The following is a 57,671-nucleotide window of genomic DNA, read 5'->3' on the forward strand; positions in this document are numbered from 1 at the left end:
AGATATTAAGTTTAAAGACTTAAACGGAGACGGACAAATTAATGCGAATGACAGAACGTTTATAGGAAGTTCAATCCCGAAAATTACTTACGGATTTTCATTTAATGCCGAATATAAAAGATTTGACATGTCATTTCTTTTCCAAGGCGTTTCAGGTGTAGATCGTTACAATGATTTAAAACAAATTTTAGATTACGACAGCCGTCCGTTTAATTCTACCACTTCAGTATTAAACGCATGGAATGGCGAAGGAACAAGCAACACAATTCCTCGTAATACGCTAAATGACAATGGCGGAAGTCAGGTTTCAAGTGTTTTTGTAGAAGATGCTTCTTATTTGCGATTAAAAAATCTTGAGATTGGATATACATTCAATCCTAAAATAATTGGCGATACGTATTTAAGAATGTATGTATCGGGACAAAACTTGTTGACTTTTACGAAATATACTGGTTTAGATCCAGAATCGACTTCTTTTATAGATCAGGGTACTTATCCTCAATCTAGTACAATACTAATAGGTCTAAAATTTAAAATTTAATAATCGAATCATGAAATATAAATATATAACAGTAATCCTTATTGCACTTGCCTTAACAAGCTGCGAAGATGAACTTACTACAGATCCCATCGGAGCGCAAACTCAGGAACAAGCCAATTCTAAACCAACATTAGCATCTGTAGAAAGTTCGGTAACTTCTTCTTACGATATGTTATCCAACAGATTAAATCAGCTTGCTGAATGGGATTGGAACGGAGGCTTAGTATTTCAAAATGATATTATTATAGATGATATTGCTTCTGATGATATGGAGAAAAAATGGTCTCCAGACGGTGATCAATCGTGGATGGATGAAATCAATAATTTCACTTTTACTTCGACAAATGGCGGTCCAAACGGATTGTGGAAATACAATTATGAAGGTATTAAAAGAACCAACATTGCATTGAATTTTCTATTAAATCCGGAGATTGAATCGCTTACTGGAATTTCAACCCAAAGAAAAAACCAATTACTGGGTGAAGCTTACTTTTTACGCTCGTACTATTACTTTTCATTGGTAACAAATTTTGGCGATGTGCCATTAATTCTGGCTCCCATAAAAACATATCAGGAAGCTTTTGATAAAGCCGTAAGAGCACCAAAAGAAACGGTATGGAGCCAAATTAAGACTGATTTAGAAACAGCAAAAGGACTTTTGCCAAACTTAAAATATTCGTCAAGTACAGAAAAATGGAGAGTTTCGAAAGGAGCAGTTATTGCACTTTTGGCTAAAACAGCACTGTATAATAAAGACTGGGCTGGTGTAAATACTTTAGTATCAGAACTAGAAACAACAGGTTTTTATAGCCTTGATGCGAATTATTTTGATAACTTTAATATGAACAAGGAATATGCAGACAATGAAGTGATTTTCTCCTATAACCATGTTAAACAGGCTGATCCGAGAAAAGGTAACGGAATTTGTGCACCTCTTGGATGGGGATTTTTTGCTCCAAGTACTGATTTTTTAGCTTCGTTTGAGCCTAATGACCCTAGAAAATTATATACCGTAAATGCTCCTGAACAATGGGTTAATAAACTTTTAGGAACTACAGACGGCGGAAACAAAGGTGATGATGATGCTCCAAACAATAAAGTTTTCATTCGCTATGCCGACGTTTTACTTTGGAAAGCAGAAGCACTTAATGAAACAGGAAATTATTCAGGCGCAATTGACATTATAAACCAAATTAGAGCAAGAGCCAGAAATACTGTAACAACAGTAACGGTTAGAGTTCAGGATCCGGCTTTTCCAGCTGACCCGAGCAAAACGATTACGGTAACTTCAGTTGGTCCTCCTCCTCCTGCTGGCACATTACCAGACAGACCAAATTCTGGAGATAAAGCGGTTGTAAAAACTTGGCTGATTGCTGAAAGAAGAGCCGAATTAGGTTTTGAAAATCAAAGAATGCCCGATTTAAAAAGATGGGGAATTGCTAAGGATGTAATGACGGCTCATGGAAAAGTTTTCTTAGACAAGCATATGCTTTATCCAATTCCGCAAGCAGAAGTAGATGCATCGGCAGGACTTTTAACACAAAATCCTGGATATTAAGACAAATCTATTTCCAATTTTTAAATTGCCTCCAGCTTTAGCTGGAGATCTGGAAAGGAAATGAGAACTAGGCTTTAGCCAAAAACACTTAATTATTTTGGCTAAAGCCGAATTTATTATCAATTCTTCAACCTCCAGCTAAAGCTGGAGGTAATTAAAAACGATAAAAAATAAAAATCATGAAAGATATAGCGAAACGTTTTGCAGATAATCCATTATTATCACCTGCAGACATCCCAGCAAGCAGAGAAGGATTAGAAATAACCTGTTTATTAAATCCGGGAGTATTTCAATATGAAAATAAAACCTGGCTGGTAGTACGCGTTGCCGAAAGACCGAAACAAAAGGATAATATCATTTCTTTTCCCATATTGACTGAAACCGGTTCTATTCAAATTATTGAGATAGCAAAAAATGATCCCGAATTAATAGCGACAGATGCCAGAGTAATCAATTACAAAGGAGTTGATTATTTAACGACATTATCTCATTTACGCTTATTATGCAGCGAAGATGGACATAATTTCTACGAACCCGAAAATTATCCGTCACTTGTTGGAGAAGGTATGCTTGAAACATTTGGTATAGAAGACTGCCGTGTTGCCGAAATCGAAGGAACTTACTATTTAACTTTTACTTCAGTATCAGATAATGGTGTTGGCGTTGGTTTGCGCACTACAACCGATTGGAAAAACTTCACGAAACACGGTATGATATTACCGGCGCATAATAAAGACTGTGCCATTTTTGAAGAAAAAATAAACGGATTATTTTATGCTTTACACCGCCCGAGCAGTGTCGATATTGGCGGTAATTATATCTGGATCGCCTCTTCTCCTGATGGTATTCATTGGGGAAATCACCACTGTATCATAAAAACAAGAAAAGGACTTTGGGACAGTAAAAGAGTTGGTGCCGGAGCTGCCCCAATAAAAACAGAAAAAGGGTGGCTTGAAATTTATCACGGAGCCAATGAAAATCATCAATATTGTCTGGGTGCTTTTTTAATGGATTTAAATGATCCTTCAAAAGTAATTGCAAGAACTATTGAGCCTATTATGGTTCCTACGACAGAATATGAATTAAGCGGATTTTTTGGAAACGTAGTATTTACCAACGGTCACATTGTAGAGCCAGACGGAGATACGCTTACAATGTATTATGGTGCATCTGATGAATTTGTATGCGGTGCTCAATTTTCGATTAAAGAAATCCTTTTACTTTTAAAAAATAGCTAATGTTTAAAAAACTTATATCAGAAATTGATCATTTTAAAAGTCAGACCCATAATTTTCGTATTCTTATTTTCACCAACTTAGTCTACGCATTAGTACTGCCGGTTATCGATATATTTGTTGCCGCTTATATTATGCGAAACTCAAATGATACCTCAAAAGTAGTCATCTATCAATTGGCAATTTATACCGGGATTCCGCTTACGTTTTTATTAAATGGATTTTTGCTGAAACATATCAATATCAAAAAATTATATTCAATCGGAATGATGCTCAGCGGAGTTTCGATGATTATAATGATGTCGTTAAAAACTCTCGATTTAATCGGGATTGGTGTTGCCGGGATTACTATGGGGCTTTCTTTTGGTTTGTATTGGTCAAATCGCGATTATCTAGCTTTGTCCATAACAAATGACAACAATCGAAATTATTATTACGGATTAGAAACCTTTATTTATACCATAATTGCTATTGCAATACCTGCAGCAATTGGCTTGTTTATTCAGTCAAAAATAGGAGAAGATCAAAAACATCAGGCTTATGAAATCATTACAGCAGTTGTTTTTTTAATTACCATTATTGCTTCAATGGTTTGTTACAGAGGTAAATTTATAAATCCTGCACAAAAGCAATATATATTTTTCAAATTTCATCCGCTTTGGTACAAACTGCTTTCGCTGGCAGCCTTCAAAGGTTTGGCACAAGGATTTTTGGTTACCGCTCCCGCCATGCTTATTTTTAAAATATTGGGAGAAGAAGGCGCATTAGGAAAAGCACAATCTATTGGAGCAGTTTTAGCCGCAATTATTATTTATTTTATAGGACGTTTTTCTAAACCATCAGACCGAATCAAAACCTTTTCTGTTGGATTAATTCTGTTTGCTTTGGGTGCTTGTTTAAATGGTTTTCTTTTTAACAAAATGGGCGTAATAATCTTTTTATTATTGCTGCTTATCGCAAAACCTTTAATGGATTTAGCCTACTTTCCTATTCAGTTAAAAGTAATTGACATTGTTTCCAGAATCGAAAAAAGAGGTGAGTTTGCTTATATCTTAAATCATGAAGCCGGTTTATACCTTGGAAGACTTTTAGGCGCCGGAACTTTCTTAACCTTGTATTTTGTTGTATCTGAAGATTTTGCTTTAAGATATGCCATTGGTATTATCGCACTATTGCAGTTATGTTCTATTTACATCAGTAAAAAAATCATCAAACAAGGTCTGGAACTTTCTCCAGATGAAGAAACAGAACCTAAAGTATTAGAAGAAACAGCCGCAGGACTGCTTTAATTAAAAAAGAACAAAATGAATACATTTATAAAAATAAGCACTTCGTGTCTGCTAGTTTTAAGTTTAACCACAGCCGCACAAGTAACACAGCAAAAAATACCCCGCGTAGCACAAATGCCTGATTTACCGCAGCCATTAAAAATTATTGATTACAAAAAACTGGCTTTAGATTTTGACAAAACAGTTTATGATTTTAATGCAAAAGGTAAATTTTGGCCGATGGTCTGGATGGATGACAGCAAGAAAAATTACCCGCAGACTGTTGTTGGATTATATACTGCTGTAGCAGATGTACGACAAGGCCCGGATCATAATAAAGGAATGTTTCATGAAGCTCTGGCAACAATGGGCGCTACACTTGGAGCTACATTAGTAGGGGTCGACAAAAACAACTCTCAAAACCTAAACTATGTTGCCATGTTGAAAAACTATTTCAACAAAGAAACCAACTGGAATATTATGATGAATAATACCTGCCCTGAAGTCGCTTTACTTGGCGGAGGTTATGGCCGCGATTGGTGGTATGATGTATATCCAAATCTTCTGTTTTATGCTATTTATGATAAATACCCAAATGAACCTGGTTTTACAGAAATAGCGAGAAGTATTGCAGACAAATTTTACGAAGCCGATGTAATTTTAAATGGCAACTACGAATACTCCTATTTTGATTACAACAAAATGAAACCCATGACAAACCAAATCTGCGCACAGCCAGATGCGGCAGCCGGACATGCATGGGTATTGTATATGGCCTATAAAAAATTTGGTGACGCCAAATACTTAAAAGGTGCTAAAAGTGCATTAGCAGCCTTAGAATCGCAGTCTAAAAATCCAACTTATGAAGTATTAATGCCTTTTGGAGCTTATTTAGCGGCGAGAATTAATTCCGAAGAAGGTACAAAATACGATACAAACAAAATGCTGGACTGGACTTTTGACGGAACACCTATTTGTCGTGAAGGCTGGGGTTCTTTAGTTGGAAATTGGAACGGAATTGATATTTCGGGCGTTTTTGGAAGTACGGTAGATCACGGCGGATACGGATTTTTAATGAATACTTATGATGCTGCGTGGCCGCTTATACCAATGGTAAGATACGATCAATCGTATGCTGTTTCAATAGGAAAATGGATGTTGAATGCTGCGAATGCTTCTCGTTTTTTCTATCCTCAGTATATGCCGGACGAACACGAAACAATACCTGAATTGGCAGAAGTTTCAAAAGGCGTTATTGGTTACGAAGGGATCATAAAGCAATCTAGTTATAAAGAATATGAAAACCTAAAAGGTCCTGTAGCACAAGGCGACGGTCCGCTTTGGGTACCCGGCGAAAACCCAAAGGAATCTCAGTTTAGTGTTTATGGAAGCGGTCACGTTGGTATTTTTGGAAGCATTATCCGTGAAACCAATGTTACCGGAATATTGCAATTAAACTTATTAGCAACCGATTTTTATAGCGATAAAGCCTATCCTTCTTATCTATATTATAATCCGTATTCTACAAGTAAAACAGTAACTGTAAAAGTTGAAAAAGGCACAAAAGTAGATTTGTATAATACTGTTTCTGGGAGTTTTATTGCTAAGAATATTTCTGCTTCCACAAAAATAAAAATGGATCCATTAAGTGCCGCTGTAATTGTTCAAGTACCTGCAAATGGAAAAGTAAGTTATGAAGGCTCAAAAATGCTGGTTAATGGTGTAGTTGTAGATTATCAATATCAGCAAAAAAAGTAAATAACTAAGTTTACCACCTAGTTTGTCATTCCGAGGAACGAGGAATCGCACAAGAGAATCGACAAAGATTGGCGACATTCTTTACGGAGTTTCTCGTGCGATTCCTCGTTCCTCGGAATGACAAAAATGAGACTAAATTCAGCACAATAAATATTATGAAATCTATATTAAATTGTATCACCTTTTTTCTTCTAATATTCTATTCAAACATCAGTATCGCCCAAAACACACCCAACAAAAAATGGTGGAAAGAATCCGTTTTCTATCAAATCTACATGCCAAGTTACGCCGATAGCAATGGAGACGGATATGGCGATTTTAAGGGAATGACTCAAAAATTAGATTATTTAAAAGAGTTAGGCATAAAAGGCATTTGGCTTACACCTTTTCTGACTTCGCCAAAAGTGGATAACGGTTATGATATTGCCAATTATTATGAAGTAGATCCAACATATGGAACTAAAGCCGATTTTGATACCTTTTTGAATGAAGCGCATAAAAGAGGAATAAAAGTAATTATCGATATGGTTTTAAACCATACTTCTACAGATTGTAAATGGTTTCAGGAATCGAGAAAATCAAAAGACAATCCGTATCGGGATTATTATATCTGGAAAGACGAGCCGAATAATTGGGAATCTTTTTTTGGAGGTACAGCGTGGGAAAAAGACACTGCTACCAATCAATATTACTATCATAAGTTTGATAAAAGAATGGCCGATTTGAACTGGTCAAATCCAAAAATTGTTGCTGAGGTTCAAAAAATACTCCGATTTTGGCTTGATGCCGATGTAGATGGTTTCAGATTAGATGTAATAAACTTCCTGACTACAAATGGTATTACAGAAGATAATCCGATGAAAAACGGACAGCAGGAACACGTAAACGATATAGATCAGGAAGGCGTAAAAAACGCGATGAAAATTATAAAATCGACCGTAAATGAATATGATAATCGTTTTATTGTGGGAGAAATTGGCAGCGATAAAATCAAGGTTTTAAAACAATACCAATCGCAGGATTTGCTGGACGTTGTTTTTAATTTCAATTTTGGAAGTATCAAAGAATTTTCGACGCAGCGTATTTTTGATGAATTACAAAGCATGGAGAAAAATATGAGCAATTATCCCACTTTGTTTTTTGGAAGCCATGATATGCCCAGAATGATCGACAAACTGGCAGACGGAAATACAGACAGAGCCATCGCCCTCGCTGCTTTAATACTTACTGCAAAAGGAGTTCCGTTTATTTATTATGGAGAAGAAATTGGTATGCATAATATTATCGCACAAAACATATCCGAAATGGTCGATATACAAGGCAAAACTCATTATCAATTGGCAATAGCTCAAGGCAAAAATGACAAAGAAGCACTTCTTGAAGGTAACGAACACAATCGCGATAAATCCCGAAGCCCAATGCAATGGAACGGAGAAGTATTTGCTGGATTTTCTAAAGAAAAAACCTGGATTAAAATCAATCCTGATTATAAAGAAATAAATGTTGCAGCTTTAAAAACTCAAAAAAAATCTATTCTTAACAGCTATAAAAAATTGATCGCTTTAAGAAATAAAGAAAAAGTTTTACAATATGGCATCTATGATAATCTGGAACTTCAAGGAGATCAAATTTCATTTACACGATCTTTTGAAAATGAAAAAATTACTGTTCTCATTAATTTTGGTATAACAAAAGAAATAACATTACCTGCTAATGCAAAAATATTATTAGGTCAAAAAGAGCTGAAACCAAATAGTTTTATTATTTACAAAAATTAGTTTTTCAATTAAACCCGACAGGTTTTAAAACCTATCGGGTTAATCATATGTACACTATTTCAATTCATAAATAAACGATTCTGAAGGCGCTATTTCAACTATAACAGTCCCTTCTCCATTCTTTACCACCAAAATATTTTTGTTGCTCGAATATAATTGATCTGTAAGCACGTATTCACCATCTTTTAAATTCCATTTCAAAATAACATCAGATGGGATTTTCAAATTAAACGCACTTGTTTTTTCTGAAGAGAAATTCGTTACAATAATCAATTTTTGAGTTTCAGACCAACGAACAAACGAATAAATCAATTCATCATAACCAACATTATTTTGACGATTTATCGATTGAATTTCCTGAAAACTTCCCATTAAAGCCGGGCTTTTTATAGAGAAATTTAATAATCGTTTGTAAAAGTCTCGTAATTGCTTTTCAGAATCAGATAATTGTCCGCCGTCAAATTTTCCTTCATTCATCCATCTTTGGTGATTTGGAACCCCGATATAATCGAAAATAGAAGTTCTGGAACGAGTTCCGAAACCTGCATTTTCATTCCCAGCCTCACCTACTTCCTGTCCAAAATAAACCATTGTTGGCGAAGTACTTAAAGTTGTCGAAACCACCATTAAAGGTTTACCGCGTTCCGGTGTTCCGGCAAATTCCGGAGAAGCTAAACGCTGTTCATCATGATTGTCTAAAAAATGAAGCATATGATGTTCAATATCTGCCATCCCTTTTTGAATATCCGATAATCCATCCGGAGAAGATTTTCCGCGAATAACATCTTTCAGTTTATCATACGTTTCTACTTTATCATACAAATAATCCATTTTTCCTAAACGAATGTAATTTCTATATTCATTTGGATTATAAACTTCTGCCAATAAAAAAGCATTTGGATTTTTCATCTTGATCGCAGAGTTCATATAACTCCAAAATTCGTACGGAACCATTTCTGCCATATCATAACGGAAACCGTCAACACCTTTTGCTGTCCAGTATAAAGCTATCGATTTAAATTTTTTCCACGAATTCGGCACCTCTTTATCTTGCCAAAAAGCAAAATGTTCAGCATAAGATTTTTGGTCAAAACCAGACGGAAGTTCAGGGAAATCTTTTGAACCGTCAGGTCGAACGCCATAATTTACTTTTACCGTTTCGTACCAGTCATTTTGATCCGGTTTCACTTTACGCGAACCATTTCCTGTCCACTTTGCAGGATTTTCATCAAAAACACCATCAATAAGAGGATTTTTTTCTCCGTTTAACGGAATATCTCCATCGGGAATTTCAAAGTGTACATTTGGAATATAGTAGAAATTATTATCTCGTTTATATTCTACATTTACATCATCATCGGCACCAAAATCTCTTACACCTTCAGGATTATTTTTCCCTTCGTATTTACGCGCAATATGATTCGGAACAATATCTATAATTAATTTTAATCCCGCTTTATGTGTACGTGCGATTAAAGCCTCAAATTCCTCTAATCTATTTGCAGGATTTACAGCCAAATCAGGATTTACATTATAATAATCTTTTACAGCATACGGTGAACCTGCACGGCCTTTTACCACTTCCGGATCGTCGTTTGAGATTCCGTAAGCCGTATAATCATGAACCAAAGCGTGATGAGGTACGCCGGTATACCAAATATATGTTACACCTAAATCCTTAATTTCGTGAAGCGCTTTATCTGTAAAATCATTAAACTTTCCAACTCCGTTTTCTTCAATAGTTCCCCACGGTTTATTAGTTTTGTTTTTATTTCCGAATAAACGGGTAAAAACCTGGTATACAACAATTTTATGATCTTTTGAATTTTCTTCTTTTACTTCACTCATTTTTAAATCTTTTGTTTTACAACCCGAAAACAACATTGCTGTGGCCATTCCCGCAGCAATAAATTTACTTTTTATCATAGTTTTTTAAATCTAAACGTATCTGTTTTTTGGAATTAGAAATCTAAATCCAATTCCTAAATTTAGTTTATTTTTTATAACTCTAAAGAATGCCATTTCAATTTATCATTTTGCAATAACGAAATCGTTAACTACAACGTGAGAGTTTATAGTTTTGTTGATAAAATAGAGGGACAAAGGTTCAAAGTAACAAAGGGACAAAGGTTTTGAAATGTAAGCGAAATTTTTAAATTCAAACTTTGAACCTTTGTTACTTTGTTACTTTGAACCTAAAAAGATAAATTAATGCTAATAACAATCTAAGGTTATATCCTTTTTTATAAATTTGACAAAAATTTAATCACTTGAAGAAATTACTCTTTTTTATATCTTGTCTGCTTTTATTAAGTGTTCAAATCATTTCTGCGCAAGCACCAAAAAAAGCGCAGGGACCAAAAAAAATCAACATAGAACATTCTGATTATTTAGATGTGGATCAGGCTACAGCGCCTGATGCAGTCTTGCTAACCGGAAACGTAAAAGTGAACCACGACGGAGTAGTTCTTACTTGTAATAAAGCGTATTACTTTCAGAAAGAAAATTATTTAAAAGCTTTTGGTAATGTACAATTAGTACAAGGTGATACTTTGTTTTTAAATAGTAAATATGCCGAATATAACGGAAATATGAAAAAAGCTTTTGCAACTGGAGATGCTGTAATGACTTCACCAGATGCAACTCTGCAAACAGACACTATTAATTTTGACCGAAATACCCAAGAAGTTTTCTATAATACAAAAGGTACTATCGTGAACAAAGACAATACTTTAGTGAGTAAATCTGGAAGGTATTTTGTCGCTGAGAAAAAATTTCAGTTTTTGACAGAAGTTACGATTACGAATCCTAAATATGTTATAAAATCAAATCATTTAGATTATTACAGTAATTCCGGACATACGTATTTACTTGGTCCATCAACAATTACGAGTAAAACAAATTATATTTATACCGAAAAAGGCTTTTACGACACCAAGAAAAACCTAGCTCACTTTTTACGGAAATCATACATAAAATACGACGACCGACTCATTGAAGGTGATAGTTTATTTTATAATCGAAACACAGAATTTGCATCGGCAACACGAAATGTAAAAATCACCGATTCTATTAATAAAGGACTTGTAAAAGGGCATTATGCCGAAATTTACAAACTAAAAGATTCGATGTTTGTAACCAAAAGAGCCGTTGCTATTAATTTAGTAGAAAACGATTCAGTTTATATTCACGGACAAAGATTAATGGTTACGGGAAAAGAAGGTGAACGAATTTTGAGAGCTTTTAAAAATGTCCGCTTTTATAAAACCGACATGAGTGGAAAATGCGATTCGATACATTCAAACTCTAAAACTGCTTTAACAAAATTAATTGGAAGTCCGATTTTGTGGAACGGCGACAGTCAGATTACGGGTGATTTAATGCATTTAATTGGCGATAACAATACCAAAAAATTAGATTCACTAAAAGTTATTAATAACACTTTCCTCATCTCCAAGGACACTTTAGGAACGGGGTATAATCAGGTCAAGGGACTCAATTTATTTGGAAAGTTTAAAGAAGGAAAACTCCACGATGTTGATGTCGTCAAAAATACCGAAGTCGTCTATTTTATGCGGAACGACGCCAATGAATTAATCGGAATTAATAAAAATGTCAGCAGTAAAATAAACCTGATTCTCGAGAATAATGCCGTAGAAACGATTACGTTTTTTAATCGTGTTGACGGAGATATTTTCCCTGAAGAAGATTTACCTGAAAATGCCCGTAAACTGCGTGGTTTTGTCTGGCGCGGCGACGAAAGAATAAAATCGAAAGATGATATTTTTACTGCCGAAGAAAATGAAATGAACGACAAATTAGTCAAAGAAGGAAAAGAGCAGGAAGAAAAAGATAAAAACGTTCCGATGAAAGTCAGGAAAGAGACTTTGAATTACGATAAAAAGAAACCAGCTGTTAAGACAGAAACGAAAACTAAAGTTAAATAGTCTTCAGTTTTCAGTCTCAGTTTTCAGTCTCAGTTTTCAGAATTTGAAACTTGAAACACATTTAATTTTCAGTTTCAGCTTTGAGATCTTCATTAACAATGCATTCTTAATTTTAACCTTACAAACTTTGCGTAAATCTTTGCGATCTTTGCGTTAAAAATTAGTCTCAGTTTTCAGTCTCCAGTAACCTGAAACTTTAAACCTGAAACAAAAACCTAAGAACCTTAGCATCTCAGCAACTTAGCATCTTAAAAAAAAATGAACCCAGATTTTATAAAATACCAGGCACAAACTTCCCCTTATCCTTTAGGAATGGAAGTTTCGCACGCCATTGGATCATACATATACGATACAAACGATAAAAAATACTTAGACTTTGTTGCCGGAGTTTCGGCTTGTACGCTTGGGCATCAGCATCCCAGAGTAAATCAGGCCATAAAAGACCAGTTAGACAAATATTCGCACGTAATGGTTTACGGAGAATATTCGCAGAGTCCCGCAGTTCAGTATTGCAAATTAATGGCTTCACTCCTTCCAGAATCCCTAAATAAAACCTATTTAGTAAATTCAGGAACAGAAGCAATTGAAGGCGCTTTAAAACTAGCTAAAAGAACAACAGGACGCAGTCAGCTTATTTCTTGCCATAACGCTTATCACGGAAATACAATGGGTTCTATGAGTGTTATGGGATTTGAAGAACGCAAACGAGCTTTTCGTCCACTGCTTCCAGATGTAGATTTCATTACATTTAATAATGAAGCCGATTTAGAAAAAATAACAACCAGAACCGCTGCCATTCTTTTAGAAACGATACAAGGTGGTGCCGGATTTATTCAGCCCGAAAATAACTTTCTGCAAAAAGTCCGCAAGCGTTGTGATGAAGTTGGAGCGTTAATGATTGTAGATGAAATTCAACCAGGTTTTGGAAGAACCGGGAAACTTTTTGGTTTTCAAACCTACGATGTTGTTCCTGATATTGTCGTTATGGGAAAAGGTATGGGAGGCGGAATGCCTGTTGGTGCTTTTACAGCTTCGGCCGAAAGAATGGACCTTTTAACCGAAAATCCTAAACTGGGACATATTACCACATTTGGTGGGCATCCTGTCATTGCGTCAGCTTGTTTAGCTACTTTGCAGGAATTAACTGAGACAAATTTAATGCAGGAAGCATTAGAGAAGGAAAAACTGTTCAGATCGCTTTTGGTACATCCTTTGATAAAGGAAGTTAGAGGAAAGGGATTAATGCTCGCTGCGATGACTGAAACGGCAGATATAACGAATCAGGTTATTTTAAACTGCCAGGACAAAGGGCTAATATTGTTTTGGCTTTTGTTTGAAGGATGTGCAATCCGTATAACACCGCCGCTTACCATTTCTGAGGAAGAAATAAGAGAAGGCTGTTCCATAATTTTAAATGTTATGGACGAAATTTTAAAAGCGGGCAATAATTAAATAATCTTTTAAAAATCAGAAGATTATAACTAAATTTGGAGCGTAAATTCTAAATTCATTGTTAATTAAATTGTTCAAAACAATTAATTTTCCTTCCCCACATCAATTATATGGTTGCCTAAATTTATAACAGGCTAATTTCAAATAAAACAAAGTATGCAATTAAGCAACGAAGAAGAAGATTATAACCTATCCTTATCAAAATTTGAGTCGATGTTAAAAACTAACAAAGTGCTCTTTTTTGATTCTGAAGAATTTGAAGAAATCATTCTTCATTATTTAGATATAGGCAAGGCTAATTTAGCAAAAAAGGCCTTAAAACTTGCATTAGACCAACATCCAAAATCTACAGGCTTAAAATTAGTACAAGTAGAAATGCTGGTTTACGAAGACAAACTTGAAATCGCTGAGAAGCTTTTAAACGAGTTGTATGCAATCGAACCAAACAACGAGGAAATTTATATCCAAAAAGCAAATATTTGTTCTAAAAGAGATCAACACGAAAAAGCGGTAGAATTACTTAAAATTGCCCTGCAATATACTGATGATTATGCCGACGTGTACAACTTGATTGGAATGGAATACCTTTTTATGGATAATCTTGAACTGGCAAAAGAAAGCTTCATCAAATGTCTTGAAGAAGATTTAGAAGATCAATCTGCCTTATATAATGTGGTTTACTGCTTTGAATTTTTAGATCAAAATCAGGAAGCTATTATATATCTGAACGACTACATCAACAAAAACCCATACAGCGAAATTGCATGGCACCAGCTTGGAAGACTGCATTATGGCGTAAAAGAATATGAAAATGCCATTCGTGCTTTTGATTATGCAACCCTAATCGACGATGAGTTTTTAGGTGCATTTATGGAAAAAGCAAAAGCTTACGAACGTCTTAAAAAATACAATGAAGCGATTGAAAGCTATAATCGTACCATTGAGTTAGATGATGCAACTTCGTATGCCTTGTTGCGTATTGGTAAATGTTATGAAAAATTAGGAAATGCTGTAAAAGCACTTCAATATTACAACCAGACTGTTCATGAAGATCCGCTTTTAGATAAAGGCTGGATTGCGATTACAGATTTTCATGTTCGCCAAAAGAATTTTCAAAAAGCATTGTTTTTTGTCAATAAAGCATTAGCAATCGACAATCAAAATCGTTTGTACTGGAAACGTTACGCAACGATCAATAAACAAATGAACTTTTTTGAAGAAGCTGAATTTGGATACAGAAAAGCAGTTGAATTTGGAGATTATGCTCTTGATACCTGGTTATACTGGGTTGATATCCTTCAATTTTTAGGAGAATTTGAAAGTGCCATTCAAACATTGCTTCAGGCTTCAGAATATTTTCCGGAAGAAAACGAAATCGAATATCGTTTAGCAGGATTGTATTTTATGATTCAGGACAATACAAAGGCAAAATTCCATTTAAGCAACGGACTTCGTTTAAACTTTGATAATTATATTCTTATCGAAGATTTATTTCCGGTTGTGTGGACAAAGAAAACAGTTAGAAATTATATCGAAAAACACAGAAAATAATAATGATTGATATTTTAAAAAGGCGTTTTGGCTTATTGGGCCGTAATATTAGTTACTCATTTTCAAAAGGTTATTTTACAGAAAAATTTAACGACGAAATTTTCGCAGGCAACAGCTACGAAAACTTCGACATTTCTGAGATCAGCCATTTTACAGGATTATTGAAAAACAATCCAGATTTGAAAGGTTTAAATGTTACGATTCCTTATAAAGAACAGGTTATCCCTTTTTTAGATAAACTATCAAAAAAAGCAGCTTTAATTGGTGCTGTAAATACTATTAAGTTTACCAAAAACGGAAAACTAAAAGGTTACAACACCGATTACTACGGCTTTAAAAAATCATTAAAACCTTTATTAGAACCGCATCATAAAAAGGCATTAATCCTTGGTACCGGCGGCGCTTCAAAAGGTGTGGCTTTTGCATTGGATGAACTTGGTATTCTTTATACTTTTGTTTCAAGAGAAGCAAAAGAAAACATCATTGATTACAACTTAATCAATGCTACAACTTTTGATAATTATCAAATCATAATCAATTGTACGCCAGTTGGCACAAGCCCTAACATAGAAGCTTGCCCTGATATTCCTTATGAGTTTTTTACAGAAAAACACATCGCATACGATTTGATTTATAATCCTGCCGAAACTCAATTTCTTAAAAATGCTAAAGAAAGAGGTGCCGTAATTAAAAACGGATATGACATGCTTATTTTTCAGGCAGAGAAAGCCTGGAAGATCTGGAACAAATAAAAAAATACACAATGTAGGAAATTAAAGTAATTTTTGTAAATTAGTCTACTCATTTGTAGATAGTTATGAAAAAATCAATACTTTACTTCTGCATTTTATTTTTTATTTCTCTTGCTTCCACAGCACAGGAATCTCAAAACACAAATGAGACCGCAAGTAGTGTGTATACAGAAGCCCGATATCATTATTATCTAAAAACGATTTTACTTTTTAATGAATATTTAGATACTGATTCTGGCTCATTTAACACAACACAGCTTCGATTTTTACATCCTATTGCCAATAAGGCCTGGAATTTAAGAGTCGATCTTCCATTAGTTTCTACTAATACTTCTTCTATAAATAAAACCGGAGTTGGAGATATTGGAGTTGGAATCAGCTATATCCCATATTTAGAGCATAAAAACGGCGGAATTGCTTTTCGCGCCCGGGTCATATCAAATTCAGCTGTTGATCCTGCTTTAGGATCAGGAAAATGGGTCATTGCTCCTGCTGTTTTCTATGGAAAATATTTGGTCATGAATAAATTATTATGGATAAGTTCTTTAGAAAACCAATCCAGTTTCGCAGGATCAGGCAACAGAAGTGATATCAATACCACATCTTTTGAGAATTATTTTATGTACATTTTTGGAAAAAACTGGTTTGCTGCCGATGCCGCATTTAGATACAATAATACAAATAAGGGTTTTCCAAATAATGCTTTTATAGAATTTGGCCGAAAAATAACAGCAAATGATATGGCATATATTCATCCGAGCGTTGCTTTTGGGAATCATAAGTCTTATAATTGGGGAATTGAAGTTGGAATGCTGATTTTATTTTAATCAGGAATCGACAAAAGTTTCTATCTAAAATCGTTAGTTTAACTTCAATCTTCTAAAAACAATAGGAAATTGAAATTTTTATTTCCTTCAAACAATTTATAAAAATTAACATATCAAAGGTGTAAATGATAGTAAAGAATAAGAATTTCATCGTAAAATACAGCATAAACAAACGATTTATTTTGTAGTTAGAAACACCTTTACTATCTTTCGCTCTGTTTAAAGTAAAAACCTTATACATTTAAAATGTTAGAAGAAAAGAATGATAACCTGCAAGAAGCAGACGGAAAGTTAGGAATCGATATTAGTGATTCTACACAAGATGATACAGTTGAAGCTGCAGAAACTGAAACGGTAACCGAAACTACTGTTCCAGATGTTGAAAATGAAGTTGAAGAAACAGCTGAAATTGAAGAAACTGATCATCAAAGTGCATTAGATGCCATAACAAATTCAAACGCCGAAGAAAGTGAAGATGAAACGCTAAAAGAGCGTCATGATATTCCTATGAAGGATTATGATACTTTTTCTTTGGATGCACTGGTAGACGAACTTAAAAAATTGGTTAATATAGACAAAACAATGTCTGTAAAAGATCATATTGAGGAAATCAAAAAATCATTTTTACTACAATACAACCATCTTATAGAAGAAAAAAGAGAAGAATTTAATGCTTCAAAAGAAGATCCAAATGAAGAATTTGAATATCATTCTCCTTTAAAATCTAAGTTTGATGAATATTATAATATTTTTAGAGAGAAAAGAAATGCTCACTTTAAACATTTACAGACTAATCTAAAATCTAATTTAGAAAACCGTCTTGCTATAGTTGAGGAATTAAAAGAACTTATAAATCCACAGGCAAATATAAAAGACACTCTTAAGCATTTTAATGATTTGAGAGAAAGATGGAAAAATGCAGGAGCGATTCCAAAAGACAAATATAATCACGTTTGGAACAACTATCACTTTCATGTAGAAAATTTTTATGATTATCTGCATTTAGATCGTGAAGCAAGAGATTTAGATTTTAAACATAACTTAGAGCAAAAACAAAAAATCATTGCAAGAGTTGAGGAGCTTGTAAACGAAAACGACATAAGTAAAGCTTTCCGAGAATTACAAGACTTACACCGACTTTGGAAAGAAGATATCGGACCTGTTTCTAAAGAACACCGTGATTCTATCTGGAATAAATTTAGCGAACTGACTAAAAAAATTCACGATAAAAGAGAAGTTTTATTCGAAAGCCAAAGAGCAAACGAACAACAAAATCTTGAAGCTAAAAAAGAAATTATTTCTAAAATCGAGGTTTTAGGAACGGAGAAAGTAAACTCGCACTCGCAATGGCTTGTTCAGATTCAAAAAGTGGAAGCTTTAAGAAATGAGTTTTTCGCTGCCGGAAAAGTTCCTTCTGAAGTAAATGAGGAAACCTGGGCTTCGTTTAAAACAGCTGTTAGAAATTTCAATGCCTTTAAAAATTCGTTTTATAAGGATATCAAGAAAGATCAGAACGATAATTTAAATAAAAAAATGGCTCTTGTAGCTAAAGCCAAAGAATTGCAGGAAAGCACAGATTTTGGCTCTACTACTCCAATCATGAAACAAATTCAGGAAGAATGGAAACAAATTGGTCATGTTCCTAAAAAATATTCAGATAAAATCTGGAAAGAGTTTAAAGATGCGTGTAATCATTATTTTGATAAATTAAAAGAACACAAATCAGAAGAAAATGCTGATGAGGTTGCTGCATTTGATAACAAAAAAGCATACTTAGATATTTTAAGAGCTTACCAATTAACAGGCGATCACAAAACAGATCTTGATGCCATAAAACAGCATATTGAAATTTGGAAAGGTTACGGAAAAGTTCCTTTTTCAAGACGCCATATTGAAGGTAAATTCAATAAAATTTTAGATGCACTATTTGAAAAACTAAGTTTAAGCAAAAAAGAATCTGAAATGATGCGTTTCTCTAATAGAATCGATTCGTTATCAGACAGTAACGATACGAGAAAATTAGATAATGAAAAGATTTTCATTATGCGTAAAATTGAAGAAGTTCAAAATGAAATTTTCCAGTTAGAAAACAACATTCAGTTCTTTACCAATACTAAAAATGCTAAAAAAGAGAATTCAATTGTTACAGAAGTACGCAAAAACATTGCTATTCACAAAGAAAGCCTTGACGTTTGGAAAGATAAATTGAAACAATTAAGAAACTTAAATCAGCCGGAATAATTGTCAGGTTGAGCGAAGTCGAAACCATTTAAATATAAAGGTGTAATGAAATTCATTGCACCTTTTTTTGTACTTATTTTTTGTAGTCATTTTTTAACGCAAAGACAGCAAAGATTTTTTATTAAGGAATGTTTAAAAACATAAGTTCGCAAAGCTTTGTCAATAACAGCTTTGTGAACTTTGTATACTAGTATAAAAATAAAAAACTTTGCAAACTTTGCGCAAATCCTTGGTGTTCTTTGCGTTAAAATTCCAATCCAACTTTCAACAAAAAACTTTGCGAACTTTGCGTAAACCTTTGCGTCTTTGCGGTTAAATATCACCACAATAAAAAACCTAAAACTTAACATTCTCATTAAATTTCGTAAAACTATTCTGCAAAATATTGATTATATTTGAGTTACCACTATTAACAATAATCAAACAAATAACATTTAATACTAATTTTTAAATAAGAAGAACATGAAATTTACACGAAAAGCAAATGCCAACTGGAAAGGAACCGGCATGGAAGGAAAAGGAACTATAAGTACACAAAGTACAACATTAGATAACGCACAATTGTCTTTTAAAACAAGATTTGCAGACGGAGTTGGAACAAACCCTGAAGAATTAGTTGCAGCAGCGCATTCTGGCTGTTTTACAATGCAGTTAAGCTTTTTGCTTAACGAAGGAGGTTTTACTGCAGATGATTTGTCTACAGAAGCTACAGTAACTTTTGAAGACGGAACGATAACTTTAATTCATTTAGATTTAAAAGGAAAAGTGCCTTCTATATCTGCAGAAGAATTTGAAAAAACTGCTGCAAAAGCAAAAGAAATCTGCCCGATTTCAAAGCTTTTAAATACAACTATAACTTTATCTGCTACATTAGTGAGTTAAGTCTATTTTCTAAGCATAAAAAAAACCATCCTGTTTTACAGGATGGTTTTTTTATATAATGAAATGACTAATATTAGTTCATTGTTGCTTTTAAAGCTTTTGCTTCAGCAGTCATTTCTAATGCTTTATAAACTCCTAATAATGTTTTAGCAACATCTTCGTTTTTAGGATCTAATTCATTTGCTTTTTTAAGGTAAGGAATAACACCTTTAAAAACACCTTCTCTTTGCGCTTTTAAAACGTCATAACGTTTCATATCTTTTGCAGAAGTACCCAATTTATTCATTTCGTCAATGATTGGTTTTTCAGCTTCTAATTTTAATGCAGCAAGGTTAAGGTATGCATTAGTATAGTTAGGATTGATTTCGATAGCTTTTAAATAGTATTTCTCAGCGTCAGCCTCATTTTTTGCATTTGCACTAATAACACCTAAATTGAATAATAAATCAGCATTGTTTGGATCTTTTTGTAATGCTTCACCAACTAATTTTTTATACTGTTCGAAATCTTTCGTCTCAAGGTATAAGTTAGCTTCTGTTAAAAGTAATGATGAATCTTCCGGATTTGTTTTTCTAGCATCAGCAATTGCTTTTTTAGCATCCTCGATTTTTCCTTTTTGAACTAAAATCAATGCTAAGTTTTTATAGATTTCACCTCTTTTTGAAGGAATTGCTTCTGTTTTAGGTTTTTCATGAGTTCCTAATTTTACAGCTAAATCTCTATCTTTTGCATTAGCAAAGTTATCTTCATTTCCACTAGCTTTATTTGTAGCTAAATATAAAGTTCCTTTACCAGAATAGTTTAATTTTTTCAACTCTTCATATCTAGAAAGCGCAACGTCATAATCTTGACCATTTACAGCTGTAGAAGCTGAGTAATAAAGATTGATTGTATCATTCTTATCTAACAAATAGGCATCATACAATTTTTTAGCACCTTCTACATTTTTGTTGTTTTGAGTATCAGCAATAGCTGAATTAATCAACAAACCTTTGATATTTGTAATCGAAGCTGCTGCCTGAGTTGAATATTTCTGTTTTCCAGATGCATTTTCAACATCGATTAATTTTTTATAGCTGTCAGCTGCTGCACTTAAGTTTTTACTTTCTTCAACTTTTTTAGTTGCAAGGTCTAAATAAGCATTCCCTTGTACAAAATAATATTGAGCCTGCTCTGTATCTTTTGCATTCACTATAGAGTTCTCTGCATCTTTTAACTGTGCAAGAGCTCCTTGTGCATCGCCGCTTTTCAATGCTTTTTCAGCATTTTTAATCTGATCTTTTTGAGCAAATGTAGCTACAGAAATCAGTAATGCTGACGCTAGTATAACATATTTACTTTTCATAATGTTCAATTTGTATATTTAATTTAATTTTCTTGTGGTTTTATCTCTATTCTTCAGATTCTTCCTCTTCAGAGTCGTCTTCGTCTTCCACTACATCATCAGCGTCATCATCGTCATCTTCTGCAGTTCCATCATCTTCAAGAACTTCATCAAGATCCGGCTTAACTCTTTCAATTGCAGATTCGACAACATTACCATCTTCATCTACAATAACTTCTTCTGCATCGTCTTTCATAACTTTTGTAACAGCAGCGATAGAATCTTTACCTTTTAGGTTAATCAATCTAACACCTTGAGTAGCACGTCCCATAACACGCAAATCCTCAATTGCCATTCTAATTGTTAGTCCAGATTTGTTGATGATCATTAAATCATCAGAATCTGTAACGGCATTAATCGAAATTAATTTTCCTGTTTTCTCCGTGATATTAAGAGTTTTAACCCCTTTACCTCCACGGTTTGTAATTCTGTATACATCTTCTCCATCGTCATCAACTAATTTGGTACGTTTTCCGTATCCATTTTCAGTTACAACTAATATTTGAGAATCAGCAACATCATTTTTACCAACAGTAACCATACCAATTACTTCATCAGTATCATCTTTTAAAGAAATTCCACGAACTCCAGAAGCTGTTCTTCCCATCGGACGTGTTTTTGTTTCTTCAAAACGAACTAATTTACCAGACTTAACTGCCAGGATAATTTGGCTTTCTCCGTCAGTTAATTTAGCTTCAAGTAATTCATCACCTTCTTTAATAGTAATAGCAGCAACTCCATTTACACGAGGTTTAGAATATTTCTCTAAAGAAGTTTTCTTAACCTGTCCTTGTTTCGTAACCATTACAAGGTTATGCGTATTGATATAATCTTTGTCTTTTAAGTCTTGTGTACAAATGAAAGCTTTTACTTTATCGTCGCTTTCAATATTTACTAAGTTTTGAATTGCTCTACCTTTAGCAGTTTTACTTCCTTCCGGAATTTCATAAACACGCATCCAGAAACATTTTCCTTTTTGGGTAAAGAACATCATATATTGGTGGTTTGTCGCAACGAACATATGTTCAAGGAAATCCTGATCTCTTGTTCCGGCGCTTTTTTGACCTACTCCGCCTCTATTTTGAGTTTTATATTCTGTTAAGTTCGTACGCTTAATATAACCCGCATGCGAAATTGTAATAACCACATTTTCATCAGCAATTAAATCTTCGATACTTACATCTCCACCAGAATATTCAATAGTAGAACGACGTTCGTCTCCGTATTTCTCACGAATTTCTTCAAGTTCTTCCTTAATTAAGTTAGTTCTTAAATTAACGTCTGCTAATAAAGCTTTTAAGTGTTCGATTAATTTCATTAATTCTTCAAACTCAGCTCTTAACTTATCTTGCTCCAGACCTGTTAACTGACGCAAACGCATTTCAACAATGGCACGAGCCTGAATATCTGACAAACTGAATCTTTCGATTAATTTCTCACGGGCTTCTTCCGTATTTTTAGAACCTCTGATTATCGCAATTACTTCATCAATATTATCAGAAGCAATAATTAATCCTTCTAAAATATGCGCTCTTTCTTCTGCCTTACGTAATTCAAATTGTGTTCTACGAACTACAACATCATGACGGTGCTCAATAAAGTAGTGAATCATATCTTTAAGATTCAACATTTGAGGGCGTCCTTTTACAAGTGCAATATTATTTACACTAAAAGAAGATTGTAATGAAGTGAATTTATATAAGGTATTCAATACTACGTTTGGCGTAGCGTCACGTTTTAAGATATAAACGATACGCATACCGTTTCTATCAGACTCGTCACGAATGTTGGCAATACCATCTATTTTTTTATCATTAACTAAATCAGCCGTACGTTTAATCATTTCGGCTTTGTTAACCTGATATGGAATCTCGGTAACAATAATACATTCTCTACCGTCAACTTCTTCAAAACCAACTTTAGCACGCATAACAATACGCCCTCTACCAGTTTTAAAAGCTTCGCGAACGCCTTCATAACCATATATTACACCACCCGTTGGAAAATCAGGAGCTTTAATATGCGTCATTAATTCGTCAACTTCGATATCATTATTATCAAGGTACGCTAATGTTCCGTTAATAACTTCTGTTAAATTGTGCGGCGGCATATTAGTTGCCATACCTACTGCAATACCTGTTGCTCCATTAACTAATAAGGTAGGAACTCTCGTAGGCATTACTTTTGGCTCATATAAAGTATCGTCAAAGTTCAATTGAAAATCAACTGTTTCTTTTTCGATATCTGCCATAATATCTTCTGAGATTTTGCGCATTCTGGCCTCAGTATAACGCATTGCTGCCGGACTGTCACCATCGACAGAACCAAAGTTACCCTGACCATCAACTAATAAATAACGCATACTCCACTCCTGAGCCATACGCACCATTGCGTCATAAACTGAGGTATCTCCGTGTGGGTGATACTTACCCAAAACCTCTCCTACGATTCTCGCAGATTTTTTGTGGGCAGATCTTGAAGTTACACCTAAATCATACATTCCGTAAAGAACTCTTCGATGTACTGGTTTCAAGCCATCTCTAACATCAGGAAGCGCTCTCGATACAATTACTGACATCGAATAATCGATGTAAGCTGATTTCATTTCATCTTCAATGTTAATAGGAATTAACTTTTCTCCTTCAGACATAAGTTGTTATGTTTAAATAATTATTTAGTTTCAAAGCGTGCCAAGATACGTTTTTTTAAATTTTTTTCAGCTATTTCCTTACACTTATTTAAATGATTTATTAACAACTTTATTTTAGCTTTTAGTTAATAAATTAAGCGTTTTTTAACGCTTTTATTGTTATTTTTTTTGTCAATTAGCTGACAGTAGTTCTCGATGGGTATGGTTTTTGTTTTTCAAACTGTAATTCATTAAATTTACAATACCAATTATATATTATGGATGATAATTTTTCACCAAGAGTAAAAGATGTTATTACATACAGTAAGGAAGAAGCCCTTCGTTTAGGACACGACTTTATTGGTACTGAGCATCTAATGCTGGGCATTTTAAGAGATGGTAACGGAAAAGCTATTCATATACTTAATAACCTAGCAGTCGATTTAGACCATTTACGCAGGAAGGTAGAAATACTGAGTCCAGCCAACCAGAGCGTTGAGGTAAATGCCGAAAAGAAAAACCTTCATCTGACCCGACAGGCCGAAAGGGCACTGAAGACCACTTTTCTAGAAGCTAAAGTATTTCAAAGTTCGTCGATTAGCACAGCTCACTTGCTTTTATGTATCTTACGAAACGAAAACGATCCAACAACCAAGCTGTTGAATAAGCTAAAAATAGATTATGACATAGCTAAAGAACAATATTTAAACATGACGCCAAACGAAGAAGAATTCTTAGAAAACTTGCCAAGAAACGAATCGTACAATGACGATTCAGGACAAGATGACAGTCTAAAGGAAAGTAGTTTTAATAATCCAGCCAATAAGTCAAACAAAAAATCTAAAACGCCGGTTTTAGATAATTTTGGGAGAGATTTAACAGAAATGGCCGAAGAAGGAAAACTAGATCCTGTAGTAGGACGCGAAAAAGAAATTGAACGCGTTTCTCAAATTTTAAGCCGAAGAAAAAAGAACAATCCACTTCTTATTGGAGAGCCAGGAGTTGGTAAATCTGCTATTGCAGAAGGACTTGCTTTACGCATTATCCAGAAGAAAGTATCTCGTATTCTTTTTCACAAACGTGTTGTAACATTGGATTTGGCAAGTTTAGTTGCCGGAACAAAATACAGAGGCCAGTTTGAAGAAAGAATGAAAGCCGTAATGAACGAGCTGGAGAAAAACGATGACATTATTCTTTTTATTGACGAAATCCATACTATAGTAGGAGCTGGAGGAGCAACAGGTTCACTTGATGCTTCAAACATGTTCAAACCTGCATTAGCAAGAGGAGAAATACAATGTATTGGTGCTACAACTCTTGACGAGTACAGACAATATATTGAAAAAGACGGTGCTTTAGAAAGACGTTTTCAAAAAGTAATTGTTGAGCCAACTTCTGTTGAAGAAACAATCGCGATTTTGAACAACGTAAAAGACAAATACGAAGACCACCATAATGTTACTTATACACAGGAAGCAATTGAGGCTTGTGTGAAGTTAACGAACAGATATATGTCTGAGCGTTTCTTACCAGACAAAGCTATCGATGCAATGGATGAGGCCGGATCTCGTGTTCACATTACTAATATTGATGTTCCAAAACAAATTTTGGATTTAGAACGTCAGTTAGAAGAAGTTCGCGAAATGAAAAACATGGTAGTTAAAAAACAAAAATATGAAGAAGCTGCCAAACTTCGCGATGATGAAAAACGCATTGAAAAAGATCTAGCTGTTGCACAAGAACAATGGGAAGAAGATTCTAAAAACAACAGAATTGAAGTTACAGAAGATAATGTAGCCGATGTTGTTTCTATGATGACAGGAATCCCAGTAAATAGAATTGCACAAACAGAAAGCAACAAATTAGCGCAATTACCTGAATTGATTCAGAACAAAGTAATTGGTCAAAATGAAGCTGTTCTTAAAATTGCACGTTCTATTCAACGTAACAGAGCCGGACTTAAAGATCCAAATAAACCAATTGGTTCATTCATTTTCTTAGGTCAGACTGGAGTTGGTAAAACACAATTAGCGAAAGTTTTAGCAAAAGAATTATTCGATTCTGAAGATGCGTTAGTTCGTATCGACATGAGCGAATACATGGAAAAATTTGCTATTTCTCGTTTAGTTGGAGCGCCTCCGGGATATGTAGGTTACGAAGAAGGTGGACAATTAACTGAAAAAGTTCGTAGAAAACCATATTGCGTTGTACTTTTAGATGAGATCGAAAAAGCGCATCCAGATGTGTTTAACATGATGTTACAAGTTTTAGATGATGGATATTTAACAGATAGTTTAGGTCGTAAAATTGACTTTAAAAACACTATTATTATCATGACATCTAACGTTGGAGCACGTCAGTTAAAAGACTTCGGACAAGGCGTTGGATTCGGAACTGCTGCAAAAGTGGCTCAGGCCGATGAAAACTCAAAAAGCATTATCGAAAATGCATTGAAAAAAACTTTTGCTCCTGAATTCTTAAACAGAATTGACGATGTAATTGTATTCAACAGTTTAGAAAAAGGAGATATCGATTTGATTATCGAAATCGAATTGAAAAAACTTTATTCTCGTATTGCTGAACTTGGTTACAAATTAAGTTTAACAGACAAAGCTAAAGCATTTATTGCCGAAAAAGGTTTTGATAAACAATTTGGAGCAAGACCGCTGAAAAGAGCAATTCAGAAATATGTTGAAGATTTGTTAGCAGAAGAAATCATCACTTCGAAAATACATTCAGGCGATGAAATCATGATGGATTTAAAAGAAGATTCGCAAGAACTTTCGGTAGAAATTCACAAAGCCGAAGAGCCGACAAATCAATAAATTACTTAAAATTTATAACAAAAATAATCCACCCGTTACGTTTTCATAACTTAACGGGTGTTTTTTTTGGATAATTTACTATCTTTAGTAAAAGCAAATAGCTATTTTTGAATTTAAATTCTATAATAAATAAAACAAAGTATGCTTCAAAACAAAGTCATTTTAGGCAGCGAAGAATGGTGCGCATTTCCAGAACTTGGAATCCCGACAATTAAGGCTCGTGTCGATTCTGGTGCCAAAACTTCGGCAATGCACGCTATCAACATAGCTCCTTTTATAAAAAATGATGCTAATTGGGTTAAGTTTGACATTAATCCAATTCAAAATAATATCAAAACCATCATTCATTGCGAAGCTCCGCTTGTTGATAAAAGAATTGTAAAAAGTTCAAGCGGTTTTAGAGAACACCGTTATGTAATTCAGACCAATATTAGAATTGGCGATTCAAAATGGCCAATAGAAATGACTTTGACTAATCGTGATTCAATGGGTTTCCGTATGCTTTTAGGACGCGAAGCCATGAGCGGACGTGTATTGGTTGATCCGGAAGAAAAATACTTACTTGGACAGCCGACAAGTGAAGCTTTAAAAGAATTATACCAAAACTCAGAAAAAGCAAGTTCTGGTTTGCGAATTGGTCTTTTAGCCAGTAATCCGGAATTGTACAGCAATAAAAGAATCATGGAAGCTGGCGAAATGCGCGGTCATGAAATGCATTTTTTGAACATCAAAGAATGTTACATGAAACTCGACGCTAAAACTCCTGAGATTCATTACAGAGGCGGAAAAATCTTAAATCAGTTTGATGCTATTATTCCCCGAATTCGACCAAGCATAACTTTTTACGGCTGTGCTTTAACACGTCAGTTTGAAGCATTGAAAGTTTTCGTTTTAAATTCAGCTACAGCCATAACACAATCAAGAGATAAATTATATTCACTGCAATTGCTTTTAAATAGCGGTATTGATATCCCAACAACAGGTTTTGCTAATTCTCCGCTGGATACAGACGATTTAATTAAGATGGTTGGAGGTTCTCCTCTAATTGTCAAATTATTAGAAGGAACGCAGGGAAAAGGGGTTGTTTTGGCCGAAACCAAAAAAGCAGCAGAAAGTGTAATCAATGCTTTTAAAAGCTTAAATGCCAATATTTTAGTTCAGGAATTTATTAAAGAAGCAAACGGAAAAGATATTCGCTGCTTTGTAATTGACGGAAAAGTGGTTGCCGCAATTCAGCGTGAAGCAATGCCGGGAGAATTCAGAGCCAATATTCACCTTGGCGGAACAGCATCTGTAATCAAAGTAACTGCCGAAGAGAAGAAGATCGCTATTAAGGCTGCAAAAGCTATGGATTTAAAAGTAGCTGGTGTTGATATTATTCGTTCTTCAAAAGGGCCATTATTATTGGAAGTAAACTCTTCACCGGGTCTTGAAGGAATCGAAGGCGCAACAAATAAAGATATTGCCGGAGAAATGATCAAAGCAATTGAAAAGAATTTTAAACTATAATCAGAAGCTTTTTTTAATATTCTATCAATGAAAAAAATCACAATCTTTCTAATTTTAATTATAACAAGCTGCAATAAAAATGATTGTCTTGATAATGAAAAAATTAGAAAGATTGAAACTGATAAAATCGTAGAAACTTTTATTAAACAAAACCGTATTGAGAATTCTAAAGACTCTTACGCAGTTTGCAACAGTTTCAAGAAACTTAAAATCAGCACTGAGGACATATACGCAAAGCCTACAAAACTATCAGTTGTAAAACTTCCACCGAGGTTACCAATTATTCTCCAAAACACAGAAATTTATATCCAAATGTTATTGAACGCTAATCTGAAAGGACAAAAAATATTCAGCTTCAAAGATTCAATAAATTTTGAGGAACAGAATAAATGCTTTTTAAAATATACATTACCTCAAAAGATATCAAAAAAGCTAAAAATAATTCCAGTATCAGAAATAGATAAAGCTAACGATTACATAATATTATCAATTCCAATATTTTCTGAAGACAACAAAAAAGCCTACATGGAAATTGATTGTTATTCAAAAGAATTAACAAATGGAGTATCAATATACTTAGAAAAAAAAGATACTATTTGGAAAATCATTGACACTAAAAATATTTGGGTCAAATGTTCTGGTTAAGTTCATCTAAACTTAATACCACATAAATAATTTAGCAGCTTTGTCAAAGTTTTAAAACTTTGACAAAGTTTTTTTTAAACTTTAAAATAAAAAACATGCTTTTCTCCTATTTAGATATCATATTAAGAAGCGTTGCCGTCTATTTTTTTATGACAATTGCCTTACGCGTTTTTGGTAAAAAAGAACTTTCACAATTAAATACGGCAGATATTATTCTAATTTTACTAATTAGTAATTCCGTTCAAAATGCAATGGTTGGTCCAGACACAAGCCTTTCAGGAGGTTTAATTGCTGCATTAGTATTATTTGTAATCAATTTTATTATCAAAAAATTAACCCATAAATACAAAATTTTTAGTGATTTGTTATTGGATAAACCTGAAGTATTAATTCACGACGGAAAACTCGATTTTAAAGCTTTAAGTAAATTAGACATTTCTGATGAAGAACTAAAAGAAGCCATGAGAGAACACGGAATCGAATTTTTTAAAAATGTAAAATTAGCAATGTTAGAGATTGACGGCACAATCAGCATAATTTCTGAAGATCAGGAAAAATTAAAACAAACGCATTATAAACGAAAACACAATCACAAAAGCCTGCAGAATTTTAATTAAAAAGAAACAAAAAACTTTATTTCTTATTTCTTAAAAGGAATTTTTGATTTACCATAAAATGACAAGAGTAAATCCTCATCTGCAAACCTGCCGTCTAAATCATATCTCATAGGTGTTTTTACTAACAGAGTGCTAAAATTTCCTTCGACATCAATGTAAATCTTTTTCATATAATATCTTTCAGAAGAAATTAAGCAGTCATTTATTGCAAATAACATTTTTTTTCGGGAAGACTTTTGGATTCCCATAATATCAGTAACCTTAGCAATTACTAAAATAGTATCGTTTCTCTCTACCGTATAATATTTTAGCTTATTCGTATCTATCCCTTTCAAAGATCTGCTAACAGATTCTTTTATAAAACAGGAAATTATATCCGATTCCTCATTTGGATTACTGGTTACTTTTTTTTGATCTACTTTCAAGCGGATTTTTCTTATATCATCCTCTTTTTTGCAAGCGAAAAGTAAAAAAAATACAAGTAAAAAAAATAGCTGCGAAAATTTATTGTTTTTGAAGATGTGTATCAATTGGAATTAGCAGTTTTTAAAACTCATTTTAATGTATTTCAACACCTTAGACAATGAGTTTACATATTTAATAATTCTGCAAATATCAATTTATAGAATATTAAAAATGACTGCTAAAAATTTTAAAAACATCATTTACAGACATTTTTCATTTGTAAACTATCCGCAATAAAAAAGCCGATTTCAAATTGAAATCGGCTTTTTTAATTATGTTGACAAAATGCGATTTACATCTCACATTTTATTTTAATCATTTTACGAAATAAACAAACTTAGTATAAAATAAACCAAACCTGCTAATATTGCTGAAATTGGGATAGTTAGAATCCAAGCCCAAACTAAACTTACGGTAACTCCCCAGCGAACTGCAGAAACACGTTTTGTTAATCCAACACCAATAATAGATCCTGTAATGGTATGTGTTGTACTTACCGGAATTTTTAAATGCTCTGTAAAATAAAGCGTTAAAGCTCCAGCGGTTTCAGCAGCAACTCCTTCAAATGAACTTACTTTTGTGATTTTAGAACCCATTGTTTTTACAATTTTCCATCCACCACTTAAAGTTCCCGCTGCAATTGCAGAATAACAAGCTAACGGAATCCAGCCCGGCATTACTCCTTTTATTCCCAAATCATCATTTGGCAGCACAACATCTAACCAAGAAGCCATGTGAACTCCCGGATTTGTATTGATGTAAACCGCTACAGCAGCAGCGATAATACCCATTACTTTTTGAGAATCATTTCCTCCGTGACCCAAACTGAAAGCCGCAGAAGATAATAATTGCATTTTTTTCAAAGCAGCATCAGCCTGATGAAGATTTAAACTGCTAAATATCAAACAAAATGCACTTACAGTTAAAATAATAAAGGCTACTAAAAACCATTTAATATTATGAGGATCAAAAGCTACGCTCCAAAAATGAGAATCAAAACGAGGTTTTCCATGCTCTAAAATTTCTTCATAAGGAACCATTTGTGAATATACAAACCAAACTGTTGCAATCATTAAGGCTACAGTAAAGATTTTAGGCCAAATACTTTTACGAGAAGCATTTAATAACCAAATCGAAATTAAATACGATGCCAAAGCTCCTAATAAAGGTGCTAAAACAATAAAGGCGATAATAATAAGAACCCCAGAAGGCATTCCACCATCTTTTCCGGCCTTATACCAGCTTACAATTTGATACCAATAATGTGTTGCTCCATCCTCGCCAACATAACCAGAAAAACCATGAACTGCAATAGCATGCGCAACCGCTGCTCCGGCAAAACCTCCAATTAATGTATGAGAAGAACTTGAAGGAATTCCTAACCACCAAGTCAATAAATTCCAGCAAATTGCCGCAATAACCCCGGCAAGAATTACAACCAGGTTAATTTCCATTGTGTGCGCTGTTTTTGCAACAGTATCTGCAACACCAAATCCGAAAACCCAATAAGCTAAAAAGTTAAAAAATGCTGCCCAAAGAACGGCCTGAAAAGGCGTTAAAACCTTTGTAGCAACAACAGTCGCTATAGCATTTGCCGCATCATGAAAACCATTGATGTAATCAAAAATTAAGGCTAATACTATAATTAATATAAGTAGCGTCATAAAATTATAACTTCAGAATGAAAGATTGAATTAAGAATGTTTTACAGAAATAGATTCTAGTATGTTCGCAACACTCTTACATTTGTCTGTTGCTGATTCTAAAACAGATAACACTTCTTTATATTTAATGATATTTTTAGCGTCTGTTTCGTTTTCAAAAATTTCAAAAACTGCTTTGTTATATACATTATCAGATTTATTTTCCAGTTTATTAATTCTGGCACAAGCATCTTTAATGATTTTAAAATTCTGTAAATTTCTTAACTCTTTTACAGCACTGTCAATGTTTTGACAAGCCTCAAGGTTAATTTCTGTCATCTTTCTGATAGATTTTGTAATCTTATCAACCTGATACAATCTCATACGGCTTGCTGCACCATGAAGGTAATCAGCAACGTTATCGATAGAAGTAATTAATGTATGAATATCCTCTCTGTCAAATGGAGTGATAAAGTTTCTGCTCAATTCCAAATTGGTCTGACGTGTAATGTCTTCCCCTTTTTGCTCTAATTCGTCAATCTTTTGAAAAAGAATTTCTCTTTCTTTTAATGGAAGGTTTACCGCTTCGTGTAAATTAGAAGCTAATTCAATTAAATTGCTTGAAGCCTCTTCAAAAAGTGGAAAGAATTTCTTGTCTTTCGGCACTAAAAATTGGAAAATACTGTTTATTGACATTTTTATATTTTTGATAGTGCAAAATTACTTCAATAATATTTTACAATGTTAAGCCATTGTTAACAAATCGTTTTCTATTTGGAAACTCTCCAGGAACGAAACCGTGTTTTCAATATCATAATGTAAGATTCTATCTTCCTTAACCAAAGGCACAACTTCTCTATAACTGCTTAAGAACATTTCGATGAAATCACTTGATTTTAAAGGCTCTCTATAAGCAATTGCTTGAGATGCATTCAATAATTCAATAGCCAAAATACGCTCTAAATTATCTAAAACTCGTAAGGCTTTCGTCGCTCCGTTGGCTCCCATGCTCACATGATCTTCTTGTCCGTTACTCGAAACAATGCTGTCCACACTAGCCGGAGTCGCCAATTGTTTGTTTTGACTGGCAATACTTGCTGCAGTATATTGTGGAATCATAAAACCAGAATTTAATCCCGGATTATCAACCAAAAATGCCGGAAGGTTACGTAAACCGGAAATTAACTGATATGTTCTTCTTTCAGAAATACTTCCTAATTCAGCCAAAGCAATTGCCATAAAATCTAAAGCTAATGCCAAAGGCTGTCCGTGGAAATTTCCTCCCGATATAATCTGATCAGCTTCAATAAATATATTGGGATTATCGGTAACCGAATTAATTTCTGTCTTAAATACTTTTCGAACGTAATCAATCGCATCTTTTGAAGCACCGTGAACTTGCGGCATACAACGGAAAGAATATGGATCCTGAACGTGTTTCTTTTCCTGAGCGATAATTTCGCTTCCGTCTAAGAATTCAGTAATACGCTGCGCCGTTACGATTTGTCCTTTATGCGGACGTATATAATGTATCAATTCGTTGAATGGCTCAATTCTTCCATCAAAACCTTCCAAAGAAATTGTTCCGATCAAATCTGCCAGATACGAATATTTATATGCTTTAATTAAAATATGAGCTCCGTAAGCACTCATAAACTGCGTTCCGTTTAACAAAGCCAAACCTTCTTTTGACTGTAAAACAATTGGCTCCCAGTTAAAATGTTTTAGAACTTCGGCAGAAGCCACTTTTTTACCTTCAAAATAAACTTCTCCTTCTCCAATTAAAGGTAAAGATAAATGCGCTAAAGGTGCTAAATCGCCAGAAGCACCAAGTGAACCCTGAGTATAAATAACAGGAAGAATATCATTATTATAAAAATCAACAAGACGCTGTAGTGTAATAAGCTGTACTCCAGAATGTCCGTAGCTTAAAGATTGGATTTTAAGCAAAAGCATCATTTTTACAATTTCTGCCGGAACTTCCTCACCCGTTCCGCAAGCGTGAGATTTTACTAAATTTTCCTGAAGTTTTGATAAATTCTCATTAGAGATTTTTACACTATATAAAGATCCAAAACCAGTATTGATTCCGTAAATTGGTGTCGTAAGTGATGCCATTTTTTTATCTAAATAATCACGGCATTTTTGAACATTTACTTTAGCTTCTTCAGATAACTCAAGTGCCTTATCATTTACTAAAATTTCCTGTAAAGTTTCAAGCGTAATAGTTTCAGTACTTATATAATGAATATCTCTCATGACATTTTTAAATTTAAGGTGTCAAAATTCAACAAATCAATATTAAAAAGCAACATTTTATCACAATAATTAAAATTTCGACAGAGCCCAATCTTTACTTTTATTTATTTGGCAATAGTAAAATGTAGATTATCACGGTCTTTTGCTCCTTTTTTTAGTAAAAATCTAGTCGGGAAAGTATCTATATTTCTATTTTAAATTATCAGAAATATATTAAAACGCTAACTTAACATCTTTAATTTTAACAAATGCTCAATATTGAAATCTAAGGATTTAAATTATTAAAATATTCGTAAAAAGGCTTTCAAAATTTTTAACTCGTATAAAAATCTGTACTTTTGAAAAATCAAAAATGAAAAGTAACAGCACAAAATATCAATCTACAATGACAACTCAAACAGGAGTTGCAATTGCTGCTACAACAATTTCTACTACAACAACTACTACCCCTTAGGGGTATACATTTTTACATATAATCCAGATTATCTATACTTTTTTCGCAAAAGAAGAAAGGTAATGGGTACATAAAAACTATTGCATTCAAAGAAAAAAATATCAAAAATGAAAGTATTAAAATTTGGCGGAACTTCGGTTGCCAATGCTCAAAATATAAAACTCGTTCTCGAAATTGTTAACCAAAAAGCAAAGCAGGATAAAGTAGTAGTTGTAGTTTCTGCACTTAGTAAAGTAACTGATTTATTGCAATTAGCAGCCGCAAAAGCAGCCGCAAACGACGAAAGCTTTAGAGATATCGTTGCCGAAATCGAGAAAAAACACCTTGACACACTTAAAGAACTTATTCCCGTAAGCGAGCAAAGCAGTTTATTAAGTCACGTAAAAAGAATCATAAACCATTTAGAAACTTTATTAGACGGCTGTTTCCTTTTAGGTGAATTATCACCAAGAACTGCTGATACTATTTTAAGTTTTGGAGAATTGCTTTCGTCATATATCATCGCACAGGCTTTTCAGCAAACTGAAAAAGATGCGGTTTACAAAGACAGCCGTGAATTAATTAAAACAAATGCTGATTTTGGAAAAGCAGCCGTAAACTTCGAAATTTCAAATCAATTGATTCAGGAATATTTTACTTCGAATGAATCAAAAATCAATATTCTTCCGGGATTTATCGCACAGACTTTAGACGGAATTACTTCGACTTTAGGACGCGGCGGATCTGATTATACTGCGGCAATTATCGCCGGAGCAATCGATGCGGAACAACTGGAAATCTGGACTGACGTAAACGGAATGTTTACTGCAAACCCAAAAATCGTAAAACAAGCACAGCCAATTGCGAATATTTCGTATCAGGAAGCGATGGAATTATCGCATTTTGGTGCCAAAGTTTTATATCCGCCAACAATTCAGCCTGTTTTAAGAAAAAACATTCCAATTTTAATTAAAAACACTTTTGAACCGGAAGCAGTTGGAACTTTAATTTCTGACACTGTTGTATCAAAAGATACTGTTGTAAAAGGAATCAGCCATATTGATCATATTTCATTGCTGACACTTGAAGGTCCGGGAATGATTGGAGTTGCGGGTTCTTCAAGACGTTTGTTTGAAGTATTATCTCAGGAAAAAATCAATGTAATTTTTATTACTCAGGCTTCTTCTGAACATTCGATTTGTATCGGAATTTTAAATTCGGATGCTGATAATGCCGAAGCTGCGATTAACAGGGCTTTTGAAATCGAAATTGCACAAAACAAAATCGATCCTTGTTATGTAGAAAAAGACCTTTGCATTATTGCTTTGGTTGGTGAAAACATGAAAAATCACCAAGGTTTAAGCGGAAGGATGTTCAGCACTTTAGGAAAAAACAACGTAAACATTCGTGCCATTGCGCAAGGTGCTTCTGAGAGAAATATCTCGACTGTAATTAACGAAAGAGACGTTAAAAAAGCGTTGAATACTTTACACGAAAATTTCTTCGAAGAAAACACAAAACAGCTGAATTTATTTGTAATGGGAGTTGGAAATGTGGGCGAAAAATTCATCGAACAAATTCACAATCAAAGAAAATTCTTAAAAGATAATTTAAAGATTAATGTTCGCGTAATCGCTCTATCAAACTCAAGAAAAATGCTTTTTGATGAAGACGGAATTTCTTTAAAAGAATGGCAGTCGGCATTAGATAATGGTGAAACTGCAAACGCAGCAGATTTCATTGCAAGAGCAAAAGAACTGAATTTACGTAACAGTATTTTTGTTGATATTACAGCAAATGCAAGCGTTTCTGAAACGTACGAACAATTCTTAAAACAAAGTATTGCGGTTGTAACTTGTAATAAAATTGCTTGTTCATCTGCGTACGACAATTACAAAAAACTAAAAAGTTTATCACGCCAATACAACGCTCCGTTTTTATTTGAAACGAATGTTGGTGCGGGATTGCCAATTATTGATACCGTAAAAAACCTTATTGCATCTGGCGATAAAGTGCATAAAATTCAGGCGGTTTTATCTGGAAGTTTGAATTTCATTTTCAACAATTTCGATAAAAACAATTCTTTCCACGATGTGGTTAAAGAAGCCGGAGTGCAAGGATTCACAGAACCAGATCCAAAAATTGACTTAAGCGGAATTGACGTGGCTCGTAAAATCCTTATCCTAATTCGCGAAAGCGGCTACGAAATGGATATTGACGCGATTGCAAACGAATCGTTTTTACCGGCAGAATGTTTAGCAACAACAAACAACGAAGACTTTTTTGCTTCGTTAATCAAACACGCTGCACATTTTGAAGGCATTTACAACGAAGCTTTAGCCAAAGATTCAAGATTAAAATACGTAGCGCAGTTCGAAAACGGAAAAGCAAGCGTTGGCCTTCAATTCATCCCAAAAGATCATCCTTTCTATAATTTAGAAGGAAAAGACAATATCGTATTGTTCTACACAGATCGCTACGTAGATCAGCCTTTGTTGATAAAAGGCGCCGGAGCCGGTGCAGCCGTTACCGCATCAGGAATTTTTGCAGACGTTATTCGTATAGGAAATGTGTAGCCGCTAAGGCACTAAGACGCTATCCCGATAGCTATCGGGACTGAGTTTTTTTTATGCTTAGCATCTTAGAAACTTAGTATCTCAGAAACTAAAAAATAAAACTTTGTGACTTTGTGCCTTCGTGGCAAAAACCAAAAAAATGAAAGAAATAAAACTATTTTGCCCTGCAACTATCGCAAACCTTTCGTGCGGATTTGACGTATTGGGACTTTGCTTAGACAATGCGGGCGATGAAATGATTGTTCGAAAAGTCGATCAAAAAGGAGTTCGAATCACTAAAATTGTGGGTGCCGATTTGCCTTTGGAAACCGAAAAAAACGTTTCTGGAGTTGCGGCTTTGGCAATGCTTGCAACTTTAGATGAACTGGATTTTGGATTTGAAATCGAAATTTATAAAAACATAAAAGCCGGAAGCGGAATCGGAAGTAGTGCAGCAAGTTCTGCCGGAGCGGTTTTCGGAATTAATGAATTATTAGGAAGACCTTATTCTCGTAAAGATTTGGTTCAGTTTGCGATGCAGGGCGAGAAATTAGCCAGTGGAAATGCTCATGCTGATAACGTTGCTCCTGCCCTTTTAGGCGGATTTACTTTGGTAAGAAGTTATGCTCCGCTTGACATTATTAGAATTGACAGCCCAGAAGAATTATTCGCAACGGTAGTTCATCCGCAAATTGAATTAAAAACATCTGATGCACGTTCGGTATTAAAACAAACCGTTTCCCTAAAAAGCGCGATTATGCAATGGGGAAATGTAGGCGGACTTATAGCGGGTCTTTACACAAAAGATTACGATTTGATTGGACGTTCGCTTCATGATGAAATCGTTGAACCTTTAAGAAGCGTTTTGATTCCCGGATTTGATTTAATCAAACAAACGGCTCTTGAAAACGGCGCTTTAGGTTCTGGAATTTCAGGTTCTGGCCCTTCAATTTTCGCTTTAAGCAGAGGAAAAAATACCGCCGACCAAATCGCAAAAGCCATGAGCAACGTTTACGAAAAAATGAATTTACCGTATGAAATTCACGTTTCAAAAATCAATCCTGATGGCGTAAGAATTCTTTAAAAGCAATATTACAAACCATATAAGTGATATAAGTTCATTTAACTAAAAAGCGCATGCAATTATATTAACTTATATCACTTATATGGTTTAAAAATAAAAATATCAAAATGAAATACTACAGTTTAAACCATAATGCCCCAAAAGTTTCTTTTCAGGAAGCCGTAATACAAGGATTAGCGAGTGATAAAGGATTATATTTCCCTGAAAATATCACGGCTTTAGATCCGTCATTTTTTGATAAAATCGAAAGTTTAAGTAATGAAGAAATTGCTTTTGAAGCGATTAAACAATTTGTTGGCGATGAAATCCCGGCTTCAATATTAAAAGAAATCATTGCTGATACTTTAGTTTTTGATTTTCCGGTTGTGAAAGTCGAAGACGGAATTTATTCGTTAGAATTATTTCACGGACCTACAATGGCTTTTAAAGACGTTGGAGCGCGTTTTATGTCACGTTGTCTGGGATATTTCAATAAAGATAAAAAAGACGCTAAAAACACTGTTTTAGTAGCGACTTCTGGAGATACGGGCGGAGCCGTTGCGAGCGGTTTTTTAGGCGTTGACGGCGTTGATGTTGTCATTTTATATCCGTCAGGAAAAGTGAGCGATATTCAGGAAAAACAATTGACTACTTTAGGTCAAAACATTAAAGCGCTTGAAGTTGACGGTGTTTTTGATGATTGCCAGGATATGGTAAAAAAAGCGTTTTTAGATGAAACTTTAGCGCACAAAAACCTGACTTCTGCAAATTCTATTAATATTGCGCGCTGGTTACCACAAATGTTTTATTTCTTCTTTGCTTACAAAGCTTTGAAAAGTCAAAACAAACCTTTAGTTTTCTCTTGCCCAAGCGGAAACTTCGGGAATATCTGCGCCGGAATTATGGCAAAGAAATTAGGTTTACCAATTGAACATTTTGTAGCATCTACAAACGTAAATGATACAGTGCCAAGATTCTTAGAAAACGGAAAATACGACCCGAAACCTTCTAAAGCAACAATCTCTAACGCAATGGACGTTGGAAATCCAAGTAACTTTATTAGAATTCAGGAATTGTACAATAATGACTTAAAAGCTTTCGAAAAAGATTTTTCTTCTTATAGCTATACTGATGAAGAAACTCTCGAAGCTCTAAAGAAAATTTATAACACAGACGGTTATATCGCAGAACCGCACGGTGCTGTTGGTTATTTAGGTTTAAAAAAAGAACTTGAAAAACACAGCAATGCAATTGGTGTTTTCTTAGAGACGGCACATCCTATTAAGTTCTTAGATGTTGTTGAACCTGCTTTAGGAATTACGCTTCCTATTCCAACACAAATTGAAAGTGTTATTAATGAGGAAAAAGTTAGTGTGAAGATTAAAACTTATGAGGAATTGAAGGATTTCTTGGGATAATAAATGATTAAAGCGAGTAAAAAATTTTTACTCGCTTTTTTTATTGTATAACCTCTAATAAAATATATCGACTACGGAAATCCGTAAAAATTAACACTAAAAAATACATACATTTGAAAACAAGAATACGAAATTTTATCTCTTAAATATTCAAAGTTTGACACAATTACTAAAAAATCAAATACAATGAAAAATACCTTTCCAGGATACTGTAAAAAAACTGAAACAGAAATAAAGAAAATTTGGGAAAATGGGATTATTATATTTGATACAAATGTATTACTCAATTTGTACAGATATTCCGACTCAACAAGGAATACAATATTAGATTTAATTAATAAATTTTCTAAACAAATATACCTGCCACATCAAGCAGGCTTAGAATATAATAGAAATCGTTACGAAGTAATTGCTGAACAAGACAAGGCATATAGAGAGTTTTTAGATAAAATCAATCAAATACAAAAAGATCTACAATCTAATAATAAACCACCATTTCTGTCAACAAAAATTGATGAAAATTTAAATTCTGTTTTTAAAGATGTTAGTGCGGAAGTTGAAGAAAGCATACAAAAATATTGTGATTACTTAAAAGACGATCCAATATATAATAGAATTTCTGAACTTTTTGAAAATAGAATTACAGAACCTTTTTCAATTGAAAAACTAGAAGCGATTTATAAAGAAGGTGAAGAAAGATATAAATTGAAAATTCCACCAGGATTTGAAGATGAAAAAACTAAAGAAGGTAATCGCAAATTCGGTGATTTAATTCTATGGAAACAAGTTATAGAGAAAGCTAAAGAATTAAATAAAGATGTTATTCTCATTACTGATGAACGAAAAATAGATTGGTGGTGGAAAATAAAGGACGGACGCAATATGGGACCAAGACAAGAGCTTGTTGAAGAAATTAAAAATCAAGCAAATGTTGATTTTCATATGTATTCTTCAGAAAGGTTTTTAAGTTATGGACAATCTTTTCTAAAGGAGCAAATTGACCAAAAAGCTTTACAAGAAATTCAAGCAATGAAAAAAGCTGAAATGGAAGAAATTAAAAGATTAAGATTTAACGAACTTAAATACGATCAACATGAAGTCAAAATAGGTGAAGAAATTGAATATTATAAATCCAGAGTTAATGAGATTAATCATCGAAGATATGATTTAGAAAGAAATATTTATAACTTAATTAAAGATGCTCATCAAAATGACGAAATTCATGAGCACATTCATGATTTAAGCATATACAAAGCAGAATTAGATCACGAAAAAAACGAGATAATTATTCGCATTGCAGATTTAGAAAAAAAACTAGTAAAAAACAAACCAAACGAACATTCTAGTGATGTAAAAAAGAGAATAAGAAAATTTATTGATGAAACTGGTAATGAATTATTAAACTTTTAACTAACAATAGTTAAACTGAATTTCATTATTCCCCCGCTAGCGCGAGCGTCCCGTTCGTGAACACAAAGAAATTCAAAAACCAATTGGAACGCTCACGAGAGGGACACTTGCGCTAGCAAGGTAAAAACAAGAAAAAGAAACGAATAATTGAATGACAAAAAATCCAAAATATTACTTATTAAAAAAGAATCTTTTCCTATTAGGGTTATTGACATTAGTATTAAATGACTTCTATCTTAAATATACTTTTTCAAATTTTATAACGGGTAAATTATCCGACTTTGCTGGTCTTTTTATTTTTCCTTACTTCATTTCAATTTTTTTCGAAAAAAATGCGAGCAAAATTTATCTTCTAATCTCTGTAATTTTTACTTTATGGAAATTTGAAATATCGCAACCATTTATTGAGTGGATTTCGAATTTTACAAATTTAGCTTTTTACAGAACAGTTGATTTAACCGACTTAGTTGCATTAATAATTCTGCCATTTTCCTATCTTTATTTCAAAAGAAAAATAACCGAAATAGAAGAAAAAACCAATAATATTCTTAATTCTGTTATTGGAATTTTGTGTATGTTGATTTTTGTGACTGATTCAAGTCCTAGACAATCCATTAATTTAAAAATCCTCTCAAGTAAAGAATATAAAATTTCTTTAAATAAAGATTCAATATTTCAACAATCCGATTTTAGAGGTGAATATGACATAAATCGGGATGATAGTTTATTTACATTTTGTTTTCAAATACCAGAATATAATGCACAAGTTACCGCAGTAACAACAATTCTAAAGACAAGCGACAATATGACGACGATTAAACTCGACACTATAACAGAAATTGAAGTCTATGGCAAATTATTTATTGGAATTAAACAAAGTGATATTAATAATTGTAAAAAATTAAAACCTGAAGATTTAGAAAAATACTTTCAATTAAATTGCATTAATCATTTAACTTCAAACAAGGAATCAATAGATAGACCATATTATGTTTATTATTCAAATGATTATAAATAAAGAATGATTAGTGTCAATAACCTGCTAGCGCGAGCGTCCCGCTCGTGAACACAAAGAAATTCAAAAACCAATTGGAATGGGCACGAGCGGGACGCTCGCGCTAGCGATGCAATAAATCTCTGAATCATTACTTTCAAGTACAAATTCAATTAATTATTTTAGGAATTATTTCTGATTTCCTTTACTAGTTTGATATTTAAAACTTTTTTCCTTAAACTCAGAAATTTCATCTTTTAATTTTTTGTTGGCATTGTGCAATAATTCATTCTGCAATTTCATTATAGATAATAAATCGTTCATAGCGTTCAAGTTTTCTAATTGCATCATGACTATCTGTTCAAGATTTGCTTTAGTGTATGCTTTCATAAATAACATATTAAATTTCAATACAAATTTATATCAAATTATAATATTTTACAATATATTTTTATATTATAATTTAACACACTGAAATAAAACTATCAATAGGTAATAATTTTATATATTAAATAGTATTATAAAAAAAACATTAATAGCTAATATTCAAATGAATAGAATCAAAGAAGTCCTAAAAGAACAAGGAAGAACACAAACTTGGCTAGCCGAAAAAATAGAAAAGAGTTATGTAGTGGTAACAAATTACTGCAATAATAATTCTCAACCAAGTATTGAAATTCTAAGAAAAATTGCTGAAGTATTAGATGTGGATGTTAGAGAATTATTAGTTCCAACAAAATAAATTAAAATTACTTCTATAAAAAATCAATTGCCTCCAGCTTTAGCTGGAGGTTTTGTTTAGTACAATAAGTGGCTTTAGCCAAAAAACACAAAAGATTAGGCTAAAGCCATTTTCTAACATAACTTTGTTCCTACAGCTAAATCTCTAGGCAATTCAATTTTTTTTCCAGTTAAAACTGGAAACTATTTATATTTATAATACAATCCGCATAACATGATTACAAAAGCATTACTCGAAGACATTCCGGCATTAACAATCTTAATAAACTCAGCATACAGAGGAGAATCTTCTAAAAAAGGCTGGACAACCGAAGCGCATTTACTAGAAGGCAAAAGAACTGACGAACAGGAAATGACTGAAATTTTCCTTGATCCGAAAAATACGATTCTGAAATTTACAGAGAACGATAAAATTATTGGTTCGGTTTTATTAGTTGAAAAAGGACATCAATTGTATTTAGGAATGTTGACCGTTTCGCCTGAACTTCAAAATAGCGGAATCGGCAAAAAGCTTTTGGCTGAAGCCGAAATTCATGCTAAAACTCTTGGTTTGTCTGGTATTATTATGACGGTTATTTCGGTTCGTGAAGAACTTATTGCGTGGTACAAACGTCATGGTTATGTTGATACAGGTGAAAGAGAACCTTTCCCTCAAAGCGAAATTCATATTACAGTTTCAGAAGAACCTTTGGAGTTTATATTTTTAGAGAAAAAGATTTAAGTTTTTTTTGCCACGAAGGCACAAAGACACTAAGTTTTTTCTTTTTTACCATATAAGTGATATAAGTTCATTTAAAAGAAAATTAAATATGGATCTTAGATACTTTGAAATCTTATAAAATATTCAATAAATGAAAATAAGTCTTTTCTCTAAAAAAGATAGTAAACCCTCTATTTGGAGTGGCGGATTGACATATGAATATATGATATATCCGAAAACAGCAAACTATACCGATAGAGATTTTGTATTCAGAATAAGCAGCGCTACAATAGAGAAAGTTCCATCAGAATTTACCAAATTTAAGGGTTATCACCGATATTTAATTATGCTTGATAACTGCTTAGATATTGAGGTAAACAAAGAAAGGAAAGTGTATGAGAAGTATGAAATCATGGAATTTAATTCAGATGATGAAGTAACTTCTTATACAAATGGCATTGATTTTAATTGGATGATTTCTGAAAAAATTTCCCGTCATAAACTGGAAATAACAAATAGTAATCAGATTTGTAATGCTCAAATAATAATTTTATTTTCTTTAGATACAACTGTTATTAAAATTAATGAGAAGCAGTACGATTTAGAACCTTATGATTTATTAGTCATTGAAAATCAAGAAAAGGAAAATATAATGCTTCATTTTTCTACTGAATGTCTGTTTGGAATATTGGATTTTTAATAGAAGTTGTTTTGCCACGAAGGCACGAAGACACAAAGTTTTTTTTTAATCTCGCAATCCCGATAGCCATCCGGATTGCGAGATTATTTTTTAAAATACAGAAAACCTTTGTCCCTTTGCACCTCTGAACCTTTGAACCTAAGAAACCCTCCTCTTAATCTTTGATAAAAACTCGTGTGAAACTCCTAAATACGATGAAAGATTTTTGTTGTTTATGGTCTGGACTTTTTGCGGATAACGATCTTTAAAATCTAAATAACGCTGTTTTGAAGTTTTATTTAAAACATCTAAAAGTCTTTGCTGAATAGCCACATTTGCGCGCTCAATCATTAAAACATGAAACTGGATAAGCTTGGGAACTTCTGCAAACAATTGCGCTTTTTGGACTTTATTTATGACCAAAATTTCGCTGTCTTCTATGGCTTTGATATTATAAGTCGTTGGTTTTTGGTGATAGAAACTTTCCAGGTCACACATCCATTCATTTTCGAAAGAAAAGAAAATTACGGTTTCCGTTCCGTTTTCGTTTAAGATGTAAGTTTTAAATGAACCTTTTAAAATAAACCCCTCATAACTATTATTAGAATCCTGGATTTGAAGAAACTGATTTTTTTTAAGTTTAATAAGTTCAGCTTTTGAAACAATGATATTCCATTCTTCATCTGTGAGCGGGATCTTTCGCTCAATGTTTTTTCTTAGTAGGTTGTACATGCTTGTGGTTTTTGTTTGGAATTAAATTTGTTTTTCAATTCATTCTTTATTAGGGGTTTAAAAAATGTAATCGATTACGTAAATGTACACTATTTATGCATTTTTGTAAATTAACAACTGTTAAAAAAACGAATTTCATAGAATTTTTTGCAAAAGTTTGAACTTGTTCAACTTTTTTCCTGCAAATTATAGTCAGATTTGTGTTGTTAAACTTTTATAAATAACCAAACTTAAATTATGAAATTACAATCAACACTCTCCATGTTTTTACTAACATTGGCTTTGGGATTTACAGCATGTAATTCTGAAGAAATTGCTTCATCAAATACAGAAGCAAGTATCGAAACAACAACTCGGTCGTCTACGACGAATTTAACCGCAAAAATTGGAAACTGTTCTGAAGTTCCGGGCTGGGCTTCTCAAAACGGAAGCACAACCGGCGGCGGTTCTTCGGCTGAAACTACGGTTACAACTTATGCTCAATTAAAAGCGGCTATTGAGAACACTTCTGTAAAAGTGATCAAAGTTTCCGGAACAATTACAGTTACTACACGATTATCATTTCAGGATCAAACTGGTAAAACCATTTATGGTACAAGTGGTGCAAAACTAGTTTCGACAAATCAGACTAAAGATGCTTCTGGTATTATCAACATTAAAAGATGTAAAAATCTAATCATCAGAAATTTAATTTTTGAAGGCCCAGGAGCTTATGATACTGATGGCTGGGACAATGCAATTTTGGATGAATGTACCAACGTTTGGGTAGATCACTGTGAATTTAGAGATGGCGTTGACGGAAACTTCGACATCAAAAACAAATCCGATTATATTTCGGTTACGTATTCTAAATTTCATTATCTAAAACCACCAAAAGCTGGAGGTTCAGGAGGATCAGACGATCATAGATACTCAAACTTAATTGGTTCAAGCGATGGTGCTACTGCAGATCGTGGCAAATTGAGAATCACTTTTGCAAGATGCTGGTGGGCTCCCGGATGTAAAGAAAGAATGCCAAGAGTTCGCTTTGGAAAAGTGCATTTGGTAAACAATTTCTTTAACAGTACGGTAAGTAATAAATGTATCGCTGCAGGTTTTGAAGCTGATCTTCGTGTAGAAAGCAACGTTTTTGAAGGTGTAAAAACGCCTATCGATTTAATGAGCGGCTATACGGCTGTTACGGCAACTGATAACGTTTTTACCAATACAACCGGAAATCAAGCCGGAAGCGGTACTGCTTTTACTCCGCCATATTCTATTGTAAAACTTAATAAAACTGCTGTTAAATCTGATATTTCGGCAAATGCCGGAGCAACTTTAGGCGGCAATATCTGCGGATCTTTTTAAAATATGAGTTAGTTTAGTTTTTATTTTTTAAACCATATAAGTGATATAAGGTATTTAAGTTTTAGTCTTAAATTATATTATATTGTTTATATGGTTTTGCTTTTTTTGTTTGCCACGAAGGCACGAAGACGCTAAGTTTTTTTAATCTCGCAATCCCGATAGCCATGGGGATTGCGAGATTCGTTTTAAGCTAAATCTTAAATTATCTTATATAACTTATATGGTTCAAAATAGTTACAACACGAGCTCTTCAAACAAACGATTAATTGTTTTCTCTAAATCCTGACACAAACCCGGATGAGGTCTTGAAGTTTGGATTGCAGAACTTCTAATTGCCGTTAACCAGCGAAAACGCTCCGGAATATCAAATTCAGCGATTGGGCCGCCGTCTTTGGCACCTTTTGCTATTTTTTCTAATGAAGTCAGATTACATTCTAATTGTTCGATGTCAAAATCGTTTGATAGTGCTTGAATTCTGGCTTGATCCAAATGGAAAAGTACTTTTATAAATTTGGCTTTTTTGCAAAACAAAATGATTCCGATATTCAGGAATTCTTCGCGCTCTACCCTTGGCACAACACGAATCACAGCATATTCGTATAAGTGGTTATCTTGCATTTTGAGCCTGATTTACAAATATTTCTGAATTCTCTAATCTTGTTTTTAAGAACTGCAAATAAACGTTTCGCAATCCTTCCGGAGTTTCATCTGCATCTTCCCACTGAAGCCAGTCTAACGGAATTGTATTTACAATTTCTTCTAAAATTTCCGGCGTTAAAATCGCTTTAAACTCAGCATCAACTTCTTTTAAAAGTGAAGCTTGAGGCAATAAAACATGATCTTTTATCAATGCAAACGGACTTTTAGCATGCTGTTCCCAATTGTTCCAGGAATGATGAAAATACAAACATGCTCCGTGATCAATCAGCCATAATTCTTTATGCCAAATCAGCATATTAGTATTTTTGAAAGTTCGGTCTACGTTTGTAATATAAGCATCCAGCCAAACAATCTGCGAAGCTAATTTTGCGTCGACAGTTGTTACAACGGGATCAAAAGTTATGGCTCCTGATAAAAAATGAAGTGCAAGATTCAATCCCTGACTTCCCTGCAGTAAATCCTGAATTTCTTCATCGGCTTCGGTTCTTCCAAAGGCTTCGTCGAGATTTGCGAATACTAATTCCGGTAATTGTAATTTTAAGGCTTTTGCTATTTGTCCGCCAACTAATTCGGCTATAAGGGCTTTTACGCCGTGTCCGGCACCACTAAATTTTAATACGTATTTAAAGTCGTCATCGGCTTCTGCCAAAGCGGGCAAAGATCCGCCTTCGCGCAGCGGCGTTATATAACGCATGACGTTTACCGTTCTGAGATCGAAGTTGTTTTTCATAAATACAAACTTACGATTTTTGATTTTAGATTTTAGAGGGTAGATTTTAGATTTTTTTTCTGGCTAGGAAGATTTATTGTTACGCAAAGTTCGCGGAGGTTTACGCAAAGGACGCTGAGTTTTTTTTAAAGGTTGCTTTGCTTTTTAAAGTTCGCAAAGTTTTATTGTCATTTTTGTCATCCTGAGCGAAGTCAAAGGAGCGTAAAGATATTCCTCAAAGTTAATTTGTTTTATAGCTGTGAGATTTTAACGCAAAGTGTGCAAAGGATTTTCGCAAAGGGCGCTGAGTTTTTTTTAATCTCTCAAAGGCGCAGAGTCGCAAAGCTTTATTGTCATTTTTGTCATCCTGAGAGAAGTCGAAGGAACGCAAAGATATTCCTCAAAGTAAATTTGTTTGTCGAGCTGCTTGCGTCCCTTCGACTTCGCTCAGGGTGACAAGCGGGATGTTATGCTCTGCTATAAAATCTTTGCGCTCTTAAAAAAGCAAAGCACCTTAAAAAACTTAGCGCCCTTTGCGAAAATCCTTTGCGCTCTTTGCGGTTAAACCTGTAAACTCAAAAATGCTTTTCCAAGATACTTAATAATTGTAGAAGCCGTAAAAGATTCATAACCAGTTTTTCGCAAAGCAATATCTGCTGTTAATCCATGAAGATAAACTCCGAATTTTGAGGCGTATTTGGGTTCGTAGCCTTGCGCCAGAAGACTTGTGAGGATTCCGGTTAAGGTATCGCCGCTTCCTGCGGTTGCCAAGGCTGCGTTTCCGGTTGTGTTTTCGTAGACAGAATTTCTGTTTATAGTAAATGTTGGTGCGCCTTTCATGACTATGATAACTTTATACTTTTCTGAAAAGGCGATTGTTTTTTGAAATTTTTCAGATTCTGAATTCCATTTGCCAATCAAGCGTTCTAATTCTTTTGGATGAGGTGTCAGAATCGTGTCTTCGGGAACCAATTCCAGCCAGGATAAATTTTCAGAAATAATATTTAAGGCATCGGCATCTAAAACTAAAGATGCTTTGTTGATTCTTAAAAATTCAAATAAGGCTTTTTGTGTTCCGAGTTCCTTCCCTATTCCGGGTCCAATTCCAACTGCCTGCGGGATTAATGGTAAATGAATATTGGTAATAAAATTGGTATTTTCGTCGGTGACAGTCATTACTTCGGGAATGGAGGTTTGCAGGATTTGATAACCGCATTTTGGTATAAAAGTCGTTACGAGTCCGCAGCCGGATTTTAAGCACGCTTTTGAAGCTAAAACGCCTGCTCCTATTTTTCCGTAACTTCCGGCGATAATCACAGCGTGACCCTGAATTCCTTTGTGTGTATGAGGATTTACGGGTTTGTATATTTTTAAGATTTCTTCTTTTGTGATTAAATATGGAGATTTCATTTGATGGCTTTTTTATTTTAAAACACATAGAATCATAGTTTTTCTTTGTGGATAAAGGCGTTTCACTTGTTTTTAACAAACATAGTTTATCGTGAAAGCTTGACTTTATAAAAGATGATTCTTTGATGTTTCTTATGATTAAAGTTACATAAAAAATCGAAAACACGAATGTTTATTGTTTCCGTTGAGTCCTAGCCCTGATAGAAGCGGCATCCTTTTGCTTTTTTCTTTAAAAAGCAAAAGATATAGCGGATAGCAGGAAATTGCTCCTAATTATTGCGAAATTTATAATTTAAGGCATTCAAATTAGATATTTTTTGAATAGATTTGCAGAACAATTTTATAAAACAACACAATGAAAAATACTGCGCTTACGCACATACATGAGAGTTTGGGAGCGAAAATGCTGCCTTTTGCGGGTTACAACATGCCTATTACATATGAAGGTGTTAATGCTGAACATGAAACGGTTCGTAATAGTGTGGGCGTTTTTGACGTTTCGCATATGGGTGAATTTTTGTTAACGGGACCAAATGCTTTGGCTTTGATTCAAAAAGTGACTTCAAATGATGCTTCGACTTTAACTATTGGAAGAGCGCAATATTCTTGTCTTCCAAATAACGAAGGAGGAATTGTAGACGATTTGATTGTTTATAAAATGAAAGAAGAAGAGTATTTACTTGTTGTAAATGCTTCGAATATTGAAAAAGACTGGAGCTGGATTTCATCTTACAATGATTTGGGAGTTGAAATGAAAAACCTTTCTGATGATTATTCATTATTAGCAATTCAGGGGCCAAAAGCGGTTGAGGCGATGCAGGCTTTATCTTCTATAGATTTATCTGCAATTGCTTATTACCATTTTGAAGTAGCTGATTTTGCCGGTTTTAATGATGTAATTATTTCTGCAACTGGTTATACTGGTTCGGGAGGATTTGAAATTTACTGCAAAAATGCTGATGCCGAAGCTATTTGGAACAAAGTTTTTGAAGCTGGTGCAGCTTTCGGGATCAAACCTATTGGTCTTGCAGCGCGTGATACTTTACGTCTTGAAATGGGATTCTGTCTTTATGGAAATGATATTAATGATACTACTTCTCCACTTGAAGCTGGTTTAGGATGGATCACAAAATTCACTAAAGATTTTACAAACTCTGAAGCTCTTAAAAAGCAAAAAGAAGCTGGCATTACCAGAAAATTAGTTGCTTTTGAAATGCAGGAGCGTGCGGTGCCAAGACATGATTATGAAATTGTAGATGGTTCTGGAGCTGTAATTGGAATTGTAACTTCTGGAACAATGTCGCCTTCTATAAATAAAGGAATTGGTTTAGGATATGTTACGGTTTCAAACAGTGCTGTTGACAGTGATATTTTTATTAGAATTAGAAAAAATGATGTTCCTGCAAAAGTGGTAAAACTGCCTTTTTACAAGAAATAATTAAAGTTATAAATATTGTAAGATACATTACTGTAAGGGTAATGCATTTTTTTTTTGCCGAAGATTAAATAATTGCAAGTATTATCGCTTGAAATCATTTAATCTTCGGCATTTTATTTCTTATTTATATGTAAGATTTTTTAGAAAAAATGTAAACCGTTTTCGAAAAATTACCGTAACTTTAATATAGAATGTTGAGATTTCACCTATGAACAAAATTTTGCCGTTATTTTTACTGTTTACTTCTTTCCTATTTAGTCAAAATAGCGCCGAGACATGCCAAATTCTGAACAAAATAAATGCGGTTATTCAAACGGAACATTTGCGTCCAAAACCAGTTGATGACAGTTTATCTGTTTTTGTTTTTGATAATCTTATAAATGAATTAGATCCTTCACGTAATATCTTTTTTAAGGGTGAATACGATCAACTGGCTGCAGAATATCGTTTAAATCTTGACGATTTAATTTTGAGCAACGATTGTACTTTTTTAACTGATATTACCGCCAAATATATTAATGGATTGATGAGAACTAAAGAGGTTCTTGAAAAAATTCAGGCAACTGCATTTGATTATACCAAAAAAGATACGATTCGATTTTACAAAAAATCGTTTCCTTTTTATTTAAAGAATGAAGATTTAGAGAAAGTATGGCGTAAAAAACTGCGTTATCAAATTCTGGATGATATTGCAGAAACGAGCGATAACCTGGATTCTATAAAAGCTAATTTTGCTTCTATTGAAGCTAAATCAAGAAAGTTGATTGTGTCGAATGAAATTTGCCGTATCAGCACGCTTTTAGAAACTAAAACGAAACAAGACGAAAATCTTTATAATTTCTTCTGTACTTATTTTGATCCGCATACGGCTTATTTTAGCGATGATTCTAAATCGAGTTTTGTGGCTTCTTTATCAAAAGAACATTTGTCATTGGGAATGACGGTGAATCTTAATGAAAAAAATGAAATTATAGTTCACGAAATAGATCCAAATGGTCCGGCGTATCAAACTGGGCAAATTAAAAAAGGTGATCAGATTATTTCGGTTTCCAATCATAAAGAAACACTTCAGGTTTCCTGCTCTTCGTTAGAATCTATTTCTACCATGATTTTATCTGAAGCGAACAGAAGTCTTACGCTTACGCTGAAAAGAAACTCCGGCAAAAACTTTGACGTTTTTATCGAAAAACAAGTCATGAAAGACGAAGAAAATTCGGTTTTCAGTTTTATAATTGGTAAGGAAAGTAAAATTGGCTACATAAAAATTCCGAGTTTCTATGCTGATTTAGATGGAAACAGCAGAAAAGGCTGTGCCGATGATGTAGCCAGAGAAGTTATTAAACTGGAAAGAGATAATATTAAGGGTTTAGTGATTGACTTGATTGACAATGGCGGAGGTTCAATGGAAGAAGCCATAAAACTGGCGGGAATGTTTATTGATTACGGCCCAATTTCGATTGTTATTGATCACACAAAAGAAAAATCGGTTATCAATGATCCGTACAAAGGCATGATTTACAGAGGTCCAATTGTGATTTTGGTGAATAGCAATACGGCTTCTGCAAGTGAATTTTTCTCTTCGATTATGCAGGATTACAATCGCGCGCTTTTGTTAGGAAGCAATACGCTTGGAAAAGCTACCATGCAGACGATTCTTTCGCTTGACGAAACTAAAAATACTGATTTCCTTAAAATCACAATCAATAAATTTTACAGGGTTACAGGAAAAAGCCATCAATATATTGGGGTTACGCCAGATGTTGTTCTTCCTGAATTTTATGAAGATGTTTATCAAAAAGAAAGTGATTTTCCGACCGCGATGAAAAATGACAGTATTGAACCGTTTTTAAAATTCAGACCGTATGTAAAACGTGCTTTAATTGATAAACTGGCCAAAAACAGCTCTTTGAGACTGGCCGATAATTTTTATTTTAATGATATTAAAAAGATCAATCTAAAAATAGATCAATTGGTTAATACGCCAAAAGCGGAAATTCCGATGACTTTGGATGCAATTTTCAAACAAAAGAAAGTCGTAAATTCTCTTTGGACAGAAATAAATACTTTTAATGACGAAAATAATCCGCTGGATGTTTACAATTCTTCTGTAAATCAGTTTTTATTAGGCGCTTATCCTAATGATAAAACGATTAATCAATACCAAATGGATAATTTAAAAACAAATCCATACCTCAACGAAGCGGTGAATATTATCAATGACTTCAATTTTTCAAAATAAAACATTTTTGTTTCAAGTTTTTTTGTTTCAAGTTTTTTTGTTTCAGGTTTCAAGTTTTATGGAATGTTCGTAAAGTTATGCCAACTTGAAATGTGAAACCTGAAACTTGAAACTTGAAACAAATAAAAAAAATTAAAATTTTGATTTTGGATAAATAAGGAATAACCTTTATTTTTGCATCACAAAACTAAAAATTAGAAATGGGAAGAGCGTTCGAATTTAGAAAAGGAAGAAAAATGAAACGTTGGTCTGCAATGGCCAAAACATTTACCAGAATTGGTAAAGACATCGTTATGGCTGTTAAAGAAGGCGGTCCTAACCCTGACGCCAATTCTAGATTAAGAGCTGTTATACAAAATGCTAAAGCGGCCAACATGCCTAAAGATAATGTTGAGCGCGCGATTAAAAATGCCAGCAATAAAGATACTGCCAACTATAAAGAAATTTTATTTGAAGGATATGCTCCTCACGGAATTGCGATTTTGATTGAAACTGCATCTGACAATAATAACAGAACGGTAGCAAACATTAGAAGTTATTTCAACAAATGCAACGGTACAATGGGAACTCAGGGTTCTGTTGAATTTATGTTTGATCATACTTGTAATTTCAGAATTGCAAATAATGGTCTTGATGCTGAGGAATTAGAACTTGAATTAATTGATTTTGGTGCCGAGGAAGTTTTTGAAGACGAAGACGGAATCTTAATCTACGCTCCTTTTGGAAGTTTTGGTGCTTTACAAAAAGAATTAGAAAACAGAGGTTTAGAAATTTTATCTTCTGGTTTTGAGCGTATTCCTCAAATCACAAAAGAATTAACTGAAGCTCAAATCGCTGACGTTGAAAAACTAATCGAAAAAATTGAAGAAGATGACGACGTTATGAACGTTTATCATACAATGAAAGAGGAATAATATTTTTCTTTTTATAAATTTTAAAAGCTCTGATTTTTTCAGGGCTTTTTTGTTTTGTTAAAATTGATCAAGAAGAAAACAAAATATTATAAAAAGTAAAATAAACTATTATATTTGTCGCAATCAGATCATAATTCCTTTAAACAAAAACAAATATGCAAACATCAAAATACACAAGATTTGCCGTAATTATTCTGGTAATCTTATTTGTAGTGCTTAGTGTAATAAGCTAATAAAAAATCAAAAAGCCTTCTGAATTCAGAAGGCTTTCTTTTTTTATGAGAAAATATAAAAACTATTTTTTTGATGTGTTTGTTACTTTGATCAAATACGTTCCTTCTGGCAAATCGCCAATATTAGAAGCGTTTGCCCCTATTATTTTTTGACCCTGAGAAAAAACCTCAACGCTTTTACCACTTTTAGTAGTTTCGGCAGAAGCAGCCACAGCCGCAGCTGGTAGCTTTACAGGTGCAGGAGCAGCTTTTTTCTCTGTAGTTGAAACTGGTACTGGCGGCGCTGCTACTGTTTTAGCCGGTTTTGAGCTGTTATAGGATTCCATAACCTGCTCGTCTGTCATGGCAACCGTATATAATTTAATGTCATCAATATCAGCATTAATACTTGTAGCTGTATTTAGTTTCCCGATACTTAAAATATAACCTTTGGTTGAACGCGCAATTCCCTCGACAGATTTTAGCAATTCACCATTACGATAAATTTTTGAACTATTACCATCATAAGTAATGCTGTACATGTACCAAATATCTTTTAAAAGCGGTGCAGAAGCCAGAACATCATTTCCTGGTCCCCATCCTGAAAGAATTGTTTCAGAATTACCTCCGGCTGCCGCTTGCTGCGTTAATCCGAAATATTGGGCATTTGCCGCGGTACCGTAGCCTAAAACATGATTAACGGCATTTATTGCATTAAATTTAACCCAAACAGATATTGTTCTTGGTTTATTTCCCTGCGGAAGATCGCCTACTACAGCCTGATAAGCTTTGTTAGAAAGTCTCAAAGCTCCTTTAGGGGCACCCATTCTGTCATTTACAAAAACAGGAGTACCTAAAAAGGAAATGGTATTATCTGCACTGCTTAAATTTCCGTTGAAATTAAATTCCTGAACCGGATTTTGTGCATTAGAATTTAAAAAACTTACAAACATTAAAGTGAGTAATATTTTTTTCATAGGTATATACATTTTTTACTGGATGATATCTTTTTATAATGATTTATTTGACAGCAAATTTGATCATTCAAATTCTACGATTACAAATTTTTAAATATATTATTTATAAATTTTGTTAAAACTATAATTTTAATTCAGCATAAACAAACAAATCCTACATACAGATACAGAATTCTCACAAAATATAAAAAATTATAGTTATAAAGGGCTAAAAAAAAGCCTTCTGATTTCAAAAGGCTGTTTCCTAATTCCAAAAAATCTAATTGCTACTAAACAATATTTAAAAACTAACTAACTATTTAAAAAAATTAATTGATGGCCTTATTTTGATGTTATTTTTTTTGCCGGAGCATTCGAAATCTTTAATAAATAGGTTCCTTCAGGAAGATCGTTAATAGTCATTGAATTATTTCCTACTACTTTTTGTCCTTGCGAATACACTTCAATATTTTTACCTCCCACATTTACATCTTTACTCACAATAATATTACTTGAGGTCGTTTTTGCTGTTTTAGATTTCACAGTACCTTTTGCTTTAGGAGCTGCAGCAACTTCTGCGGCTACTATTAAAGGTTTAGAGCTATTATAAGACTCTGCAACCTGTTCATCTGTCAAAGCCACATCATAGATCTTTAAATCGTCTACATCTGCGTTTATTCCAACTGATGTGTTTATTTCGCCTAATCTAAAAATAGTTCCTTTTGTAGAGCGTTTTAAACCGTTTATGAATTTTAACAACTCTCCATTGCGGTACATTTTAGAAACGGTTCCATCAAATGTTACGGTATATTGGTACCAAACACCTTTTGCTAATGGAGTTGAAACAATTACATCATTTGCTGCGCCCCAGCCCGCTAAACTTAAATCTGAATTAGAAGAAACTGTCGACTGCTGCAGTAAACCGAAATACTGAGCATTGTAAGCTGAGCCATAACCCCAGATATAATTTGCTGATGCGATGTCATTAAATTTAACCCAAATACTAACAGTTCGTGCTTTATTACCTTGCGGCAGATCATCTAACACGGCTTCCAGTGCTTTATTGTTTAGTCTTTGAGCATTTCCGGCAACTCCTGATCTATCGGGTACAAACTCATCTGACCCCATAAAAGAAATTGTGTTAGATTCATTATTTAAAGTCCCATTGAAATTAAACTCCTGAATTGGATTTTGAGCAGTCGCATTCAAATAACTTACAAACATTACTGAGAGTAGAAATTTTTTCATAATAGCAGAATTTAGGGTTATAAATAAAGTGTGTCATTTATACACAGCTAAACTATACTATTATGTTTTTTGTCGAAAATTTTTTCGTTAACCTACCTAAATAATCGTTAAAATAACCAAAACTGATGATTTTGTCGACAAAATTAGTTTTAATTATACTATTGAAGGAATTCTTAAAATTATAAATTAACTTCAATTTCAATTAAAATATCTTACGTATAAATACGGTATCTTCAATTAAAATGAAATAATTAACATTTATAAAAATTTAAGCTTTTAAATTAACAGGGATCTCTTTTACAGATTTTCTTAATCACTTAAAAGTCAGCATAAAAAAACTCCATTCGCAAAACGAATGAAGTTTAATATTTTTAGAAAATAGTAATCTATTTTACGAATTCAATTTTTTGGGTTTCTTCTTCATTAACACTGTCAAAGAATCCTTGTTCGTTCATCCAGTCATCACTGAATACTTTACTCATGTAACGTGAACCGTGATCAGGGAAGATTGCGATAATGTTACTGTCTTTTGTAAATTCACCTTCTTCTGCATATTGCTTGATAGCCTGCATTACTGCTCCAGATGTATATCCAACAAATAAACCTTCTTTACGAGTGATTTCTCTTGCTGAGTGAGCACTTTCTTCATCGGTAACTTTCATGAATTTATCGATGATATCAAAATCTGTTGCCGAAGGAATTAAGTTTTTACCTAAACCTTCAATACGATACGGGTAAATTTCTTTGTTATCAAATTCTCTTGTTTCGTGGTATTTTTTCAATACTGATCCAAAAGCATCTACTCCTAAGATTCTAATATTCGGGTTTTGCTCTTTTAAGAATTTTGCTGTTCCGGAAATTGTTCCTCCGGTTCCGCTGCAAGCAATAAGATGTGTGATTTGTCCTTTTGTTTGTTCCCAGATTTCGGGACCTGTAGTATTGTAATGGGCATCAATATTTAGCTGATTGAAATATTGATTAATATAAACTGAACCCTTAGTTTCTTCGTGTAATCGTTTTGCTACATTGTAGTATGATCTTTCATCATCTGCAGATACGTGAGCCGGACAAACATAAACTTTTGCGCCTAAGCTTCTCAGCATGTCAATTTTATCTTTGGATGATTTTGAACTCACGGCCAAAATACAATTGTAACCTTTTATAATGCTTACCATGGCTAAACTAAAACCTGTATTACCTGATGTAGTTTCAATTATGGTATCGCCTGGTGATAATATTCCTTTTCTTTCGGCTTCTTCAATAATATATAACGCTATTCTATCTTTTGAGGAATGACCTGGATTAAAAGCTTCTACCTTTGCGTAGAAATTTCCTTCTAACTCTTCGGTGATTTTATTTAGTTTAATAAGCGGGGTATTACCTATTAACTCTAAAACATTATTATAAGCGTTTATTTCTTCTTTCATAAAAAAATAGTTAATCGAAGGTGTTTTTTACGCACCTTGATAGGTTGCAAATTTAACAAAAAATTTCTAATTAGCTTTTAATTTTTTCTAAATCTAATAAAAAAGTAAATTCTTTTGCTAAGTCTTTTAAAGCCTCAAAACGTCCTGAAGCCCCGCCATGTCCCGCGTCCATATTAGTATCTAAAAACAATTGATTATCATTTGTTTTTAAAACTCTTAATTTAGCCACCCATTTCGCTGGCTCCCAATATTGTACCTGAGAATCATGCAATCCTGTCGATACATACATATTAGGATATTTTTGTGCTTTTACATTGTCATAAGGTGAATACGACAACATATAATCGTAATATTTTTTATTGTTTGGGTTTCCCCATTCGTCATATTCTCCTGTTGTAAGCGGAATGCTGTCGTCCAGCATTGTTGTAATAACATCTACAAAAGGTACCTGCGCTATAACTCCGTTATATAATTCTGGTGCTTCATTTACAATTACACCCATTAAAAGTCCTCCTGCAGATCCACCTTCAGCATAAAGATGTTCTGGCGACGTATATTTCTCGTCTATTACAAATTTAGAGCAATCGATGAAATCTGTAAAGGTATTTTTCTTTTTTAAC

General features: G+C 33.7%; 45 protein-coding genes (2 of these 45 cut by a window edge). 29 read left to right on the forward strand and 16 right to left on the reverse strand.

The window, feature by feature from the left end:
• The 6 genes from J2Y38_RS07785 to J2Y38_RS07810 all read left to right on the forward strand — a co-directional run.
• Positions 1–541: the final stretch of a TonB-dependent receptor gene (locus tag J2Y38_RS07785; protein WP_309841057.1), read on the forward strand. It extends 2,540 nt beyond the left edge of the window; the window shows 541 of its 3,081 coding nt (coding positions 2,541–3,081); its start codon lies off the left edge, out of view; the stop codon is at positions 539–541.
• A 10-nt stretch (positions 542–551) separates the two neighbouring features.
• Positions 552–2,099: a RagB/SusD family nutrient uptake outer membrane protein gene (locus J2Y38_RS07790; protein ID WP_309841059.1), complete on the forward strand. Its 1,548-nt coding sequence runs from the start codon at positions 552–554 to the stop codon at positions 2,097–2,099.
• 179 nt (positions 2,100–2,278) lie between these two features.
• Complete coding sequence (locus tag J2Y38_RS07795) at positions 2,279–3,337, forward strand: glycoside hydrolase family 130 protein (RefSeq protein WP_309841060.1); 1,059 nt, start codon at positions 2,279–2,281, stop codon at positions 3,335–3,337.
• Positions 3,337–4,623, forward strand: a complete 1,287-nt coding sequence (locus J2Y38_RS07800; protein WP_309841061.1) for an MFS transporter — start codon at positions 3,337–3,339, stop codon at positions 4,621–4,623. The genes J2Y38_RS07795 and J2Y38_RS07800 overlap by 1 nt, the downstream gene beginning before the upstream one ends.
• A 15-nt stretch (positions 4,624–4,638) precedes the next feature.
• Positions 4,639–6,360 (forward strand): hypothetical protein, encoded by a 1,722-nt coding sequence (locus J2Y38_RS07805; RefSeq protein WP_309841062.1) that lies wholly within the window; start codon positions 4,639–4,641, stop codon positions 6,358–6,360.
• 155 nt (positions 6,361–6,515) lie between these two features.
• Positions 6,516–8,138, forward strand: coding sequence for an alpha-glucosidase (locus J2Y38_RS07810; RefSeq protein ID WP_309841063.1), 1,623 nt, complete (start codon positions 6,516–6,518; stop codon positions 8,136–8,138).
• A 54-nt stretch (positions 8,139–8,192) separates the two neighbouring features.
• Here J2Y38_RS07810 and J2Y38_RS07815 read toward each other — a convergent pair whose 3' ends face one another.
• The gene (locus tag J2Y38_RS07815; RefSeq protein WP_309841064.1) at positions 8,193–10,064 is read right to left on the reverse strand and encodes an alpha-amylase family protein; all 1,872 of its coding nucleotides are present in this window, start codon (positions 10,062–10,064) and stop codon (positions 8,193–8,195) included.
• Between the two features lie 344 nt (positions 10,065–10,408).
• Here J2Y38_RS07815 and J2Y38_RS07820 point away from each other — a divergent pair, with 344 nt between their 5' ends.
• The 7 genes from J2Y38_RS07820 to J2Y38_RS07850 all read left to right on the forward strand — a co-directional run bounded on the left by J2Y38_RS07820 (position 10,409) and on the right by J2Y38_RS07850 (position 19,790).
• Complete coding sequence (locus tag J2Y38_RS07820; RefSeq protein WP_309841065.1) at positions 10,409–12,085, forward strand: OstA-like protein; 1,677 nt, start codon at positions 10,409–10,411, stop codon at positions 12,083–12,085.
• 258 nt (positions 12,086–12,343) lie between these two features.
• Entirely contained in the window at positions 12,344–13,537 is a 1,194-nt protein-coding gene (locus tag J2Y38_RS07825) for an aspartate aminotransferase family protein (protein WP_309841066.1), read from the forward strand.
• 156 nt (positions 13,538–13,693) lie between these two features.
• The gene (locus J2Y38_RS07830; protein ID WP_309841068.1) at positions 13,694–15,088 is read left to right on the forward strand and encodes a tetratricopeptide repeat protein; all 1,395 of its coding nucleotides are present in this window, start codon (positions 13,694–13,696) and stop codon (positions 15,086–15,088) included.
• A gap of 2 nt (positions 15,089–15,090) precedes the next feature.
• Entirely contained in the window at positions 15,091–15,840 is a 750-nt protein-coding gene (gene aroE, locus J2Y38_RS07835) for a shikimate dehydrogenase (protein WP_309841070.1), read from the forward strand.
• Between the two features lie 65 nt (positions 15,841–15,905).
• Positions 15,906–16,667: a lipid A phosphoethanolamine transferase gene (locus J2Y38_RS07840; protein ID WP_309841072.1), complete on the forward strand. Its 762-nt coding sequence runs from the start codon at positions 15,906–15,908 to the stop codon at positions 16,665–16,667.
• Between the two features lie 246 nt (positions 16,668–16,913).
• Positions 16,914–18,908, forward strand: coding sequence for a DUF349 domain-containing protein (locus J2Y38_RS07845; RefSeq protein ID WP_309841073.1), 1,995 nt, complete (start codon positions 16,914–16,916; stop codon positions 18,906–18,908).
• Between the two features lie 462 nt (positions 18,909–19,370).
• Complete coding sequence (locus J2Y38_RS07850) at positions 19,371–19,790, forward strand: OsmC family protein (RefSeq protein WP_073482369.1); 420 nt, start codon at positions 19,371–19,373, stop codon at positions 19,788–19,790.
• A gap of 73 nt (positions 19,791–19,863) precedes the next feature.
• On the opposite strand, the gene J2Y38_RS07855 is transcribed toward J2Y38_RS07850, so the two are convergent.
• Positions 19,864–21,135, reverse strand: a complete 1,272-nt coding sequence (locus J2Y38_RS07855; protein WP_309841076.1) for a tetratricopeptide repeat protein — start codon at positions 21,133–21,135, stop codon at positions 19,864–19,866.
• Between the two features lie 46 nt (positions 21,136–21,181).
• Positions 21,182–23,824 carry a DNA gyrase subunit A gene (gyrA, locus tag J2Y38_RS07860; RefSeq protein ID WP_309841077.1) on the reverse strand — a complete coding sequence of 881 codons (2,643 nt, stop codon included), beginning with the start codon at positions 23,822–23,824 and terminating at the stop codon, positions 21,182–21,184.
• A gap of 257 nt (positions 23,825–24,081) precedes the next feature.
• Here gyrA and J2Y38_RS07865 point away from each other — a divergent pair, with 257 nt between their 5' ends.
• The 4 genes from J2Y38_RS07865 (at position 24,082) to J2Y38_RS07880 (ending at position 29,399) form a co-directional block, all read left to right on the forward strand.
• Complete coding sequence (locus tag J2Y38_RS07865) at positions 24,082–26,628, forward strand: ATP-dependent Clp protease ATP-binding subunit (protein WP_309841078.1); 2,547 nt, start codon at positions 24,082–24,084, stop codon at positions 26,626–26,628.
• Positions 26,629–26,769: 141 nt separating this feature from the next.
• Complete coding sequence (gene rimK, locus J2Y38_RS07870; protein ID WP_053473562.1) at positions 26,770–28,137, forward strand: 30S ribosomal protein S6--L-glutamate ligase; 1,368 nt, start codon at positions 26,770–26,772, stop codon at positions 28,135–28,137.
• Between the two features lie 27 nt (positions 28,138–28,164).
• Positions 28,165–28,782: a hypothetical protein gene (locus J2Y38_RS07875; RefSeq protein ID WP_309841080.1), complete on the forward strand. Its 618-nt coding sequence runs from the start codon at positions 28,165–28,167 to the stop codon at positions 28,780–28,782.
• A 95-nt stretch (positions 28,783–28,877) separates the two neighbouring features.
• Positions 28,878–29,399: a YetF domain-containing protein gene (locus tag J2Y38_RS07880; RefSeq protein ID WP_309841081.1), complete on the forward strand. Its 522-nt coding sequence runs from the start codon at positions 28,878–28,880 to the stop codon at positions 29,397–29,399.
• A gap of 23 nt (positions 29,400–29,422) precedes the next feature.
• Here J2Y38_RS07880 and J2Y38_RS07885 read toward each other — a convergent pair whose 3' ends face one another.
• The 4 genes from J2Y38_RS07885 to hutH form a co-directional block, all read right to left on the reverse strand.
• Positions 29,423–29,824, reverse strand: coding sequence for a hypothetical protein (locus J2Y38_RS07885; protein ID WP_309841082.1), 402 nt, complete (start codon positions 29,822–29,824; stop codon positions 29,423–29,425).
• A 360-nt stretch (positions 29,825–30,184) separates the two neighbouring features.
• Complete coding sequence (locus J2Y38_RS07890) at positions 30,185–31,528, reverse strand: inorganic phosphate transporter (RefSeq protein ID WP_309841084.1); 1,344 nt, start codon at positions 31,526–31,528, stop codon at positions 30,185–30,187.
• 30 nt (positions 31,529–31,558) lie between these two features.
• Positions 31,559–32,203 (reverse strand): DUF47 domain-containing protein, encoded by a 645-nt coding sequence (locus J2Y38_RS07895; RefSeq protein WP_012024643.1) that lies wholly within the window; start codon positions 32,201–32,203, stop codon positions 31,559–31,561.
• Between the two features lie 48 nt (positions 32,204–32,251).
• A complete protein-coding gene (hutH, locus tag J2Y38_RS07900; RefSeq protein WP_309841085.1) occupies positions 32,252–33,766 on the reverse strand; it encodes a histidine ammonia-lyase in 1,515 nt (504 codons plus the stop codon).
• Between the two features lie 561 nt (positions 33,767–34,327).
• Here hutH and thrA point away from each other — a divergent pair.
• From thrA to J2Y38_RS07925, 5 genes are all read left to right on the forward strand, one after another.
• Positions 34,328–36,775 carry a bifunctional aspartate kinase/homoserine dehydrogenase I gene (gene thrA / locus J2Y38_RS07905; protein WP_309841088.1) on the forward strand — a complete coding sequence of 816 codons (2,448 nt, stop codon included), beginning with the start codon at positions 34,328–34,330 and terminating at the stop codon, positions 36,773–36,775.
• Positions 36,776–36,914: 139 nt separating this feature from the next.
• The gene (locus tag J2Y38_RS07910; RefSeq protein WP_309841090.1) at positions 36,915–37,838 is read left to right on the forward strand and encodes a homoserine kinase; all 924 of its coding nucleotides are present in this window, start codon (positions 36,915–36,917) and stop codon (positions 37,836–37,838) included.
• Between the two features lie 107 nt (positions 37,839–37,945).
• Positions 37,946–39,235, forward strand: coding sequence for a threonine synthase (gene thrC, locus J2Y38_RS07915; RefSeq protein WP_309841091.1), 1,290 nt, complete (start codon positions 37,946–37,948; stop codon positions 39,233–39,235).
• 186 nt (positions 39,236–39,421) lie between these two features.
• On the forward strand, positions 39,422–40,645 hold the full coding sequence (locus J2Y38_RS07920; protein ID WP_309841093.1) for a PIN domain-containing protein: 1,224 nt from the start codon (positions 39,422–39,424) through the stop codon (positions 40,643–40,645).
• A 151-nt stretch (positions 40,646–40,796) separates the two neighbouring features.
• On the forward strand, positions 40,797–41,663 hold the full coding sequence (locus J2Y38_RS07925) for a hypothetical protein (protein ID WP_309841094.1): 867 nt from the start codon (positions 40,797–40,799) through the stop codon (positions 41,661–41,663).
• 165 nt (positions 41,664–41,828) lie between these two features.
• Here the strand turns inward: J2Y38_RS07925 and J2Y38_RS07930 are convergent, their stop codons facing one another.
• A complete protein-coding gene (locus tag J2Y38_RS07930; RefSeq protein WP_309841096.1) occupies positions 41,829–42,029 on the reverse strand; it encodes a hypothetical protein in 201 nt (66 codons plus the stop codon).
• A 160-nt stretch (positions 42,030–42,189) separates the two neighbouring features.
• Between J2Y38_RS07930 and J2Y38_RS07935 the strand changes: the two genes are divergently transcribed.
• The 3 genes from J2Y38_RS07935 to J2Y38_RS07945 all read left to right on the forward strand — a co-directional run bounded on the left by J2Y38_RS07935 (position 42,190) and on the right by J2Y38_RS07945 (position 43,780).
• Entirely contained in the window at positions 42,190–42,381 is a 192-nt protein-coding gene (locus tag J2Y38_RS07935) for a helix-turn-helix transcriptional regulator (RefSeq protein ID WP_180861931.1), read from the forward strand.
• Between the two features lie 213 nt (positions 42,382–42,594).
• Positions 42,595–43,101 (forward strand): GNAT family N-acetyltransferase, encoded by a 507-nt coding sequence (locus J2Y38_RS07940; RefSeq protein ID WP_309841098.1) that lies wholly within the window; start codon positions 42,595–42,597, stop codon positions 43,099–43,101.
• A gap of 130 nt (positions 43,102–43,231) precedes the next feature.
• The gene (locus J2Y38_RS07945; protein WP_309841099.1) at positions 43,232–43,780 is read left to right on the forward strand and encodes a HutD family protein; all 549 of its coding nucleotides are present in this window, start codon (positions 43,232–43,234) and stop codon (positions 43,778–43,780) included.
• 138 nt (positions 43,781–43,918) lie between these two features.
• On the opposite strand, the gene J2Y38_RS07950 is transcribed toward J2Y38_RS07945, so the two are convergent.
• On the reverse strand, positions 43,919–44,491 hold the full coding sequence (locus J2Y38_RS07950) for a Crp/Fnr family transcriptional regulator (RefSeq protein WP_053473578.1): 573 nt from the start codon (positions 44,489–44,491) through the stop codon (positions 43,919–43,921).
• Between the two features lie 237 nt (positions 44,492–44,728).
• Here J2Y38_RS07950 and J2Y38_RS07955 point away from each other — a divergent pair, with 237 nt between their 5' ends.
• Positions 44,729–45,838, forward strand: a complete 1,110-nt coding sequence (locus J2Y38_RS07955; protein WP_309841102.1) for a pectate lyase-like adhesive domain-containing protein — start codon at positions 44,729–44,731, stop codon at positions 45,836–45,838.
• Between the two features lie 234 nt (positions 45,839–46,072).
• On the opposite strand, the gene J2Y38_RS07960 is transcribed toward J2Y38_RS07955, so the two are convergent.
• The 3 genes from J2Y38_RS07960 to J2Y38_RS07970 form a co-directional block, all read right to left on the reverse strand.
• On the reverse strand, positions 46,073–46,456 hold the full coding sequence (locus tag J2Y38_RS07960; RefSeq protein ID WP_073482406.1) for a DUF3037 domain-containing protein: 384 nt from the start codon (positions 46,454–46,456) through the stop codon (positions 46,073–46,075).
• Positions 46,446–47,228, reverse strand: coding sequence for a HipA family kinase (locus J2Y38_RS07965; RefSeq protein ID WP_309841105.1), 783 nt, complete (start codon positions 47,226–47,228; stop codon positions 46,446–46,448). Before J2Y38_RS07965 ends, J2Y38_RS07960 begins: the two co-directional genes overlap by 11 nt.
• Positions 47,229–47,768: 540 nt before the next feature.
• Positions 47,769–48,617 (reverse strand): NAD(P)H-hydrate dehydratase, encoded by an 849-nt coding sequence (locus J2Y38_RS07970; RefSeq protein WP_309841107.1) that lies wholly within the window; start codon positions 48,615–48,617, stop codon positions 47,769–47,771.
• A 355-nt stretch (positions 48,618–48,972) separates the two neighbouring features.
• Between J2Y38_RS07970 and gcvT the strand changes: the two genes are divergently transcribed.
• The 3 genes from gcvT (at position 48,973) to J2Y38_RS07985 (ending at position 53,208) form a co-directional block, all read left to right on the forward strand.
• A complete protein-coding gene (gene gcvT / locus J2Y38_RS07975; protein WP_309841109.1) occupies positions 48,973–50,055 on the forward strand; it encodes a glycine cleavage system aminomethyltransferase GcvT in 1,083 nt (360 codons plus the stop codon).
• 208 nt (positions 50,056–50,263) lie between these two features.
• Complete coding sequence (locus J2Y38_RS07980) at positions 50,264–52,294, forward strand: S41 family peptidase (RefSeq protein ID WP_309841110.1); 2,031 nt, start codon at positions 50,264–50,266, stop codon at positions 52,292–52,294.
• 200 nt (positions 52,295–52,494) lie between these two features.
• Positions 52,495–53,208 (forward strand): YebC/PmpR family DNA-binding transcriptional regulator, encoded by a 714-nt coding sequence (locus J2Y38_RS07985; RefSeq protein ID WP_026729302.1) that lies wholly within the window; start codon positions 52,495–52,497, stop codon positions 53,206–53,208.
• Positions 53,209–53,503: 295 nt separating this feature from the next.
• Here the strand turns inward: J2Y38_RS07985 and J2Y38_RS07990 are convergent, their stop codons facing one another.
• The 4 genes from J2Y38_RS07990 to J2Y38_RS08005 form a co-directional block, all read right to left on the reverse strand.
• Positions 53,504–54,397 (reverse strand): LamG domain-containing protein, encoded by an 894-nt coding sequence (locus J2Y38_RS07990; RefSeq protein WP_309841119.1) that lies wholly within the window; start codon positions 54,395–54,397, stop codon positions 53,504–53,506.
• A gap of 321 nt (positions 54,398–54,718) precedes the next feature.
• Positions 54,719–55,624, reverse strand: coding sequence for a LamG domain-containing protein (locus J2Y38_RS07995; protein ID WP_309841121.1), 906 nt, complete (start codon positions 55,622–55,624; stop codon positions 54,719–54,721).
• Positions 55,625–56,010: 386 nt separating this feature from the next.
• Positions 56,011–57,051, reverse strand: coding sequence for a cysteine synthase family protein (locus tag J2Y38_RS08000; RefSeq protein ID WP_309841122.1), 1,041 nt, complete (start codon positions 57,049–57,051; stop codon positions 56,011–56,013).
• A gap of 70 nt (positions 57,052–57,121) precedes the next feature.
• A protein-coding gene (locus tag J2Y38_RS08005) for a S9 family peptidase (protein WP_409025134.1) crosses the window boundary here: on the reverse strand, positions 57,122–57,671 show its end. Its footprint extends 1,586 nt past the window's final position; only the last 550 of its 2,136 coding nucleotides appear in the window; its start codon lies beyond the right edge, outside the window; its stop codon occupies positions 57,122–57,124.

It is taken from the genome of Flavobacterium sp. 2755, from assembly GCF_031455715.1.
In the GTDB taxonomy this organism is placed as follows: domain Bacteria; phylum Bacteroidota; class Bacteroidia; order Flavobacteriales; family Flavobacteriaceae; genus Flavobacterium.

Excerpts from the sequence above, each read along its gene's own strand:
- J2Y38_RS07955 (WP_309841102.1), top strand. The coding sequence starts at position 44,729 with ATGAAATTACAATCAACACTCTCCATGTTTTTACTAACATTGGCTTTG.
- gcvT (WP_309841109.1), top strand. The coding sequence starts at position 48,973 with ATGAAAAATACTGCGCTTACGCACATACATGAGAGTTTGGGAGCGAAA.
- J2Y38_RS07855 (WP_309841076.1), bottom strand. The coding sequence starts at position 21,135 with ATGAAAAGTAAATATGTTATACTAGCGTCAGCATTACTGATTTCTGTA.
- J2Y38_RS07935 (WP_180861931.1), top strand. The coding sequence starts at position 42,190 with ATGAATAGAATCAAAGAAGTCCTAAAAGAACAAGGAAGAACACAAACT.
- J2Y38_RS07930 (WP_309841096.1), bottom strand. The coding sequence starts at position 42,029 with ATGAAAGCATACACTAAAGCAAATCTTGAACAGATAGTCATGATGCAA.
- J2Y38_RS07995 (WP_309841121.1), bottom strand. The coding sequence starts at position 55,624 with ATGAAAAAATTTCTACTCTCAGTAATGTTTGTAAGTTATTTGAATGCG.
- J2Y38_RS07960 (WP_073482406.1), bottom strand. The coding sequence starts at position 46,456 with ATGCAAGATAACCACTTATACGAATATGCTGTGATTCGTGTTGTGCCA.
- J2Y38_RS08000 (WP_309841122.1), bottom strand. The coding sequence starts at position 57,051 with ATGAAAGAAGAAATAAACGCTTATAATAATGTTTTAGAGTTAATAGGT.
- gyrA (WP_309841077.1), bottom strand. The coding sequence starts at position 23,824 with ATGTCTGAAGGAGAAAAGTTAATTCCTATTAACATTGAAGATGAAATG.
- J2Y38_RS07865 (WP_309841078.1), top strand. The coding sequence starts at position 24,082 with ATGGATGATAATTTTTCACCAAGAGTAAAAGATGTTATTACATACAGT.
- J2Y38_RS07980 (WP_309841110.1), top strand. The coding sequence starts at position 50,264 with ATGAACAAAATTTTGCCGTTATTTTTACTGTTTACTTCTTTCCTATTT.
- J2Y38_RS07790 (WP_309841059.1), top strand. The coding sequence starts at position 552 with ATGAAATATAAATATATAACAGTAATCCTTATTGCACTTGCCTTAACA.
- J2Y38_RS07990 (WP_309841119.1), bottom strand. The coding sequence starts at position 54,397 with ATGAAAAAAATATTACTCACTTTAATGTTTGTAAGTTTTTTAAATTCT.
- J2Y38_RS07815 (WP_309841064.1), bottom strand. The coding sequence starts at position 10,064 with ATGATAAAAAGTAAATTTATTGCTGCGGGAATGGCCACAGCAATGTTG.
- J2Y38_RS07795 (WP_309841060.1), top strand. The coding sequence starts at position 2,279 with ATGAAAGATATAGCGAAACGTTTTGCAGATAATCCATTATTATCACCT.
- hutH (WP_309841085.1), bottom strand. The coding sequence starts at position 33,766 with ATGAGAGATATTCATTATATAAGTACTGAAACTATTACGCTTGAAACT.
- J2Y38_RS07945 (WP_309841099.1), top strand. The coding sequence starts at position 43,232 with ATGAAAATAAGTCTTTTCTCTAAAAAAGATAGTAAACCCTCTATTTGG.
- J2Y38_RS07970 (WP_309841107.1), bottom strand. The coding sequence starts at position 48,617 with ATGAAATCTCCATATTTAATCACAAAAGAAGAAATCTTAAAAATATAC.
- J2Y38_RS07965 (WP_309841105.1), bottom strand. The coding sequence starts at position 47,228 with ATGAAAAACAACTTCGATCTCAGAACGGTAAACGTCATGCGTTATATA.
- J2Y38_RS07810 (WP_309841063.1), top strand. The coding sequence starts at position 6,516 with ATGAAATCTATATTAAATTGTATCACCTTTTTTCTTCTAATATTCTAT.
- J2Y38_RS07845 (WP_309841073.1), top strand. The coding sequence starts at position 16,914 with ATGTTAGAAGAAAAGAATGATAACCTGCAAGAAGCAGACGGAAAGTTA.
- J2Y38_RS07920 (WP_309841093.1), top strand. The coding sequence starts at position 39,422 with ATGAAAAATACCTTTCCAGGATACTGTAAAAAAACTGAAACAGAAATA.
- J2Y38_RS07950 (WP_053473578.1), bottom strand. The coding sequence starts at position 44,491 with ATGTACAACCTACTAAGAAAAAACATTGAGCGAAAGATCCCGCTCACA.
- J2Y38_RS07850 (WP_073482369.1), top strand. The coding sequence starts at position 19,371 with ATGAAATTTACACGAAAAGCAAATGCCAACTGGAAAGGAACCGGCATG.
- rimK (WP_053473562.1), top strand. The coding sequence starts at position 26,770 with ATGCTTCAAAACAAAGTCATTTTAGGCAGCGAAGAATGGTGCGCATTT.
- J2Y38_RS07910 (WP_309841090.1), top strand. The coding sequence starts at position 36,915 with ATGAAAGAAATAAAACTATTTTGCCCTGCAACTATCGCAAACCTTTCG.
- J2Y38_RS07895 (WP_012024643.1), bottom strand. The coding sequence starts at position 32,203 with ATGTCAATAAACAGTATTTTCCAATTTTTAGTGCCGAAAGACAAGAAA.
- thrC (WP_309841091.1), top strand. The coding sequence starts at position 37,946 with ATGAAATACTACAGTTTAAACCATAATGCCCCAAAAGTTTCTTTTCAG.
- J2Y38_RS07825 (WP_309841066.1), top strand. The coding sequence starts at position 12,344 with ATGAACCCAGATTTTATAAAATACCAGGCACAAACTTCCCCTTATCCT.
- J2Y38_RS07830 (WP_309841068.1), top strand. The coding sequence starts at position 13,694 with ATGCAATTAAGCAACGAAGAAGAAGATTATAACCTATCCTTATCAAAA.
- J2Y38_RS07800 (WP_309841061.1), top strand. The coding sequence starts at position 3,337 with ATGTTTAAAAAACTTATATCAGAAATTGATCATTTTAAAAGTCAGACC.
- J2Y38_RS07880 (WP_309841081.1), top strand. The coding sequence starts at position 28,878 with ATGCTTTTCTCCTATTTAGATATCATATTAAGAAGCGTTGCCGTCTAT.
- J2Y38_RS07940 (WP_309841098.1), top strand. The coding sequence starts at position 42,595 with ATGATTACAAAAGCATTACTCGAAGACATTCCGGCATTAACAATCTTA.
- J2Y38_RS07840 (WP_309841072.1), top strand. The coding sequence starts at position 15,906 with ATGAAAAAATCAATACTTTACTTCTGCATTTTATTTTTTATTTCTCTT.
- J2Y38_RS07985 (WP_026729302.1), top strand. The coding sequence starts at position 52,495 with ATGGGAAGAGCGTTCGAATTTAGAAAAGGAAGAAAAATGAAACGTTGG.
- J2Y38_RS07890 (WP_309841084.1), bottom strand. The coding sequence starts at position 31,528 with ATGACGCTACTTATATTAATTATAGTATTAGCCTTAATTTTTGATTAC.
- aroE (WP_309841070.1), top strand. The coding sequence starts at position 15,091 with ATGATTGATATTTTAAAAAGGCGTTTTGGCTTATTGGGCCGTAATATT.
- J2Y38_RS07805 (WP_309841062.1), top strand. The coding sequence starts at position 4,639 with ATGAATACATTTATAAAAATAAGCACTTCGTGTCTGCTAGTTTTAAGT.
- J2Y38_RS07925 (WP_309841094.1), top strand. The coding sequence starts at position 40,797 with ATGACAAAAAATCCAAAATATTACTTATTAAAAAAGAATCTTTTCCTA.
- J2Y38_RS07875 (WP_309841080.1), top strand. The coding sequence starts at position 28,165 with ATGAAAAAAATCACAATCTTTCTAATTTTAATTATAACAAGCTGCAAT.
- thrA (WP_309841088.1), top strand. The coding sequence starts at position 34,328 with ATGAAAGTATTAAAATTTGGCGGAACTTCGGTTGCCAATGCTCAAAAT.